The organism is Salinivibrio kushneri, assembly GCF_005280275.1.
GTDB lineage: Bacteria > Pseudomonadota > Gammaproteobacteria > Enterobacterales > Vibrionaceae > Salinivibrio > Salinivibrio kushneri.
Window position 1 is genome coordinate 25,001 of record NZ_CP040021.1, and the last position, 57,671, is coordinate 82,671.

Annotated in this window: 50 protein-coding genes, 2 tRNA genes, 2 rRNA genes, 1 pseudogene and 1 riboswitch (2 of these 56 running past the window's edge); of the genes and pseudogenes, 41 read left to right on the top strand and 14 right to left on the bottom strand. The window is 52.6% G+C overall.

Annotated elements, in window-relative coordinates; translation table 11 throughout:
- The 12 genes from FCN78_RS00110 to FCN78_RS00165 all read left to right on the top strand — a co-directional run.
- Positions 1-2,327, top strand: a 23S ribosomal RNA gene (locus FCN78_RS00110) (it extends 560 nt beyond the left edge of the window).
- Between the two features lie 115 nt (positions 2,328-2,442).
- Positions 2,443-2,558, top strand: a 5S ribosomal RNA gene (rrf, locus tag FCN78_RS00115).
- Positions 2,559-2,760: 202 nt separating this feature from the next.
- Positions 2,761-2,837, top strand: a tRNA-Asp gene (locus tag FCN78_RS00120).
- A 264-nt stretch (positions 2,838-3,101) separates the two neighbouring features.
- A tRNA-Trp gene (locus FCN78_RS00125) sits at positions 3,102-3,178 on the top strand.
- Positions 3,179-3,480: 302 nt separating this feature from the next.
- Entirely contained in the window at positions 3,481-3,861 is a 381-nt protein-coding gene (gene crcB, locus FCN78_RS00130; RefSeq protein WP_069361826.1) for a fluoride efflux transporter CrcB, read from the top strand.
- Between the two features lie 56 nt (positions 3,862-3,917).
- Positions 3,918-4,017: riboswitch (TPP riboswitch) on the top strand.
- A 93-nt stretch (positions 4,018-4,110) separates the two neighbouring features.
- On the top strand, positions 4,111-6,087 hold the full coding sequence (gene thiC, locus FCN78_RS00135) for a phosphomethylpyrimidine synthase ThiC (RefSeq protein WP_077659749.1): 1,977 nt from the start codon (positions 4,111-4,113) through the stop codon (positions 6,085-6,087).
- The gene (gene thiE / locus FCN78_RS00140) at positions 6,084-6,752 is read left to right on the top strand and encodes a thiamine phosphate synthase (protein WP_077659750.1); all 669 of its coding nucleotides are present in this window, start codon (positions 6,084-6,086) and stop codon (positions 6,750-6,752) included. Before thiC ends, thiE begins: the two co-directional genes overlap by 4 nt.
- Positions 6,736-7,503 carry a HesA/MoeB/ThiF family protein gene (locus FCN78_RS00145; RefSeq protein WP_077659751.1) on the top strand — a complete coding sequence of 256 codons (768 nt, stop codon included), beginning with the start codon at positions 6,736-6,738 and terminating at the stop codon, positions 7,501-7,503. Before thiE ends, FCN78_RS00145 begins: the two co-directional genes overlap by 17 nt.
- On the top strand, positions 7,487-7,684 hold the full coding sequence (thiS, locus tag FCN78_RS00150) for a sulfur carrier protein ThiS (RefSeq protein WP_069361822.1): 198 nt from the start codon (positions 7,487-7,489) through the stop codon (positions 7,682-7,684). The genes FCN78_RS00145 and thiS overlap by 17 nt, the downstream gene beginning before the upstream one ends.
- A gap of 2 nt (positions 7,685-7,686) precedes the next feature.
- Positions 7,687-8,460 carry a thiazole synthase gene (locus tag FCN78_RS00155; protein WP_077650056.1) on the top strand — a complete coding sequence of 258 codons (774 nt, stop codon included), beginning with the start codon at positions 7,687-7,689 and terminating at the stop codon, positions 8,458-8,460.
- Complete coding sequence (gene thiH / locus FCN78_RS00160) at positions 8,460-9,611, top strand: 2-iminoacetate synthase ThiH (protein ID WP_077659752.1); 1,152 nt, start codon at positions 8,460-8,462, stop codon at positions 9,609-9,611. Before FCN78_RS00155 ends, thiH begins: the two co-directional genes overlap by 1 nt.
- Before the next feature lie 13 nt (positions 9,612-9,624).
- Positions 9,625-9,855, top strand: a complete 231-nt coding sequence (locus FCN78_RS00165) for a glutaredoxin family protein (protein ID WP_069361819.1) — start codon at positions 9,625-9,627, stop codon at positions 9,853-9,855.
- A gap of 53 nt (positions 9,856-9,908) precedes the next feature.
- Here FCN78_RS00165 and FCN78_RS00170 read toward each other — a convergent pair whose 3' ends face one another.
- Both FCN78_RS00170 and FCN78_RS00175 read right to left on the bottom strand, forming a co-directional pair.
- Entirely contained in the window at positions 9,909-11,696 is a 1,788-nt protein-coding gene (locus FCN78_RS00170) for an aminopeptidase P family protein (RefSeq protein ID WP_077659753.1), read from the bottom strand.
- Positions 11,697-11,758: 62 nt separating this feature from the next.
- Positions 11,759-12,739, bottom strand: a complete 981-nt coding sequence (locus tag FCN78_RS00175; RefSeq protein ID WP_069361817.1) for a LysR family transcriptional regulator — start codon at positions 12,737-12,739, stop codon at positions 11,759-11,761.
- A gap of 98 nt (positions 12,740-12,837) precedes the next feature.
- Here FCN78_RS00175 and FCN78_RS00180 point away from each other — a divergent pair, with 98 nt between their 5' ends.
- Together FCN78_RS00180 and tsrA are read left to right on the top strand one after the other, a co-directional pair.
- A complete protein-coding gene (locus tag FCN78_RS00180) occupies positions 12,838-14,043 on the top strand; it encodes a multidrug effflux MFS transporter (RefSeq protein WP_077523461.1) in 1,206 nt (401 codons plus the stop codon).
- Positions 14,044-14,249: 206 nt separating this feature from the next.
- Entirely contained in the window at positions 14,250-14,543 is a 294-nt protein-coding gene (gene tsrA, locus FCN78_RS00185; RefSeq protein ID WP_077659770.1) for an H-NS-like global regulator TsrA, read from the top strand.
- A gap of 57 nt (positions 14,544-14,600) precedes the next feature.
- Here the strand turns inward: tsrA and FCN78_RS00190 are convergent, their stop codons facing one another.
- Positions 14,601-15,506, bottom strand: a complete 906-nt coding sequence (locus tag FCN78_RS00190; RefSeq protein ID WP_077600380.1) for a DMT family transporter — start codon at positions 15,504-15,506, stop codon at positions 14,601-14,603.
- Positions 15,507-15,638: 132 nt separating this feature from the next.
- Here FCN78_RS00190 and rmuC point away from each other — a divergent pair, with 132 nt between their 5' ends.
- From rmuC to hemB, 9 genes are all read left to right on the top strand, one after another.
- Positions 15,639-17,171 carry a DNA recombination protein RmuC gene (gene rmuC / locus FCN78_RS00195; protein ID WP_077456864.1) on the top strand — a complete coding sequence of 511 codons (1,533 nt, stop codon included), beginning with the start codon at positions 15,639-15,641 and terminating at the stop codon, positions 17,169-17,171.
- A gap of 78 nt (positions 17,172-17,249) precedes the next feature.
- Positions 17,250-18,017: a bifunctional demethylmenaquinone methyltransferase/2-methoxy-6-polyprenyl-1,4-benzoquinol methylase UbiE gene (gene ubiE, locus FCN78_RS00200; RefSeq protein ID WP_069361813.1), complete on the top strand. Its 768-nt coding sequence runs from the start codon at positions 17,250-17,252 to the stop codon at positions 18,015-18,017.
- A 9-nt stretch (positions 18,018-18,026) separates the two neighbouring features.
- Positions 18,027-18,641 (top strand): ubiquinone biosynthesis accessory factor UbiJ, encoded by a 615-nt coding sequence (locus FCN78_RS00205; protein ID WP_077456862.1) that lies wholly within the window; start codon positions 18,027-18,029, stop codon positions 18,639-18,641.
- Positions 18,638-20,284, top strand: coding sequence for a ubiquinone biosynthesis regulatory protein kinase UbiB (ubiB, locus tag FCN78_RS00210; RefSeq protein ID WP_077659754.1), 1,647 nt, complete (start codon positions 18,638-18,640; stop codon positions 20,282-20,284). Before FCN78_RS00205 ends, ubiB begins: the two co-directional genes overlap by 4 nt.
- Before the next feature lie 53 nt (positions 20,285-20,337).
- On the top strand, positions 20,338-20,586 hold the full coding sequence (gene tatA, locus FCN78_RS00215; RefSeq protein WP_069361810.1) for a Sec-independent protein translocase subunit TatA: 249 nt from the start codon (positions 20,338-20,340) through the stop codon (positions 20,584-20,586).
- Positions 20,587-20,589: 3 nt separating this feature from the next.
- Positions 20,590-20,943, top strand: a complete 354-nt coding sequence (tatB, locus tag FCN78_RS00220; protein ID WP_069361809.1) for a Sec-independent protein translocase protein TatB — start codon at positions 20,590-20,592, stop codon at positions 20,941-20,943.
- 38 nt (positions 20,944-20,981) lie between these two features.
- A complete protein-coding gene (gene tatC / locus FCN78_RS00225; protein ID WP_069361808.1) occupies positions 20,982-21,731 on the top strand; it encodes a twin-arginine translocase subunit TatC in 750 nt (249 codons plus the stop codon).
- The gene (locus FCN78_RS00230) at positions 21,728-22,510 is read left to right on the top strand and encodes a TatD family hydrolase (protein WP_077659755.1); all 783 of its coding nucleotides are present in this window, start codon (positions 21,728-21,730) and stop codon (positions 22,508-22,510) included. Before tatC ends, FCN78_RS00230 begins: the two co-directional genes overlap by 4 nt.
- Before the next feature lie 68 nt (positions 22,511-22,578).
- The gene (gene hemB, locus FCN78_RS00235; RefSeq protein WP_077456856.1) at positions 22,579-23,631 is read left to right on the top strand and encodes a porphobilinogen synthase; all 1,053 of its coding nucleotides are present in this window, start codon (positions 22,579-22,581) and stop codon (positions 23,629-23,631) included.
- Between the two features lie 74 nt (positions 23,632-23,705).
- On the opposite strand, the gene asnC is transcribed toward hemB, so the two are convergent.
- Positions 23,706-24,167: a transcriptional regulator AsnC gene (gene asnC / locus FCN78_RS00240; RefSeq protein WP_074213846.1), complete on the bottom strand. Its 462-nt coding sequence runs from the start codon at positions 24,165-24,167 to the stop codon at positions 23,706-23,708.
- Positions 24,168-24,295: 128 nt separating this feature from the next.
- Here asnC and FCN78_RS00245 point away from each other — a divergent pair, with 128 nt between their 5' ends.
- The 4 genes from FCN78_RS00245 to FCN78_RS00260 all read left to right on the top strand — a co-directional run bounded on the left by FCN78_RS00245 (position 24,296) and on the right by FCN78_RS00260 (position 29,195).
- Positions 24,296-27,445 (top strand): ABC transporter substrate binding protein, encoded by a 3,150-nt coding sequence (locus tag FCN78_RS00245; RefSeq protein ID WP_235607613.1) that lies wholly within the window; start codon positions 24,296-24,298, stop codon positions 27,443-27,445.
- 35 nt (positions 27,446-27,480) lie between these two features.
- Positions 27,481-28,260 carry a class I SAM-dependent methyltransferase gene (locus tag FCN78_RS00250; protein WP_077659756.1) on the top strand — a complete coding sequence of 260 codons (780 nt, stop codon included), beginning with the start codon at positions 27,481-27,483 and terminating at the stop codon, positions 28,258-28,260.
- The gene (locus FCN78_RS00255; protein WP_077600384.1) at positions 28,261-28,527 is read left to right on the top strand and encodes a hypothetical protein; all 267 of its coding nucleotides are present in this window, start codon (positions 28,261-28,263) and stop codon (positions 28,525-28,527) included. It abuts the gene before it with no gap.
- Between the two features lie 314 nt (positions 28,528-28,841).
- Positions 28,842-29,195, top strand: a complete 354-nt coding sequence (locus tag FCN78_RS00260; protein WP_077456850.1) for an Hpt domain-containing protein — start codon at positions 28,842-28,844, stop codon at positions 29,193-29,195.
- Positions 29,196-29,281: 86 nt separating this feature from the next.
- On the opposite strand, the gene gorA is transcribed toward FCN78_RS00260, so the two are convergent.
- The gene (gene gorA / locus FCN78_RS00265) at positions 29,282-30,637 is read right to left on the bottom strand and encodes a glutathione-disulfide reductase (protein ID WP_069361801.1); all 1,356 of its coding nucleotides are present in this window, start codon (positions 30,635-30,637) and stop codon (positions 29,282-29,284) included.
- A 281-nt stretch (positions 30,638-30,918) separates the two neighbouring features.
- On the opposite strand from gorA, the gene prlC reads away from it, so the two are divergent.
- Entirely contained in the window at positions 30,919-32,961 is a 2,043-nt protein-coding gene (gene prlC, locus FCN78_RS00270; RefSeq protein WP_077659757.1) for an oligopeptidase A, read from the top strand.
- Between the two features lie 67 nt (positions 32,962-33,028).
- Here prlC and gppA read toward each other — a convergent pair whose 3' ends face one another.
- Positions 33,029-34,543 carry a guanosine-5'-triphosphate,3'-diphosphate diphosphatase gene (gppA, locus tag FCN78_RS00275; RefSeq protein WP_077659758.1) on the bottom strand — a complete coding sequence of 505 codons (1,515 nt, stop codon included), beginning with the start codon at positions 34,541-34,543 and terminating at the stop codon, positions 33,029-33,031.
- A gap of 30 nt (positions 34,544-34,573) precedes the next feature.
- A complete protein-coding gene (rhlB, locus tag FCN78_RS00280) occupies positions 34,574-35,866 on the bottom strand; it encodes an ATP-dependent RNA helicase RhlB (RefSeq protein WP_069361798.1) in 1,293 nt (430 codons plus the stop codon).
- Positions 35,867-35,978: 112 nt separating this feature from the next.
- On the opposite strand from rhlB, the gene trxA reads away from it, so the two are divergent.
- From trxA to fre, 5 genes and pseudogenes are all read left to right on the top strand, one after another.
- Complete coding sequence (gene trxA / locus FCN78_RS00285) at positions 35,979-36,305, top strand: thioredoxin TrxA (protein WP_021022211.1); 327 nt, start codon at positions 35,979-35,981, stop codon at positions 36,303-36,305.
- Between the two features lie 183 nt (positions 36,306-36,488).
- Positions 36,489-37,754, top strand: a complete 1,266-nt coding sequence (rho, locus tag FCN78_RS00290; protein WP_069361797.1) for a transcription termination factor Rho — start codon at positions 36,489-36,491, stop codon at positions 37,752-37,754.
- A gap of 136 nt (positions 37,755-37,890) precedes the next feature.
- The gene (locus FCN78_RS00295) at positions 37,891-38,910 is read left to right on the top strand and encodes a hypothetical protein (RefSeq protein ID WP_131825574.1); all 1,020 of its coding nucleotides are present in this window, start codon (positions 37,891-37,893) and stop codon (positions 38,908-38,910) included.
- 74 nt (positions 38,911-38,984) lie between these two features.
- Positions 38,985-40,424, top strand: a pseudogene (gene ubiD / locus FCN78_RS00300) (4-hydroxy-3-polyprenylbenzoate decarboxylase); the annotation flags it as partial.
- Between the two features lie 141 nt (positions 40,425-40,565).
- A complete protein-coding gene (gene fre / locus FCN78_RS00305) occupies positions 40,566-41,282 on the top strand; it encodes an NAD(P)H-flavin reductase (protein WP_069361794.1) in 717 nt (238 codons plus the stop codon).
- Between the two features lie 143 nt (positions 41,283-41,425).
- Here the strand turns inward: fre and FCN78_RS00310 are convergent, their stop codons facing one another.
- A complete protein-coding gene (locus tag FCN78_RS00310) occupies positions 41,426-42,295 on the bottom strand; it encodes a carboxylate/amino acid/amine transporter (RefSeq protein WP_077650046.1) in 870 nt (289 codons plus the stop codon).
- A 164-nt stretch (positions 42,296-42,459) separates the two neighbouring features.
- Positions 42,460-42,885, bottom strand: a complete 426-nt coding sequence (locus tag FCN78_RS00315) for a universal stress protein (protein ID WP_069361792.1) — start codon at positions 42,883-42,885, stop codon at positions 42,460-42,462.
- A 221-nt stretch (positions 42,886-43,106) separates the two neighbouring features.
- Between FCN78_RS00315 and ftnA the strand changes: the two genes are divergently transcribed.
- The 6 genes from ftnA (at position 43,107) to FCN78_RS00345 (ending at position 50,208) form a co-directional block, all read left to right on the top strand.
- Complete coding sequence (gene ftnA / locus FCN78_RS00320; RefSeq protein ID WP_046074610.1) at positions 43,107-43,637, top strand: non-heme ferritin; 531 nt, start codon at positions 43,107-43,109, stop codon at positions 43,635-43,637.
- A gap of 52 nt (positions 43,638-43,689) precedes the next feature.
- On the top strand, positions 43,690-44,037 hold the full coding sequence (locus FCN78_RS00325) for a universal stress protein UspB (RefSeq protein WP_069361791.1): 348 nt from the start codon (positions 43,690-43,692) through the stop codon (positions 44,035-44,037).
- 97 nt (positions 44,038-44,134) lie between these two features.
- Entirely contained in the window at positions 44,135-45,256 is a 1,122-nt protein-coding gene (locus FCN78_RS00330; RefSeq protein WP_077652857.1) for a mechanosensitive ion channel family protein, read from the top strand.
- A gap of 76 nt (positions 45,257-45,332) precedes the next feature.
- A complete protein-coding gene (locus FCN78_RS00335) occupies positions 45,333-46,517 on the top strand; it encodes a BaiN/RdsA family NAD(P)/FAD-dependent oxidoreductase (protein WP_077652858.1) in 1,185 nt (394 codons plus the stop codon).
- A 133-nt stretch (positions 46,518-46,650) separates the two neighbouring features.
- Positions 46,651-47,982, top strand: a complete 1,332-nt coding sequence (locus FCN78_RS00340; RefSeq protein ID WP_077659760.1) for an ATP-binding protein — start codon at positions 46,651-46,653, stop codon at positions 47,980-47,982.
- A 345-nt stretch (positions 47,983-48,327) separates the two neighbouring features.
- Positions 48,328-50,208: a methyl-accepting chemotaxis protein gene (locus FCN78_RS00345; RefSeq protein WP_077659761.1), complete on the top strand. Its 1,881-nt coding sequence runs from the start codon at positions 48,328-48,330 to the stop codon at positions 50,206-50,208.
- A gap of 56 nt (positions 50,209-50,264) precedes the next feature.
- Here FCN78_RS00345 and FCN78_RS00350 read toward each other — a convergent pair whose 3' ends face one another.
- Both FCN78_RS00350 and FCN78_RS00355 read right to left on the bottom strand, forming a co-directional pair.
- A complete protein-coding gene (locus FCN78_RS00350) occupies positions 50,265-50,954 on the bottom strand; it encodes a tRNA-uridine aminocarboxypropyltransferase (RefSeq protein ID WP_077659762.1) in 690 nt (229 codons plus the stop codon).
- 85 nt (positions 50,955-51,039) lie between these two features.
- Positions 51,040-52,545 carry a hypothetical protein gene (locus FCN78_RS00355; RefSeq protein WP_077659763.1) on the bottom strand — a complete coding sequence of 502 codons (1,506 nt, stop codon included), beginning with the start codon at positions 52,543-52,545 and terminating at the stop codon, positions 51,040-51,042.
- A 94-nt stretch (positions 52,546-52,639) separates the two neighbouring features.
- Between FCN78_RS00355 and FCN78_RS00360 the strand changes: the two genes are divergently transcribed.
- Positions 52,640-53,095: an EVE domain-containing protein gene (locus tag FCN78_RS00360; RefSeq protein ID WP_077659764.1), complete on the top strand. Its 456-nt coding sequence runs from the start codon at positions 52,640-52,642 to the stop codon at positions 53,093-53,095.
- Between the two features lie 47 nt (positions 53,096-53,142).
- Here the strand turns inward: FCN78_RS00360 and FCN78_RS00365 are convergent, their stop codons facing one another.
- From FCN78_RS00365 to FCN78_RS00375, 3 genes are all read right to left on the bottom strand, one after another.
- On the bottom strand, positions 53,143-53,952 hold the full coding sequence (locus FCN78_RS00365) for a Cof-type HAD-IIB family hydrolase (protein ID WP_069361785.1): 810 nt from the start codon (positions 53,950-53,952) through the stop codon (positions 53,143-53,145).
- A 101-nt stretch (positions 53,953-54,053) separates the two neighbouring features.
- Complete coding sequence (locus FCN78_RS00370; protein WP_077659765.1) at positions 54,054-55,073, bottom strand: alpha/beta fold hydrolase; 1,020 nt, start codon at positions 55,071-55,073, stop codon at positions 54,054-54,056.
- 136 nt (positions 55,074-55,209) lie between these two features.
- A complete protein-coding gene (locus FCN78_RS00375; RefSeq protein WP_069361783.1) occupies positions 55,210-56,808 on the bottom strand; it encodes an AbgT family transporter in 1,599 nt (532 codons plus the stop codon).
- Positions 56,809-57,058: 250 nt separating this feature from the next.
- On the opposite strand from FCN78_RS00375, the gene FCN78_RS00380 reads away from it, so the two are divergent.
- A protein-coding gene (locus tag FCN78_RS00380; protein ID WP_077659766.1) for an acyltransferase crosses the window boundary here: on the top strand, positions 57,059-57,671 show its 5' portion. It continues 398 nt past the right edge of the window; 613 of the gene's 1,011 nt are visible here — the first part of the coding sequence; its start codon is at positions 57,059-57,061; the stop codon falls past the right edge of the window.

Here is a 57,671-nt window from a genome sequence, read left to right on the forward strand (position 1 = left end):
ATAATGGGTCAGCGACTTAATGCAAGTAGCCAGGTTAACCGCATAGGGGAGCCGTAGGGAAACCGAGTCTTAACTGGGCGACAGTTGCTTGCATTAGACCCGAAACCGAGTGATCTAGCCATGGGCAGGTTGAAGGTTGAGTAACATCAACTGGAGGACCGAACTCACTAACGTTGAAAAGTTAGGAGATGACCTGTGGCTAGGGGTGAAAGGCCAATCAAACTCGGAGATAGCTGGTTCTCCCCGAAAGCTATTTAGGTAGCGCCTCGGACGAACACTACTGGGGGTAGAGCACTGTTAAGGCTAGGGGGTCATCCCGACTTACCAACCCTTTGCAAACTCCGAATACCAGTAAGTGCTATCCGGGAGACACACGGCGGGTGCTAACGTCCGTCGTGGAGAGGGAAACAACCCAGACCGCCAGCTAAGGTCCCCAAGTTATCGCTAAGTGGGAAACGATGTGGGAAGGCTCAGACAGCCAGGATGTTGGCTTAGAAGCAGCCATCATTTAAAGAAAGCGTAATAGCTCACTGGTCGAGTCGGCCTGCGCGGAAGATGTAACGGGGCTAAGCGATACACCGAAGCTGCGGCAATGTCCTTATGGATATTGGGTAGGGGAGCGTTGTGTAAGCCGTTGAAGGTGAGCTGAGAGGCTTGCTGGAGGTATCACAAGTGCGAATGCTGACATGAGTAACGATAAAGGGGGTGAAAAACCTCCTCGCCGGAAGACCAAGGGTTCCTGTCCAACGTTAATCGGGGCAGGGTAAGTCGGCCCCTAAGGCGAGGCCGAAAGGCGTAGTCGATGGGAAACGGGTTAATATTCCCGTACTGCTGCTTACTGCGATGGGGGGACGGAGAAGGCTAGGTGGGCCTGGCGATGGTTGTCCAGGTTCAAGTGCGTAGGCTGATTTCTTAGGCAAATCCGGGAAATCAAGGCCGAGACACGATGTCGAGCCACCAAGGTGGTGAAGTCATTGATGCCATGCTTCCGGGAAAAGCCTCTAAGCTTCAGGTAAGTAGCAACCGTACTCCAAACCGACACAGGTGGTCGGGTAGAGAATACCAAGGCGCTTGAGAGAACTCGGGTGAAGGAACTAGGCAAAATGGTACCGTAACTTCGGGAGAAGGTACGCTGCCCGCGGTGAAGTCCCTAGCGGATGGAGCTATGGGCAGTCGCAGATACCAGGTGGCTGCAACTGTTTATTAAAAACACAGCACTGTGCAAAATCGAAAGATGACGTATACGGTGTGACGCCTGCCCGGTGCCGGAAGGTTAATTGATGTGGTTATCGCAAGAGAAGCCATTGATTGAAGCCCCGGTAAACGGCGGCCGTAACTATAACGGTCCTAAGGTAGCGAAATTCCTTGTCGGGTAAGTTCCGACCTGCACGAATGGCGTAATGATGGCCACGCTGTCTCCACCCGAGACTCAGTGAAATTGAAATCGCAGTGAAGATGCTGTGTACCCGCGGCTAGACGGAAAGACCCCGTGAACCTTTACTACAGCTTGGCACTGAACATTGAGCCTACATGTGTAGGATAGGTGGGAGGCTTTGAAGCGGCGACGCCAGTTGTCGTGGAGCCATCCTTGAAATACCACCCTTGTATGTTTGATGTTCTAACTTAGCCCCGTTATCCGGGGTGAGGACAGTGCCTGGTGGGTAGTTTGACTGGGGCGGTCTCCTCCCAAAGCGTAACGGAGGAGCACGAAGGTGGGCTAATCACGGTCGGACATCGTGAGGTTAGTGCAATGGCATAAGCCCGCTTAACTGCGAGAGTGACGGCTCGAGCAGGTACGAAAGTAGGTCATAGTGATCCGGTGGTTCTGAATGGAAGGGCCATCGCTCAACGGATAAAAGGTACTCCGGGGATAACAGGCTGATACCGCCCAAGAGTTCATATCGACGGCGGTGTTTGGCACCTCGATGTCGGCTCATCACATCCTGGGGCTGAAGTCGGTCCCAAGGGTATGGCTGTTCGCCATTTAAAGTGGTACGCGAGCTGGGTTTAGAACGTCGTGAGACAGTTCGGTCCCTATCTGCCGTGGGCGTTGGATGATTGAGGGGAGCTGCTCCTAGTACGAGAGGACCGGAGTGGACGAACCGCTGGTGTTCGGGTTGTGTCGCCAGACGCATTGCCCGGTAGCTAAGTTCGGCACAGATAAGCGCTGAAAGCATCTAAGCGCGAAGCTGGCCCCGAGATGAGTCATCCCTAGAGCTTCGAGCTCTCTAAAGGGTTGTCGTAGACGACGACGTTGATAGGCAGGGTGTGTAAGCGCTGTGAGGCGTTGAGCTAACCTGTACTAATGGCCCGTGAGGCTTAACCATACAACACCCAAGGGGTTTTGGGTTGGACTTAAATAAAGCCAGTTGATTGTGGCGAGAACGAACAGCTTTCTAGATTACGTGTTTTGACTGAAAAGTGAAGACACACCAAATTTTGCTTGGCGACCATAGCGCTTTGGACCCACCTGACTCCATGCCGAACTCAGTAGTGAAACGAAGCAGCGCCGATGGTAGTGTGGGGTCTCCCCATGTGAGAGTAGGACATCGCCAGGCTCTCATTGCTTATCTTGTTGATAGCTCGATGCTTTTGATATCTGTGATGCTCATGTATTGGCATACACTGCGCGTCTCGATTCAAAATCCTCATCGCATCAAACAAGATAATCTAATTAGAGCTTAATGTTGGGCTTTAGTTAGCAAAAATTTAAACATCAAAGCAGACTGACGTAAGACTTTGATGAGACAGAATTGGTGCGGAGTGGTAGTTCAGTTGGTTAGAATACCGGCCTGTCACGCCGGGGGTCGCGGGTTCGAGTCCCGTCCACTCCGCCACTACTTAGAAACCCTAGCTGAACAGCTGGGGTTTTTTGTTGTTGGTCAGGTTCGCCCTGCGGGCGAATGAGTCCCGCAGGGTGGCCTGCCCGTTGTCCGCAACCCCGGCCCTCCGCCACTATTTAGAAACCCTGCTAAATTTAGTAGGGTTTTTTGTTATTGGGTCGTTGGGACGATTTGCTTTATAAATAAGCGATTAAACGTCTGAAGAGTAATTGGTGGTGGTAATTTGTCGCGGGATCGCTACAATAGACACCTATCTACAGGGGTATAGCTCCAATTGGCAGAGCAGCGGATTCCAAATCCGCGTGTTGGGGGTTCGAATCCCTCTACCCCTGCCAAACACCAAAGCATCGACATTGTCGGTGCTTTTTTTGTATGTGAATTATCAAGCTTCTCGTAACCCGATGAAGGGTAGATGTGAACATGCAAACGACAAAAAAGCGTGTTGGGGGCTGGGTCGCCAGCCCGGTCGAATCCCTCTACCCCTGCCAAACATTAAAGCATCGACATTGCCGGTGCTTTTTTTGTATGTGAATCATTAAGCTTCTAGCAACTCTGACCCTCTTCCCTTTTTCTCCCTCCTGTTTCTTGTTCACATGTCGCGGTATGATGAGTTTTTACCAATCGAAAGGAGCACCCAGTGGTAAGCATATTGTGGGTAGGGCTTGGCGGCGCATTAGGGGCGTCCTCGCGTTTTTTAGTTTCAGAGTGGAGCGTCGCGGTGTTTGGTCGAGGATTCCCGTACGGCACCCTAATGGTTAATGTGCTGGGCTCATTAGCGATGGGGGTCTTTTTAGCGGCGATGAGCCAAGAGCTGATTGCCCCAGTGCCTTGGCGTCAACTGATTGCGATTGGCTTTTTAGGCGCGTTCACCACCTTCTCTACCTTTTCAGTGGATACCTTGCTCCTTTTTCAACATGGTGAGACGGTGAAAGCCTTGTTGAATGTGGGTCTCAATCTCGCGTTGTGCTTAAGTGCAGCCGCGATGGGCGCTTGGTTGCTAGCACGCATCACCGGTTAAGCGAAAACATCGTGTTACGTCGCTTGTTGTTGCGGCGGTGATTTCTTATACTGGCGTTGAACTTGTCGGAGTGCCAATTGGCTGAGACCACGTTAAGTGGGATCCGTTGAACCTGATCTGGTTAGGACCAGCGAAGGGAACAAGAGATGCATCAGATCACAGACCGTACGCGTCTGCCAGTTTGCTCACATCTCAATTCAGCGTTTTCCGGCAAGCATTAATTCCCATAATGAACACCGGAGTAATGCTATGTCGACCCGTAAACAGGCCCGTCTTGAGGCCAAATCCTTTATCGATTCCCTCTCTGCGCAAACCCATCCCAACTCGGAGAAAGTTTATGTCGAGGGCTCGCGACCTGATATTCGTGTAGGGATGCGCGAGATCCACCTGTCTCCGACCTTTGTCGGCGGGAGTAAAGACAATCCGCAGTACGAGGACAATGAATCCATTCGGGTTTATGACACATCAGGGCCTTATACCGACCCACAGAGTGCTATCGATATTTACCAAGGCTTAGCGCCAGTGCGCAAAGCCTGGATTGATGAGCGTGCCGATACAGAGTTTCTTGATGCAGTGAGCTCAGACTATGCGCAGACTCGCCTTAGTGATGAAACCTTGGATGATCTCCGCTTTAGCGCCTTACCGCCTATCCGTCGGGCGAAACCTCACCAATGTGTGACCCAACTGCACTACGCACGTCAAGGCATTATCACCCCAGAGATGGAATTTATCGCTATTCGCGAAAACATGGGGCGTCAGCAGTATCGTGAAGAGCAACTAAACCGCCAGCACCCAGGGGAAAGCTTTGGCGCGCATTTACCCTCAAACATTACTCCTGAATTTGTGCGCCAAGAAGTTGCTGAAGGGCGTGCGATTATTCCTGCCAACATTAACCACCCAGAAGCGGAGCCGATGATCATTGGGCGTAACTTTCTAGTGAAAGTGAATGCCAATATTGGTAACTCGGCGGTGAGCTCCTCCATTGAAGAAGAAACCGAAAAGTTGGTGTGGGCGACCCGTTGGGGCGCGGATACAGTGATGGATTTATCGACCGGACGCAATATCCACGAAACTCGCGAGTGGATTTTACGTAATAGCCCAGTCCCGATTGGCACTGTGCCTATGTATCAAGCGCTTGAGAAAGTGAATGGCATTGCCGAAGACCTGACTTGGGAAGTGATGCGCGATACCTTAATAGAGCAAGCCGAGCAAGGGGTCGATTACTTTACCATTCACGCTGGAGTGCGTTTGCACTATGTGCCCATGACCGCCAATCGCGTGACTGGGATTGTCTCGCGTGGCGGGTCGATTATCGCCAAATGGTGCTTGGCGCATCATCAAGAAAGCTTCCTCTATACCCATTTTCGTGAAATCTGCGAGATTTGTGCCGCCTATGATGTATCGCTGTCGCTAGGCGATGGGCTGCGTCCCGGCTCAGTGGCTGACGCGAACGACGAAGCGCAATTCAGTGAGCTACGTACTCTGGGCGAGCTTACCAAGGTGGCATGGGAATACGATGTGCAGGTGATGATTGAAGGCCCCGGCCATGTGCCCATGCACATGATCAAAGAGAACATGGACGAGCAGCTCACCCATTGCCATGAAGCGCCTTTTTATACTTTAGGCCCGCTGACTACCGATATCGCGCCTGGTTACGACCACATCACCTCCGGGATTGGTGCGGCGATGATTGGCTGGTTTGGGTGTGCGATGCTTTGCTATGTCACGCCCAAAGAACATCTGGGTCTGCCCAATAAAGAGGATGTTAAAACGGGCATGATCACCTACAAGCTTTGCGCACACGCTGCCGACTTAGCCAAAGGACACCCGGGTGCGCAAGTGCGGGATAACGCCATTTCCAAAGCGCGCTTTGAATTCCGCTGGGAAGATCAGTTCAACCTTGCTCTAGATCCGGTGACGGCACGTGCCTATCACGACGAAACGCTCCCTCAAGAGTCGGGCAAGGTCGCGCATTTTTGCTCCATGTGTGGGCCGAAATTCTGCTCCATGAAAATCAGCCAAGAAGTCCGAGATTACGCCAAAGAAAATGGCTATGCCGCCGCGGGCGAAGCGATTGATGTCACTATGCTGGAAGACCCGTTAGCAGGCATGCAGCAAAAATCGCAAGAATTTCGAGAAAAGGGCAGTGAGCTCTACCTGCAAAAATCCCATCATTCTTCACCACAAGGCGCTGAGGTAAGCGACAGCGATAAGGTGGAGTCATGAGCCTGACCCCATTTGCGCCTATGTCGGAAGGCATAGGCCCATTATATCCGGTGGTGGACGATGTGGATTTGCTCGAACGCTTGCTTTGCTTGGGGGTGAAAACCGTGCAACTGCGTGTGAAGCAGCCAGCGCATCCACACTTGCTAGATTGGGTACAGCGCGCGGTGGCATTGGGCCGTGCGCACCATGCGCAGGTGTTTATCAACGATCACTGGCAGCTCGCGCTTGAGGCTGGCGCCTATGGCGTTCATCTGGGGCAGCAAGACTTACAAGAGGCGGATCTTGACCGGCTTGCGCGGCAAGGCGTGCGCCTTGGCGTATCGACACGCAGTCCCGAACAACTTGCCGCAGCGGTTAAGCTCTCGCCCAGTTATCTCGCCATCGGCCATATTTTTCCCACCACCACCAAACAGCTCGCCGAGCCGCCGCAAGGCATTTCTGCATTAGCACAGCAGGTGGCGACTGTGGATGGCCGCTTCCCGACGGTGGCGATTGGCGGTATTGATCTCGACCGAGCCCCTGACGTTTGGCGCACTGGCGTAGATGCCATTGCGGTGGTCCGTGCTGTGACGCAAGCGCCTGATTTAGCGGCGCGCATTGACGCATTTAACCGCTGTCTTAATCCATCAAGACAGCAAGGAGGGCGTGATGCTATCGGACAGTGAATACCTGCGTTATAGCCGGCAAATCATGCTGCCAGAGGTTGGAGAGTGCGGGCAGCAGGCACTGAGCAAGGCGCGCGTGTTAATGGTCGGTGCCGGTGGGCTAGGAACCACCGCGGGTCTCTACCTTGCAGGCGCTGGCGTGGGGCAGTTAGCGATTGCTGACTCGGACCACGTTGAGCTATCTAATTTGGCGCGTCAGGTGGCGTATCGGGATGAGCAAATCGGCACCGATAAAGCCGCAGCGCTAGCCGCTAACTTGGTCGCGCTGAATCCACATTGCCAGTGCCGAGCCATCAATGCCTATCTAGAAGGTGAACGTCTGGCGCTGGAAGTGGCGATGGCGGATGTGGTTCTCGATTGCAGTGATAATCTCGCCACTCGCCATGCAGTCAATCAAGCCTGTGTAGAGGCTGGCACGCCGTTGGTGAGCGCAGCGGCGATCGGTTGGCAAGGCCAGTTATTGGTTTATCAACCGCATAGCGCATGTTATGCGTGCGCCTTTGCGGACGTGATGTTTTCTGAACCCACGCGCTGTGCTGAAGCTGGGGTAATGGGGCCGGTAGTCGGCATGATGGCCACCGCGCAAGCGCTGGAAGGGATAAAACTGTTATTAGGGCAGGCGGTTGGGACCAATCGCTTGTCACGACTGGATGGACAAACCATGACATGGCAGCACTTTTCGCTGCCTGTGCATCCGCACTGTGCGGTTTGTCAGCCAACGCGGGAGGTAAGTGATGCAGTTAATCATTAATGACACGCCTACTGAGGTCAATGCCACGACCGTCGCGCAACTGATTGAGGAGATGAAGGTGCCAGCCGAATCGGTCGCAGTGGCGCTAAATCAGACCATTATTGCGCGTGATGCTTGGTCATCCACGTCACTCACCGCTGGCGATAGCTTGGCGGTCTTTCAAGCGATTGCCGGAGGATAATTATGTTAACCATTGCGGATACGACGTTTTCATCTCGGCTGTTAACCGGCACCGGCAAGTTTGCCAGTCGCAAGACCATGGCCGAATCACTGGCGGCCAGTGGTACTGAACTGGTCACCATGGCGCTAAAGCGAGTCGATGTGCATGCCACACAAGACGATATTTTAACCCCGCTGCGCGAGCTAGGTGTGCGCCTGCTGCCCAATACCTCGGGGGCGAAAAATGCGCAAGAAGCGGTCTTTGCCGCACGTCTTGCTCGAGAAGCATTGGGAACGCACTGGGTGAAGCTGGAAATTCACCCCGACCCCAAGTATCTGATGCCTGATCCGATTGAAACCCTTCAAGCGGCGAAAACCCTTGTAGATGAGGGGTTTGTGGTGCTGCCATATTGTCATGCCGATCCTGTGCTGTGTAAGCGTTTGGAAGAGGTGGGATGCGCGGCGGTGATGCCCCTTGGCTCACCGATTGGCTCCAACCAAGGGCTGGCCTCAATGGCGTTTCTCGACATCATTATCGAGCAAGCTCGCGTGCCGGTGATCATTGATGCCGGCATTGGTGCACCGTCAGATGCGGCGTTAGCGATGGAGCGCGGTGCCGATGCAGTTTTGGTTAACACCGCCATTGCCACGGCTGGCGATCCGATTGCTATGGGCGCGGCGTTTAAACAAGCGGTTGAAGCAGGACGCTGCGCGTATCAAGCTGGACTGGCGGGCACACGCAATCACGCTCACGCGTCTAGCCCCTTAACCGCGTTTCTTGACGCTAAGGAGGCGTGATGAGCTTTTCTAAGCGGTGGGCGGCACTCGATTGGGATCATCATCGCCTCTCGATTTACAGCAAAACGCGCCAAGATGTCGAGCGGGCGCTGGCTAAATCCTCGCGCAATTTGGACGATTTCGCTGCTCTGATCAGTCCTGCCGCTGAAGCCTATCTCGAGGCCATGGCTCAGCAATCTGCGGCCCTGACGCGGCAGCGGTTTGGCTACACCATGGGGTTTTATATTCCGCTGTATCTCTCCAATTTGTGCGCTAACGTGTGTACCTATTGCGGTTTTTCGATGGAAAACCGAATCAAACGGCGCACGCTGGATGAAGCCGAGATCGCCGCCGAGTGTGAAGCGATCAAAAAAATGGGCTTTGACAGTGTGCTCTTGGTGACCGGTGAGCATGAAACCAAGGTGGGACTCGAGTATTTTCTCCGCGCCTTACCCGTGGTGAAGCAATACTTTCATCATGTGGCGATGGAGGTGCAGCCGCTGGATACCGAGGCGTATCGCGCCTTGGTGGCACAGGGGGTGGATGCGGTGATGGTGTACCAAGAAACCTACCACGCTCCAACCTATGGGGAACACCACAAGCGCGGGAATAAAACCGACTTTCACTACCGGCTGCAAACCCCAGATAGGTTGGCACAAGCAGGGGTCGATAAGATTGGGCTCGGCGCCTTGATTGGCCTTGAGGACTGGCGCACCGACAGCTTTTTTACCGCCCAGCATCTCGATTATTTGGAAAAGCAATATTGGCAAAGCCGCTATTCGCTATCTTTTCCGCGCTTACGCCCTTGCGCGGGGGCGCTGCAGCCGAAATCGGTGATGACGGATAAGCAGCTGGTTCAGCTGATTTGTGCCTATCGGTTGTGGAATCCGCAGGTAGAGCTGTCGCTATCGACACGCGAGTCACCTCACTTTCGCGACAATGTGTTGCCGCTTGGTGTCACGAGCTTATCCGCGGCGTCAAAAACCCAACCGGGCGGTTATGCCAACCCTGAGCCACAATTGGAGCAGTTTGCCATCAGTGATGAACGTAGCGCGGCAGAGGTGGCCGCCAGCGTCCGTGCCCTCGGGTTTGAGGTGGTATGGAAAGATTGGGATAACATCTACGATATCGCGCGTCAGGCGCAAATGGCTTCACAAACGGCAGCGGGTTAGCGACAATGCGGGCATGAAACGTATTACTGTATATGTGGGCCCGCGCTGTCCTCACTGTGAGGCGGCCAAAGCTTACTTGGATAAAAAAGGGCTGCGTTATCGTGTTGTCGATACGGCCACGCCCAAAGGCAAGAAGCTGCTGGCAGCAACAGGCTCGCGGGGTGTCCCGGTGATTTGCATTGGCGATACCACCTTGCGCGGCTTTTCGCCTAAAGCGGTCGAGAAAGCCCTGAAAGGGGAATAAAAAAGCGTCCAATCGGACGCTTTTTGTTTTTTTATACTTAGTGAAGAGGCGACTTAACGGCTTAGCGGCGCGGTCGCTTGTTTTAACCAAGCTTGGTCTTGCTCATCTAAAGATGGGCTAACTTCATCCCACACGGTTTGATGATAGCGATTCCACCACTGGATTTCTGCCTCGCTGAGCAAGCTCACATCGACCAAACGACGATCGATCGGTGCACGCGTGAGTGAGGCAAACCCGAGCATCGTCATGTCGCCCTCGGTGGGCTTTTCTTCAATCAACTCGAGGTTTTCAATCCGGATCCCAAACGCCTCGGCGCGGTAGTAGCCCGGCTCGTTTGACACCACCATGCCCGGCAATAGCGCGACGCTATTGGGCGCTTTGGAAATGCGCTGCGGACCCTCGTGCACGTCCAAGAAATGCCCGACACCGTGACCGGTGCCATGGTCAAAATCATAGCCGTGTTGCCACAAATACTGGCGTGCTAAGGCATCAAGCTGGCTGCCTGAGGTGCCTTTCGGGAACAGCGCGGTGGCCAGCGCAATATGCCCTTTCAGCACCAGCGTGAAGGCCTTTTTGATCTCAGCGCTGCATTCGCCCACCGGCACGGTACGGGTAATGTCCGTGGTGCCGTCATAGTATTGGCCGCCAGAGTCGACCAAGTAGACGTTGTTGCTCTCAATCACGCTCGGTTTGGGCTGATTGTTGTGGTTGTAGTGGCACATAGCGGCGTTGCCACCGGCGGCGGAAATGGTATCAAAGCTTAAGTCGACCAGTTGATCGTCTTGTTGGCGGAATTGATACAGGGTGTCTGCGAGCACGGCTTCATCAGGGCGTTCACCGGCGTCGACTTGACGGTCAAACCAGGCCAAAAAGCGAGTAACGGCAACACCATCGCGCACGTGACAGGCACGCATGCCTGCGATTTCTTGCGGATTTTTGGCTGCCTTTTCAAGCGCACACGGGTCTTGCGCTTCCACCACGGTGACTTGCGCTTGTTGGAGGGTGTCCAGTGTCCAGGCATTGGCACCGTTTGGATCGACCAATACACGTTGACCCGTCAGCGCTTGCAGGGCATCAACCAGGCTGTCTGGGTGCGCGACGCTCACGCCTTCGCCCACATGTGCGTCAAAGCCTTCGGGGAGACGGTCAGGGTCGATAAACACGGTGACGTCACCAGATTGCTTGATAATCGCTTGGGTCAGCACCACCGGCAAGCGTGGGATGTCGCGACCACGGATATTGAGCAGCCAACAGACGGCATCGGGTTGAGTGAGTACCGCGGCATCAAGACTCTGATCGGCCAGCTGCTGTCCAATGGTTTGACGTTTATCCAAGCTGGCGCGGCCGGTTTTCTCTTCACCCAGTAAAATGGCAGGGCTATTAAGCGGGGCGGGGCGATCGTCCCACAGGCTTTCAATCGGGTTTTGCTCAACGCTCACCAGTTTCAAAGCCCCATCCAGCGCACGTTGGGTGCGTTTGTACCAAGCGGCACTATGCATGCGAGCGTCGATAGCCAGCTTGGCACCCTTGGGTAATTGTTGCTGGGCCCATTGCACCGGTGGTTCATCAATCAGATGGCAGTAGTCAAACAGGCCGGCGGGGACTTGCTTACGGACTTGAACCACATAGCGGCCATCAACAAAAATCGCCGCCTTGTCGCGGGTGATCACCGCGGCCCCTGCGGAGCCGGTAAAGCCGGTTGCCCAATGCAGGCGCTCATTGTGCTCAGGCACGTATTCGCCGAGGTATTCGTCTTCGTGGGGGATGAGTAAGGCGTCATAGTCGTGTTGAGCCAGCCAGTGTCTTAGCTGCTCAATACGCTTGGTAAGGGTCGCGTCCATTATTCTTCCTTCTTTAAATTGGGTGAACTTGCCATGTTCGGCCTCGCGTAAAAACCCGTGGATTAGACCCTAGCGCGATGGGCGATAGGTTGCAATTTTGCCGGGCTAAACTGCTGACAGCGCGAAATAATCAAGGCTTTCAGCCATTGGTGCCCCGGGTCATTTTCTTGATTTTGATGCCAAAACAAGGTGTACGCCATTGGCGGGATTGGCGTCGGTAACGGCCGCACCACCAAATTGAGCGACGCGGCAATATAATGCGCAAACTGGCTTGGTGAGGTAAACACCAGGTCGGTATAGGTACACAGGCTCGCCGCACTATTGAAATCTGGCACGTACATGGCAATGTCACGCTCAATATTACGCTCTGCCAGTTTATAGTCCAACAGCCAGCGGTCATTCCCGTCACACTTCACCTGTACATGTCGCAGTCCAAGGTAACGCGCTTCATCCCATGGGCCCTTGAGCGCTGGGTGATCAGCGCGCATCAACACACACTGGTGATCTTGGCAAAGCTCTTGGTAGCGCACACCCTTGGGCGGCATCATGGTCAGCATGGCATCGGCGGGATTTAAATCTTTACCGGTAATGCCAAAGTCGATATTGCCGCGGGCGAGACCATCAAAGGTGGTTTGATCCCAAGCGGCGGTATTAAGGGTGATAGCTGGCGCCGCTTCCAGCATATCGCCAATAAACTGTGGCAACAGCAATGGATAGGCGCTCTCGACGAGGGCAAAGCGAAAACAGCGATCGCTTAAGTGCGGCTGAAAGTGGTCGGGCTCGGTCATCGCCGCAACATCATTGAGTAAAGCCCGTAATTTCGCTTGTAAGGCTTGCGCGCGAACCGTGGGTTTGAGCCCGTGGGCTGCTCGAGTAAAAAGTGGATCGTTAAATTGTGCTCTGAGTCGGGCTAAGTTTTTACTCACTGCCGATTGGCTGAGATGCAGGCGTTTTGCCGTGCCCGTGACATTGCACTCTTCTAAAAGCACATGTAGGCACACCAATAAATTGAGGTCGGTGCGCTGCAGCTGGTCCAAATCCATTGCTGGTATTCTCCTTGGGAATAACTGCTTTTACTATAAACCATTATGGCTCATACCCTGAAGCCACTATACTACGTGCCTGTATAGAGGAGTAACCCATGTCACACACTGACTCACCGACATCAAATCGCTTACTGGTCGCCTTAATGGTGTTACTGGTGCTGTTTAGCCCGATGGCGATTGATATTTACCTGCCTGCATTACCGTATATGGCAGGTGACTTTAATGTGAGCCCAACCTTGGCGCAAGATACCGTCACTTGGTTTATGTTTAGTTTGGGTTTGGGCCAGCTGTTTGCGGGGCCATTGGCTGACCGCTTTGGCCGTAAGCCTGTCGCGATCATTGGTATTTCACTATACGGTCTTAGCTCGCTGATGGCGTGGCTCGCCACCTCGATGGATATGATGCTGGTGGCGCGTTTGCTACAAGGTTTTGGTGCATGTGCGACGTCCGTGTGTGCGTTTGCGGCAGTGCGTGACCGCTTTGGTGCAGAGCGCAGCGGCCATATGATTAGCTATCTCAATGGTGCGATTTGCTTTGTGCCCGCCTTGGCCCCGCTACTGGGTAGCTGGCTCACGCAAATGTTTGATTGGCGCGCTAACTTCACCTTTATGCTCGGTTATGCGGCATTGGGCTTGGTCTTGGTCAGCGTATTTTTGCCTGAGACGCGCCCGACACATACAGATAACGCTGGGCGCTTATTCAGCTTACGTCGGTATTGGCAGGTGCTACGCGTGCCGACATTTACCTATCACATTATTCTTTGCATGCTGGCGATGGCGGTGATCTTAGCCTACGTCACCTCCGCGCCCGTCTTGCTGATGGATAGGTATGGTATTTCCATGAACAGCTTCACTTTTTGGTTCGGTGCCAACGCGGCATTAAACATTGCCGCCGCGATGTTAGCGCCGCGCTATATGCAAAAATTTGGTAGCCGCCGCGCGCTCAATATTGGCTTGATGATGCTGGTCGGCTCAGGCGGGCTGATGCTGGCATTAAGCCCCATCGCTGCCCCCTGGGCCTTTATGTTACCCATTTTTACCTCGTCATTCGGCTTTGCTTGGGTGTTGGGCGCGTCAGCGGGCGCGGCATTAGCCCCGTTTTCTGATCGTGCCGGCACAGCGGCAGCCTTGTTGGGATTGTTCCAAATGAGTGGCGCAGGTCTGCTGGTTAGCCTGACTCAGCGTTTAGGTTTATCCGCCAGTGATTTAATGACCGTGCATATGTGGTTGCTGCTACCTGGCTTAATTATTTTGTGGTCACCGAAAGGTAAGCAATGGCATGGGAAAGCAGTAAGAGATTAAATAATCAGTAAAAACGACAATTCAGTTGGCAAATATAATAAGACGTGCAAAACGCTGGGGTCTCGACAACCCATTATCCCTTTTCGCTGGCTTCGGCCAGCGTTTTTTTATTTTGCTAAAAACCCCAAATTGAGAGTATATTTACTGAGCAAACCAAATTAATGCTCATTCCTTATCGTTTTATATCCAAAGGTCAGTTACACACTATGTCATTATCGACAATCGAAATGGCGCGCGTCCTTGAGCAACTTGAGGAATCGCCCGAGAAAATCATGTTTGGCAAATTGCTGGCAGAATTAGGCAGTCAAAGTGAAGAGCGTGTACGTAGCGCCGCCCACCAGGTGCCACTGAAATATTTACGCGAGCTGGTTTATCAATTTAATCAGGTGATAGATGAGCGCCGAGCTGAGCGTATTGAAGAAATCACCCAAGGCTTGGCGCAAGACGGTTTATCTGCCGACGAGCTTTATGAATATGTAATCCAACGCAAGATGGGCTGATCGCCGCCCATCCTCAAAGGAATAAACAAGACTGAGCGGCGTGTGGCGCTAGGATCGTTAGGTACTCGCCGCTGGTTGTTTGCTATTTTTGGGTTTGCGTTGCTGAATCAGTAGGCCCACGACAATAAAGCTAAGACCGATCAGGGTGCTGATATGAATCGTCTCGCCAATAATGGTGGCCAATAACACCAAGGAGATAAAAGGCGAGATAAAAATCAGATTGCTGATCCGTGAGGCATTCTGAGTATATTTCATTGCGCTCAACCACAGCATAAAGGTTATCCCCATTTCAAAAAGCCCCACATAGCTCACCGCGAGCCAGCCTTGCCAGGGGATCCCTGTCCACGACGCTGTCATGCCGGCTAACAGTAATGACACCGGCAGCGACAGCATAAAACTTAACAGAATGCCGAGCACCGGGTCGGCAGGATTTTTAGTATTCAGTACCCAAAAACCTGCCCACAATAGCGTGGAGAGCAACGCAAGCCCAATGCCTAGCGGGCTGTCGAATTGTAGCGAGAGCAATTGGCCTTTGGTTGCTATGACCACCACACCAAAATAGCCCAACGCCGCCGCAATCCAATCTTGACGACGAATAGTATGGCCGAGAAACACCGCTGCCATTAAGGTCAAGGTAATGGCCCAGCTGTAATTTAGTGGTTGCGCCAAGGACGCAGGGAGAAGGTCATAAGCTTTGAAAAGGACCAAATAATAAATCAAAGGGTTAATCATTCCGAGCAGGCAATAATAGCCTGGCCGGCGACGAAACGTCGGCCAAAGCGCGTTTAGCTTTCCTTGCACCGCAGCAATAGCGGCGAGTACGACGACCGATACCACGCTGGCGGCGGCCAGCATTTGAATCGGGGTCATGTAGCTTAAGGTGATTTTGAACGCGGTCGCGACTGTTGACCACAACAGCACGGCAGATAATCCAAATATCAGTGCTTTACGTTCATTGTGCATACTGCCTCCCTGCAAAGATGCCTTCTATTCCAGGCAGTCTACGGTATTCGTACGTACCGAGATAGACTGGACATCTATCCAGTATCCCATTAGCCTTGCTGACATCAGTGACCGTACAATAGAGAACCCGTTATGCTTGATGGTCTGTCATTATCCACCTTGTCTATCCTGACGTTTTGTTTCGGCGTTATCAGTGCCTCAGGGCTGAGCTATTGGCTGCATCGACGCGTAGTCACCCAATATCAACAGTGGTTTGACACGCAATATGCCCAACAGCAGGCGACCGCTGACATGCAGCAACAACAGCTTCGTCAGCAACTGGAACAACAACAACAAGAGTTGGATAGCTTGGATGTTGAACGCGATCGTCTAACGCAAGAGCTACGCCAGTATTACGGCAAATTAACTTCTGCCAGTGAGAAGCTACGTCAACTGGAGCAATTACGCCAAGACAATCAAGCGCTGTCAGACAAACTGGATGCGGTACGTGAGGATAAATCAGAACTGTTAGCTGAGCTTCGTGAAGTCAAAGCGAGTGCGGAGCAACAACTCAATGCGGCGAAAGAAAAGCACGCGCTATTGGAAAATGCGGAAGAGAGGCTGCGCACCCAATTTGAACAGCTGGCCAACCAGGTATTTGAGCAAAAAGTCCATTCTGTTGATGAGCAGAATAAAATGAGCTTAGAGAGCTTACTGGGGCCGCTGAAGTCGCAGTTGGAAGGGTTTAAAAAGCAAGTGACTGACAGCTTTGGCGAACAAGCGAAAGAGCGTCACACCCTGATTCATGAAATCAAAAACCTCCAGCAACTGAATGCGGATATGACCCGTGAAGCGCACAATCTGACCCAGGCGCTAAAAGGTGACAACAAGCAACAGGGCAACTGGGGCGAAGTGGTGTTGGCGCGTATTTTGGAAGAGTCCGGCTTGCGTGAAGGGCGTGAGTATCAAACCCAAGTGAGCTTTGAGAACGAGCAAGGTAAGCGTTATCAGCCCGATGTGGTGGTGAAATTACCCCAAGAAAAAGACGTGGTAATAGATGCCAAAATGGCCCTCGTCGCCTATGAACGTTACTACAACGCAGAGACCTTGGCTGAGCAAGATGCGGCGCTAAAAGAGCATGTACAAGCCATACGCCAGCATATCCGCGGGCTGGGGCGTAAAGATTATCATCAGCTTCATGGCGTGCGTTCGCTGGATTACGTACTGATGTTTATTCCGGTGGAGCCGGCTTTCCAAGTCGCGGTCGAGGCTGATGCCCGCCTGATCCGTGAGGCGATGGATAATAATATTATGTTGGTCAGTCCTACCACTTTGCTGGTGGCACTGCGTACCATCAATAATTTATGGCGTTATGAATACCAAAACCAAAATGCCAAACAAATCGCAGAGAAAGCGAGCAAGCTCTATGACAAGGTGCGCCTATTTGTTGGTGATATGGAAGCGCTCGGCAATGCGCTGGGTAAAGCCAGTGACAGTTATCAAGGGGCGATGAACAAACTTAGCCAAGGCCGCGGTAATATTATTCGCCAAGCGGAAGGGTTTAAAGCGCTGGGGGTGGAGGTGAAACGGGATATCAGCCCGTCGCTCGCCAGTGTCGCTACCGAGCCGGCGGCAGATGAACCTCTCAACTTGACCCAGGCCGAACGGGACGCCAACCAGCAATAATCATAATAAACTTGGCCGCACGCTTGGAGTCGGGATGGGCGATAAAGTAAACTGGAGCCAATATGTTAGGGGAATACAATGACAGATAAAAACGCGCACCAGGATCAAGAGACCATCGACTTTGGCTACCAGCAAGTCAAACGCCAAGAAAAAGAAAGCCTCGTGGCCAATGTGTTTCATTCGGTGGCGGCGAAGTACGATCTGATGAATGATGTGATGTCGATGGGCATTCACCGGATCTGGAAACGCTTTACCATTGATTGCAGTGGTGTTCGTCCTGGGCAAAAAGTGCTCGATTTAGCCGGTGGTACTGGTGACCTTACGGCAAAATTTTCTCGCCTTGTTGGTGAGCGCGGTGAAGTGGTGCTCGCCGACATTAATAACTCAATGCTCAAGGTGGGTCGCGACAAACTGCGCGACAAAGGCATTGTTGGCAATGTCAGTTACGTGCAAGCCAACGCCGAGGCACTGCCTTTCCCTGATGACCACTTCGATTGCATCACTATCGCGTTTGGTCTGCGCAACGTCACCGATAAAGATGCTGCCTTACGCTCAATGTTTCGTGTCCTCAAGCCTGGAGGGCGTTTGCTGGTGCTGGAGTTTTCCAAACCGGTTGCCGAGCCGTTATCAAAAGTCTACGACGCCTACTCTTTCCATGTGTTACCGAAAATGGGGCAACTGATTGTTAACGACCCAGACAGCTACCGTTATTTGGCCGAATCGATTCGCATGCACCCTGATCAAGAAACCTTAAAAGGAATGATGGAGCAAGCCGGTTTTGAACAAGCCAGCTACTACAATCTCACGGGTGGCATTGTAGCGCTGCACCGTGGATATAAATTCTAAGGAGCCCACATGGCGCTTGATTCACTTTTATGCGCGGCCCTGGAAACAGCGCTTAATGCGGTGATTGCCAAAGATGCCGATAGCCAGCGTCGCCTTGCGCGTCTAAAAGGGCGTTGTATCGGTGTTACGCTCCAAGAGCTTGATCGCCAACTGATTTTTATCTTCGACCAACGCATTGATGTACTCAGCCATTATGAGGGTGAGCGTGATGCTAATTTGTCGTTATCGCTATCGGCATTGCCGCAGTTACAGCAAAAGGCCAATTTAACCGCGCTAATCAAAGCGGATAAACTCACGCTTGATGGCGATATTGACGTGGCGCAGCAGTTCTCTCAGTTGCTCAGTGGTATCGAACTGGATGTGGCAGAGTGGTTGGCACCGTATACTGGCGATGTGATTGCCCACACGGTGGTGAGTCACGCCCAGCAGCGCTGGCAGCAACTGCAACAATTGGCTCAGCGACAACAGCGCTATGCGGGGGATGTGATTACTGAAGAGTGGCGTTTAGCGCCAGGGGCGCTTGAAGTGGCCGCTTACAGTGACCAAGTGGACGAATTGCGCAGCGATGTCGCGCGATTGGAAGCCAGGTTTAAGCAGTTGGTAGAACGGGTGGAGTCTGCATGACGCTCAATGAAATTCGTCGCTTGTATTTTATCATCCGCACCTTACTGTTGTACGGTGTCGATGCTTTGTTGCCCAAACAACCTTTAACACGGCTGGCGCATCTTGGTCGTCAATCACTGTTTTGGCTGAAAAATCAGCACCCAGATAAGCCGGTAGGAGAACGTTTACGGTTGGCCTTACAAAGCTTGGGCCCGGTATGGGTAAAGCTTGGGCAAATGATGTCGACGCGCCGCGATCTCTTTCCGGGTGATATCGCCAACGAGCTGGCGCAACTGCAAGATAAGGTGGCACCGTTTGATGGCCACAAAGCCAAAGCGCAAATCGAAGCCTCGTTAGGCGGCCCATTGGAAACCTGGTTCAGCGATTTTGACCCCAATCCGCTCGCCTCCGCCTCAATCGCGCAAGTGCATACCGCTACGCTCAAATCGAACGGCCGCGAAGTGGTGCTGAAGGTGATCCGTCCCGATATTTTGCCGGTGATCCAAGCTGACTTGCGACTGATGTATCGTGTGGCACGGTTGGTGGCGCGCTTTTTGCCCGATGCGCGTCGCTTAAAACCGGTCGAAGTCATCCGCGAGTACGAAAAAACCTTGCTTGATGAGCTGGACTTAATGCGCGAAGCGGCCAATACCATTCAGCTGCGCCGCAACTTTGAAAACGACCCAGCGCTGTATGTGCCCGAAGTGTTCAGCGATTACTGCCGCAAAGACGTGATGGTGTCTGAGCGAATCTATGGCATTCAAGTGTCGGATATCGAGGCGCTACAAGCCAATGGCACTGATATGAAGCTGCTGGCTGAGCGCGGGGTGGAGGTCTTCTTTACTCAGGTGTTTCGTGACAGCTTTTTCCATGCGGATATGCACCCGGGCAACGTGTTTGTCTCCTACGAGCACCCGGATGACCCGCAGTGGATTGGGCTGGATTGCGGGATTGTCGGCACCTTAAATCGCGACGATAAACGCTATTTGGCGGAAAACTTTATCGCCTTTTTTAACCGCGATTACCGCAAAGTGGCCGAATTGCACGTCGACTCTGGCTGGGTGCCGCACGACACCAACGTGGATGATTTTGAGTTTGCCATTCGCACCGTGTGTGAGCCCATTTTCGAAAAGCCACTGTGCGAAATCTCGTTCGGTAATGTGTTATTAAACCTATTTAACACCGCGCGCCGATTTAATATGGAAGTGCAGCCGCAGCTGGTGTTGTTGCAAAAAACCTTACTCTACATTGAAGGACTGGGGCGTCAGCTCTATCCGCAGTTAGATTTGTGGACCACGGCCAAGCCGTTTTTAGAGTCGTGGATGAAGCAGCAAGTGGGGCCCCAAGCGGTGTGGGCAGCGGTCAAAGAGAAAGCGCCATTTTGGGCCGAGAAGCTACCTGAGATCCCAGAGCTGGTGTATGACGGATTGCGCCAAGGGCGACAAATCAACCAACGGCTCGATGCTTACTATCATGGTTATTTGCAAACCCGGCAACGTCATTCACGCGCCACCTACATGCTCGGCATTGGTGCCACCTTGCTGCTGACGGCGACCATTTTGTTCGCCAATCATGTCGAGACCTTGCCGGGCGTCGCTGCCACAGGTGCGGTGATCTTTTGGTTGTGGGGCTGGCGACTTTGTAATAAAACTTGTAATAAATAGCAGTTACACTGCTGCGCACATCAAGTTAACCAAACGGAAGAAAGGGAACCGGTATGGGTGGAATTAGTATTTGGCAGTTGCTGATCATTGCGGTGATTGTGGTGTTGTTATTTGGCACTAAGAAGCTGCGCAACATGGGCGGCGATCTTGGCTCGGCGGTCAAAGGCTTTAAAAAAGCGATGAACGATGACGACGCAAAGACCACTGACAAAGATGCGGATTTTCAGCAGCAGTCGTTGGATAGCAGTGATAGCGACGCGTCGAAAAAAGAGCAAGCACGCAAAGATAAAGAGCAGGTGTAAGCCGTGTTTGATATTGGTTTCTGGGAGCTAGTGCTGATTGCCATTATTGGCCTCGTGGTGCTTGGCCCGGAGCGATTACCGGTCGCGATACGCAATGTGTCGCGCTGGGTGGGGGCGGCGAAACGGATGGCAGGCTCCGTCCGTGATGAGCTTGAGCAAGAGCTCAAACTCAAAGAGCTCCAGGACAACTTACATAAGGCCGAACAAGCGGGGATGAAAGATTTGTCACCTGAGTTACAAGAGTCGGTCGACACCCTACGTCAACGCGCGGCGGATGTACAACGCCCTTATGCAGCATCACCTGCTTCTCATCACCCAGATGAAGGCGACGATGCGCCATCAACGGATAAGCGATAACGAGCCCGACGCTTTATGTTTTCGGTGAACAAACCACTATGTCTGTAAACGATACTCAGCCTCTTATCAGCCACTTGATGGAGCTTCGCAACCGCCTGCTGCGCGCAATTATCGCCATCTTGGTGGTGTTTGCCTGCTTGGTGTATTTCGCCAATGATATTTACAGTCTGATTGCCCAACCGCTGATCGACAAACTGCCCGAAGGGGCGAGCATGATCGCCACCGATGTGGCCTCACCCTTTTTTACCCCCATTAAGCTTACGCTAGTGATATCGGTATTCGTGGCCATCCCTGTGGTGCTGTACCAAATCTGGGCGTTCGTGGCCCCCGGCCTCTATAAGCACGAACAGCGGTTGGTGATGCCGCTTTTGGTTTCCAGTTCATTGCTGTTTTACGCGGGCGTGGCGTTTGCGTATTGGGTTGTGCTGCCATTGGTATTTGGCTTTTTTACCTCTATCGCGCCAGAAGGGGTGCAAGTGGCAACCGATATTGCCAGTTATCTCGACTTTATCTTGGCGCTGTTCCTCGCCTTTGGGATTGCCTTTGAGATCCCCATCGCGATTATACTGCTGGTGTGGACAGGCGCGACCACGGCACAAAGCTTAACCCGCAAGCGGCCCTATGTGATTGTGGCTGCGTTTGTGGTGGGGATGATGCTGACGCCACCGGATATGATTTCACAAACCTTGCTGGCCATTCCCATGTGCTTGCTGTTCGAGCTGGGCGTGGTGCTGTCGCGTTTTTACGTCCCACGTGAAAAATCAGAATCCGAGGAGGCCAGCGAATGATCGATATTGGTGTCAATCTGACCAGCACACGGTTTGATCAAGACAGAGACATCGTGGTGGCTGATGCCAAACAGGCGGGTGTCACTGGCATGATTCTGACCGGCACCAGTGTTGAAGAAAGCCAAGCGGCGGCCGCGCTAGCGAGGTCTTATCCTGGTTTTGCCTACGCCACGGCGGGTGTTCATCCGCATGATGCCAAATCGGTCGAGGCGACAGATTTAAGCGCTATTCAGCAATTAGCGCAGCGTCCCGAGGTGGTGGCGATCGGTGAGTGTGGGCTTGATTTTAATCGGGACTTTTCGCCGCGGCCACAACAAGAAGCGGTCTTTGAGGCGCAGCTTGCGCTAGCGGCTGAGCTTTCAATGCCGGTGTTTATGCACTGTCGTGATGCCCACGATCGCTGGTTCGCCATTTTGCGTCCATGGCTCGACAAACTGCCCGCGGCGGTGCTGCATTGTTTTACTGGCGATGACCGCTCGCTGCGCGATTGCCTCGATGCCGGTTTATATATAGGGGTAACGGGATGGCTATGCGACGAGCGCCGCGGACAGCAGCTTCAGCAACAGGTAAGCTGGTTGCCCGATGACAGGTTGATGATAGAAACCGATGCGCCGTATTTACAGCCTCGCGATATACGGCCGCGACCTAAACGCAGTCGTAATGAGCCGAAATACTTGCCCCATATCGCCCAAACAGTGGCACGATTACGTCAGCAGCCTGTCGAACATATTATTGATTGCACAATAAAAAACACTCAGCGCTGCTTTTCGATTCAGTGACTGGGTGAACACTACACGAGGCAGTTCGCTGCCCCAAAGCCCAGGTCTGCAACTTAAAGGAGGATACTGTGACCGTATCCATTCAAGGCGCCTTTCCTGCTCGACGCCTGCGTCGTACACGCAAAACTGACTTTAGCCGCCGTATGGTGGCGGAGCACTCATTGTCCGCAAGCGATTTGATTTACCCGGTCTTTGTGCTGATGGGTAAGAATCGTCGTGAGCCAGTGGCATCCATGCCCGGCATCGAGCGGCTCTCGATTGATTTATTGCTCCATGAAGCGGATTACCTGGCCAAGCTAGGTGTCCCTGCCATTGCCCTGTTTCCTGTGATCCCGAAAGAGTTTAAAACCAGCTGTGCCTCAGAGGCATTTAACCCCGAAGGGTTAGTACCACGCGCGGTCCGCTTACTCAAAGAGCATGTGCCGCAAATGGGCGTGATCACCGATGTGGCGCTGGACCCTTACACAGTGCACGGCCAAGATGGGATCATTGATGAAGACGGCTATGTGATGAACGAGCCCACCACCGAGGTACTGATCAAACAAGCCCTATCTCATGCCGAAGCGGGTGTCGATATTGTCGCGCCTTCTGACATGATGGATGGACGAATTGGTCGTATTCGTGAGTCGTTGGAAGCCAATGGTCATATCAATACCCAGATCATGGCGTACTCTGCCAAGTATGCGTCCAATTACTATGGCCCGTTTCGCGATGCATTAGGCTCGGCGGCGAATCTGAAAGGCGGCAACAAGGCCAACTATCAAATGGATCCGGCCAACAGTGATGAAGCCTTGCACGAAGTGGCGATGGATATTGCTGAAGGGGCGGATACCGTGATGGTTAAACCCGGGATGCCGTATTTGGATGTGGTACGCCGGGTAAAAAATGAGCTTAAGGTGCCAACCTTTGCTTACCAAGTATCGGGTGAATATGCGATGCACAAAGCGGCAATCGATAATGGTTGGCTAAAAGAGCGCGAGACGGTGATGGAGTCATTATTGTGCTTTAAGCGTGCGGGGGCCGATGGCATCCTGACTTACTTTGCTAAGCAAGTGGCCGAGTGGTTAGCGGAAGACGCTGGCGCTACTTTGCCTCCCAGACCGGAAGAGACGGTCGGTTAACTCTCCTTTTATGACAGCGCCCTTGCCCCGAGCAAGGGCGTTTTTTTAGCCTGCCCAGTATAACCCCACAAAGTTCAAGGGATCACGTTGCGATTAATGGGGTTCTGTAGTGAGATCAGTGTTTCGGTGGATTGCACTTCGTCGATGGCTTGTAGCTTGTCAATCAACACAAACTGTAATTCTTCGATAGAGCGACACATGAGCTTAACGAAAATATTATAGGCCCCCGTGGTGTAGTAGGCTTCTACCACCTCGTCGAGCTGATTGAGTTTGTCTAGCGCCGAGTGGTAATCCCGCGCCGCTTTAAGGTTGATACCGATAAAGCAGCACACGTCGTAGCCGAGTTTTTTGGTATTGACCAATATTTCCGTGCCTTCGATGATGCCCGCGGCTTTCATTTTCTCAACCCGCACGTGAACCGTGGCGGGACTGACATTAAAGCGCTTGGCCATTTCTGCGTAGGGGACGCGTGCGTCATCCAACAGGGTAGAGAGAATACGACGATCTAGGTCATCTAATTTTGGCAACTCGTTCATTGTTTTAGTCTTTTTGTTATAGCATGGCCAGACTTTTCGTTAACGCGGTTGCTTAGCCACTTCGTTAACGCCTAATGTAGGGTATCGCGTTGTTTAGCAAGATACCAACAAACCAACAGGAAGGGGATGTGGGGATCAGATACATTTTCGGTGGTTTATTACTGCTTATCGCCAGTAGCGTCAATGCCGCACAAAAAGATGTGCTGGTGGTGCATTCCTATCATCCTGGCTTCTTTTGGAATCAGGCGCTGGTTGAAGGGTTGGAAACGGCGACACAAGGCGAAGAGATCGCCTTCCAGCATTCCTACCTAGAAAGTAAACGCTACCAATCGGATACCTATCGCGAACAGCTTAAAGATGTTTATATCCATAAACTGACCAACCATGATTTTGATGCCATTCTCACCACGGATAATGCCGCACTCTGGCTCATCCATGAGCTGCACGAGTATGTGGGCGATACACCGGTGGTGTATGCGGGGCTCAATAACTTTGGTCGCCAACACTACCCCTTGTTGCCCAAGGTCACTGGGGTGAAAGAAGAAATAGACTTACCGCGCAACTTGTCGTTAATGAAGCGCTTACACCCAGATTTAAAGCGGGTGTACGTACTGCTCGATGAGACCTTTTCCAGTCGTCAGTATTGGAATGTGGTGAAGGCTCAGCTGAGAAACGATGGTAACGCGGGTGTTGAGGTTGTCAGGCTATCGAGCCTCTCTTTCCAAGCCTTGCATGACCGCATTCAAGCGATGCAGCCGGGCGAGGCGGTATATTATTTATCCTACTTTCGCGATAAAAATGGCACCTTTCTCGATAGGCTCAGTGGCATCAACTCACTGATCCAAAACGCGCCCGTGCCAATTTATGGTGCGATGAGCTTTATGCTGGGTCAGGGCGTGATCGGGGGCATTGTCATCGATGGAAAAACCCAAGGTCAGCACCAAGGTCAGCTGCTGTTGGATGTACTGGCAGGCAAGCTTCCCCCTGAGCGAGACAGTACTAACCTGATGTTATTCGATTACCCGGCGCTGAAAGATTGGGGCGTGGATGTGAGCGCCATCGAAGACGCTGTGGTGATCAATAAGCCTCAGCCGCTGTGGCTAAAGCACCAAGTTGCGTTTCAAGCCGTGGCATTGGCGGTGTTGGTATTGGGAAGCGTGATTGCCATGCTCGGTGCCAATATTCGCCAGTTACGCCGCAGTGAGTCAGCGTTAAAGCGCCACCGAGCGATGCTTAAAGGCATTTTTGATCAAAGTAACCAGTTTATTGCGCTGTTGGATGAGAACGGGATCTTGGTCTCAGGCAATGCCAGTTTTAACCAATTAATCAGCGTGAGTCACCCTTATCGTGGGCGGCCTTTGTGGTTTTGGCCGATTTGGCGTAACCCCGCCCGCCTGGAGGAGTACCTCAAGCTCACCGATTTCTCCCAGCCTCGCCGGTTTGAGCTTTGCCTCAGTGAAGCGCATCGTGAGGTGATCTTGGATGTAGCGGTCAAGGGGTTTCCCAGCGAAAATGGCCAACGGCGCGTCCTGTTAGAGGCCCGTGATATTACCCAGCGCAAACAAACCGAAGAGAAGCTACAACGAAGCGAAATTGAATACCGCATGTTGTATGAACAGCAGCCTGTGATTCTATTAACCATTGATTACCAAGCACGTATTCAATCGCTCAATCAGTATGCCGCTGATCTGTTTGGTTATGACAAAGCCGCCTTATTAGGGCACAAGATCACCACTTTATATGTCGAGCATCAAGTGCCTCCCCATCGAATGATTAAACGCGATCACAACAACCAAGAGCAGGTATGGCGGCGTGAGATCCCGTATCGTGCCGGCAATGGTCATACCTTGTGGGTGCGTGAAACCGTGCGCGCGATGCATAATCAGACGCAGTTGCTGGTGGTGGGCGAAGACATCACTGCGCATCGAGAAATGGAAAACCAGCTGACCTATCAAGCCCATCACGACTACTTAACAGGGCTGTATAATCGTAGCTATTTTGAGCAAAAACTCGCCGCCGCGCTGTTACAAGCGCGAGAGGAAGATCAGTGTCACGCGATGTACTACATCGATATGGATCAATTTAAGCTGATTAACGACACCGCCGGACATGAAGCAGGGGACGAGGCGCTCAAACAAGTGGCGCAGATTATCCAGCAACATCTGCCAACAGGGGCGGTCTTATCGCGACTCGGGGGCGATGAATTTGGCGTGATTGCCTATCATCACTCGGCCGAACGCGCGCTGACTTGGGGGCACCAACTCCTGGCAATCTTGGCGGACAGTGAGTTTTTCTGGCACGGCAGCCGTATGCGCTTAGCATGCTCATTGGGTATTCGCCTTCTGGATCGCACCGCCGGTTCGCCGCAGCAAGTGCATGCGCAAGCGGATACCGCCTGCTATGCCGCCAAAGACGAAGGGCGTAACCGTTTACATCTTTATCACCCGGATGATGAAGAGCTGCAACGTCGCGAGCAAGAAATGGCGTATGTCAGCCACATTCATGATGCCATTGCCCACGACCGCTTTGATATCTATGCACAGCAGATCGTCGATATTCGACCGGGTAGGCAAGATACGCTCTACATTGAAGCCTTGGTAAGGATGCGCGATACCCAAGGCGGTTGGTTGCCGCCGAGCATGTTTATCCCAGCGGCCGAACGTTACAACATGGCGCATCAACTGGACACCGTGGTGGTGACCAAAACCCTAGCGTGGTTTGATGCCCACCCGGATCAGATTGCTAAGCTGGGTAAAGTGTCGATTAACCTGTCGGGACGGTCGATCACTCAAAAGGATTTTGTCACCTTCTTAATCGCCGCGATTAAGCAAACCCAAGTGCCTAGCGAGTGCATCTGTCTGGAGATCACTGAAACCGCGGCTATTACCAACATGAGCAGTGCGATCGAGCTTTTCTCGCAGCTAAAAGCCTTGGGGTGCGTGATTGCCTTGGATGACTTTGGCGCGGGGATTTCGTCGTTTGGATACTTGAAGCGCTTGCCGGTCGATATCATTAAGATCGATGGTCAATTTATTCGCGATATCGCCACCGATGACACCGATTATGCGATGGTGAAAGCCATTAATGATCTGGCCAAGCAAATGGGGAAACAAACCGTGGCGGAGTTTGTGGAAAATGCACATATTCTCAATAAACTGCGCGCATTGGATGTCGATTATGCCCAAGGCTATCACTTTAGCGTACCCACGCCCTTGGGTGAGCAGGTAAAAAATTGGTCGGCACGTCGAGAGACGATGAAGGAAAAAATCCATCTCTGATATACTCGGCGCATAACCAGCCGCGGAGAGCCAATGTGCAACTCAGTTTGATTTGCGACGCCCCTGACAAATCCGAGCAATTTGAGGGATTAAAAAGAAAGTGGTCACTGACACACACACCTGATTCGTCATTTGCGTTGATCATGACCGCGACACGCCTTGAGCTGCGCAAACAGGATGAGCCTAAGTTAGGCGCTGTGTATGTGGACTTTGTTGGCGGTGCGGTCGGCCATCGGCGTAAGTTCGGCGGTGGCAAAGGGCAAGCCATTGCCAAGGCGGTGGGGCTCAACAAAGGGGTCACGCCACGGGTGTTGGATGCCACGGCTGGCTTGGGGCGTGATGCGTTTGTATTAGCATCCTTAGGCTGTCCGGTGCAGATGATTGAGCGGCATCCCGTGGTCGCCGCGCTGCTCGATGATGGGTTACAGCGCGCCTATCAAGACACTGAGATTGGTACCTGGATGCAATCACGGATGACACTGCTGCATGCCAGTAGTGCGCAAGCACTCACTGATATGGCACAGACTCCCGGGCTGCAACGACCTGATGTGGTCTACTTAGACCCCATGTATCCGCACAAGAAAAAAACCGCGTTGGTGAAAAAAGAAATGCGTGTGTTCCAGGCTTTGGTGGGCGCTGACACGGACGCCGATGCCTTGTTAGCGCCTTCGTGCCAGCTCGCGCGCAGCCGCGTAGTGGTGAAGCGTCCAGATTATGCTGAGCCCTTGGCGGCAACGCCACCACACTCTAGTATTACTACCAAGAAAAACCGCTTTGACATGTACATCAACGCAGCGTTAAGTGCGGAGGCGTAAATGGCGAAGTCTTTGTGTAAGTGGCGACGGGGTGAGGTAGAGGCCAACTTAAGTGCGCTCGCATCGATTACCACGCCACCGCGAGCGGCTTGCAGCAAGTGTGCGCGAGTCGCCAGTGAAAAAGGCTACCTCTGTCGCCCTGTGCCTCTTACCAGTGAAAGCACTAAAAAAGCGCAAAAAGCCAAGAAGAAAGCGGACAAGAAAGATAAAAAGGGCAAAAAAGCGAACAAAGAAAAAAAGAAAGCGAAAAAACGGAAGGAAAAATAAAGGCTCCATAGCGAACTAGGGAGCCTTAGCGGGCTTAGTCGAGGCCTTTGACCATCAGTACGGTCAGCAGTCCGGTAATGACTGAGATGATCAGGCCAGAAACGATTAGCCAAGGCAACATATCCATCATGTTCTGCACTCACTTCTTTGTTATGAATTGGGGGAAAAGCGAGCATGATTGAGCCTGAGTTTAGCCACATTCTCAATGTGCTAGACGTAGACAGTTAAGCTTAGTAACGATTAGAAACAAGGTGGTGGCAAAGCCATCAGTCCGCCCTCGTGGCACATCGGTCTATCAGTACAAAGGGTCCATCATGAGTGTCAATCAAGGAAAAGCCGACGTATCGGTTTGGGATAAAGAAGAAGCCTTAAGCCGGCTAATGGATAGCCCGGCGCTTCTTGATGAGGCTTGCAGTATTTTTGTTGAAGAAAGTGAGCAACAACTGCCAAGCATGGAAAAGCAGCTTGCCAATGCCGACTATGCCGCCTTGGCGCGCGAAGCACATAAGATGAAAGGCAGTGCGGGCAACCTTGCCGCGCTAGAGCTGCATCAGCAAGCATTGACGCTCGAGCAAGCGGCCAAGCAGGAGGCTGCTGAACAAGCGGCTGCCGCGTTAGCGGATGTTAAAGAAGGCTTGGCACGATTTTGCGCGCAACTCACTCACTAGTCGCCTGTCTTATCATGCTCGCGAGTGACCTATAAAAAACGCCGTGTGTCGACACGGCGTTTTATTACCAGCCTGTCTTATGCGGTTTAGCGCATGGTGACAAACTCTTCTGACCCGGTAGGGTGAATCGCGACCACACTATCAAAGTCTGCTTTGGTGGCGCCCATCTTCATCGCTACCGCAAAACCTTGAATCATTTCATCAACGGTAAAGCCAATACCGTGCAGACCGACCACTTTTTCTTCATCGCCCGCGCAAACCAGTTTCATCTTACAAGGTTGACGGTGCTGAGTAACCGCGGTGTACATGGCCGCAAAGCTGGAGGTATAGACCTTAACGTTATCATCGCCGTACTTGGCGCGTGCCTCTGGCTCGCTCAAACCAATGGTGCCGATTGGCGGGTGGCTAAAGACGACAGTGGGAACCAAATCATAGTCCATTTTGGCATGCGTTTGGCCGTTAAACAGACGCTCTGAGAGTAAGCGTCCGGATTTGACGGCGACTGGCGTCAGCTCAATCCCGCCATCCATAATATCACCGACACAGTGAATGTGCGGGACGCTGGTGGTCTGATACGGGTCAACCTTGATGTAGCCATCGGCCGTGGTCTGCACGTCGGTCGCGCCGAGGTTGATTTTATCCGTGGTCGGATGGCGGCCAATCGCCCAGATCAGGGTGTCCGTGTTGTGGGTGGTGCCGTTTTCAAAGGCCAGAGTTAGGCTACCATCACTTTCTTCAGTGACCGACACGGGCACATGTTGGGTGTGAAGGGTAGGGCCTTCTTTTTCCATTACCTCGACCAAGGTGTCGGTCACCATAGGGTCGAAGGTACGCAGTGGGCGATCTTTACGCACAAACAAGTGGGTATCAGAGCCTAAGGCATGCAGTACACCGGCGATTTCGACCGCGATGTAACCGGCACCGACTACGGCCACGCGTTTAGGCTGCTCGGGAAGGGCAAAGAAGCCATCGGAGTCGATCCCTAATTCTGCCCCCGGAATATTTGGAATCGTGGGCGTGCCGCCTACTGCGATCAAAAAATGATCGGCGGTATAGTGCTCGCCATCCACTTCCACCGTGTGGTTGTCGACAAAGCGGGCAAAGCCACGGATGACATCGATATTATTTTTGCCCAGTACGTTGTCGTAGGCGTTGTGAATACGGCCGATGTAGGCTTCACGATTATCCACTAAGGTTGACCAATTAAAGCCTTTTACATCCACATCAAAGCCGTAGTCTGATGCATAGAGGTTAAGCGCTTCAGCGACTTGGGCGCCATGCCACATGACTTTTTTAGGCACACAACCTACGTTTACGCAGGTGCCGCCAAGGTGTTTTGCTTCAATAAGGGCGACGTTAGCACCGTGCATCGCAGCACGGTTGGCTGAGGCAATACCGCCGCTGCCGCCACCGATACAGATGTAGTCGAAATGCTTTGCCATGTCTTTCTCCATCTTATAGGCACTGGGTGCCTCTGGCATTGATATCGAGGTCAGCTTGTCGTGTTTGGCGTCGCTTGTAAAGCCACCCTCTCTGACCCATTGCGCCATAGCATACCAAACCGGCACTGAGGCAGCAGTCTCAGAATCATTTTGTAACGCTCGTAATACACCCAGGCAAATGGGGAGGGATTGAAAAGCGCAAATAGAGACGGCATATACAGATTGTCATTCATATTCCAGACCTCATAGGGTGAGCGTCTGGTAGCAAAAAGGAAGGCATTATGTCCAACCCGCTACTTCAATTTGAGGATTTACCTCCGTTTTCGGCGATTAAGCCTGAGCATGTTAAGCCGGCAGTGGAAGCCGCGATTGCTGACTGTCGTCAAGCGGTGGATACCGCGGCGGCCGCCGAACAACCAAGCTGGGATACGGTGAGTGTGCCCGTCACCGAGGCGGAAGATCGTCTTGGCCGCATCTGGTCACCGGTCAGCCAGATGAACGCGGTGGTCAATAGTCAGCCACTGCGCGAGGCGTATGAGAGCTGCCTGGCGTTGCTGTCGGAATATTCTACCTGGCGTGGTCAGCATAAAGGCTTATACCAAGCATACAAAGCGATGAAAGACAGTGCTGAGTTTGCCGATCTCGACGTGGCGCAGCAAAAAGCGATTAACGATGCGTTACAAGACTTTGAGCTGTCCGGGATTGCGCTTCCAGCCGACCAGCAACACCGTTTTGGTGACATTCAAAAGCGGCTGTCGGAGCTGTCATCATCGTTTAGCAACAATGTGCTCGATGCCACCATGGGGTGGAGCAAGCTGATTAACGATGAAAGTGAATTAGCGGGGTTACCCGAGTCGGCGCGCAACGCGGCGAAAGCCCAAGCCGAGAGCAAGTCGCAATCAGGTTACTTATTTACGTTGGATATCCCCTCGTATCTGCCAGTCATGATGTACTGTGATAACCGAGCGCTGCGTCAACAAATGTATGAAGCCTTTACCACACGCGCCTCTGATCGTGGGCCGCAGGCGGGGCAGTGGGACAATACTGAGTTGATGAATGAGTCGCTGCGCCTCAAGCATGAGTTAGCGCGTTTACTCGGCTTTAATCACTATAGTGAGCTGTCACTGGCCACCAAAATGGCGGAAACCCCAGACCAAGTAATGGGCTTTTTAAACGATCTGGTTGATAAAGCGCGTCTGCAAGGTGAGCGAGAGTTTGCGGAAGTGAAAGCCTATGCTAAAGAAGAGTTTGGTGTTGATGTGCTCGAGCCTTGGGATATCCCTTACTACAGTGAAAAACTCAAGCAAGCCCGTTACACCATCTCTGATGAAGTGCTGCGTCCTTATTTCCCCGAAGCACGCGTACTCTCCGGCTTGTTCGAAGTCATGCATCGTGTGTTTGGCATGACCATTACCGAGCGCAAAGGTGTTGAAACCTGGCATGACAGTGTGCGCTTTTATGATATTCATGATAGCCAAGGCACCCTGCGCGGCAGCTTCTATCTTGACCTGTACGCACGTGAAAACAAACGTGGTGGCGCATGGATGGATGAATGTCGTGTCCGTCGCCGCAAAGCGAACGGCGAGCTTCAAACGCCAGTCGCGTATCTAACCTGTAACTTTAATCCGCCAGTGGGCGATGATCCGGCGCTGTTTACCCATGACGAAGTGGTCACCTTGTTCCACGAATTTGGCCATGGCATTCACCACATGCTGACGCAAGTCGACGTGGCGGATGTGTCGGGGATCAATGGCGTCCCTTGGGATGCGGTTGAGCTACCAAGCCAGTTTTTAGAAAACTGGTGCTGGGAGCAAGACGCACTGAGCTTTATCTCGGGGCATTATCAAACCGGGGAAGCCTTACCGGAAGATATGTTGGAAAAAATGCTGGCGGCGAAAAACTTTAACTCGGCGATGGGGATGTTGCGCCAGCTCGAATTTAGTTTATTCGACTTCCGTTTATTCAGCGAGTTTGACCCAGAGGTGGGCCCTCGGATTATGGAAACGCTCAGTGCGGTGCGTGAGAAGGTCTCTGTCGTGCCAACCCCGGAGTGGAACCGTTTCCCACACGCCTTTGGGCATATTTTTGCTGGTGGCTACAGCGCAGGCTACTACAGCTATAAATGGGCTGAGGTGTTGTCGAGCGATGCTTACTCGCGCTTTGAAGAAGAAGGGATCTTTAACCGCGACACCGGCGAGGACTTCCTGAATCATATTCTTAGTCGTGGTGGCAGTGAAGCACCGAAAGACTTGTTTGTACGCTTTAGAGGGCGTGAACCAAGCCCTGACGCCTTACTGCGTCATAGCGGGATCACCACAGCGTAGTGTTGTCAGCGCTTCCATAAAAAAGCCCGCATCACCACTGGTGCGGGCTTTTTATTCACCGATGGGATTAGACGCGACGCTCGTCAGTGAGCACTACCAGGGGTAATCCAAGGCTTGATTGGCGCAGGGCTTCTTGTTCTAGCTCTGCGCGGAGCAAGGGGCTGGCCTCGAGCAGTGTGGTATCCAAGTGGAGGGTCAGGGCATCCTCCTCGGCGGTGAGCGCTATCATCGGTCGGACGCGGCTATCACGGCGATGGCATAAGATCACCGCAATTCGCAGTAGGCGCAACAGACGATTGGCGCTGGTGGTGGATAGCGCGTGCTGGCCATCAATCAACACCAATTGCTCTCGGTAGTAGCGGAGCAAGGTGGCGACTAATTGCTTCTGTGCTCGGGTGAAGCCGGGCAGGTCGAGATGGGTGATTAAATACGCGGCATGATCACCATCTTGCTTAAAGCCAATGCTTAAGCCAATCTCATGCACGCAGGCGGCGGCATGGAGCAAGCTTTTTGCTTCGGACTCTGGTACCCAGGATGTAGGACACTGGCTGAGCAGCTCGAGAGCGGTATCGGCGACATTAATACCGTGGGCTTCATCCAGCTGATAGCGGGATTGAATGCTGGCGATGGTACGGGCGCGAATATCACTGTGGCGCATCGCGGTCATCATTTCATAAACCAACCCCTCGCGCAGAGCCCCACCCGCTAAGGTCATGCGTGTCACCTCTAAGCACTCGAAAATAGCGATCAGTATTGATAAACCGCTGGGAAAGACCAGTGCACGCTCTAAGGTCAAGCCTTCGATGTCCAGCGCGTCCATTTGCCCACAGGCAATGGCTTGATCGCGTAGCCGGTGAAGTTTCTCTAGCGTGATCACTTCATCCATGCCTTGGGTGACCATGATCTCTTGCAGTGCTTGCACGGTACCGCTGGCACCGACGCAGCAATCCCAACCGAGCGCACCATATTGCTCTATCAGCGGGGCTAATTCGGCTTTGGCGCCAGCAATCGCAGTATCGAAGGCGGATTGATTGAGCACCCGATCGGCAAAATAGTCTTCTAAAAAGGTGACACAGCCCATGTTGAGGCTTTGTAGCACGGTCGGCTCAAACTGCTCACCGATGATAAGCTCGGTGCTGGCACCACCGATATCGACCACCAAGCGCTTGCCTGCTCCGCCAGAGGTATGCGCCACCCCTTGATAAATAGTACGCGCCTCTTCTTCCCCGGAGATGATTTCAATCGGATGGCCAAGCAGGGTGTTGGCTTTCGCTAAAAACGCGTCGGCGTTACTGGCGCGGCGCAGGGCCGCGGTGGCGACGACACGAATGTTGTCTGCGTTGAAGTCTTGTAAACGCTCGGCGAACAAAGCTAAGCAATCCCAGCCACGCTGCATGGCTTCGTCGCTCAGCTGTTGTTGGTTGTCCATGCCAGCGGCAAGACGAACTTTTCGCTTAATTTTCGCGAGCGTTTGCACGCTACCCGCCACTTGGCGCACCACCAGCATATGAAAGCTGTTGGAGCCTAAATCAATCGCGGCGTACAGCGACGGGGTCGATGTGGGATGTCCGTGACCACTCATGATGCGCTCTGACCTATCTGTCGTGAAACCTTATGCCGACTTTTGTGGACGACGACGTTGGCGGTTACGGTTGTTTCCGCCCCCTTTATTGTTGTTACTGCGACGCTGCGTATTGGGACGCTTCGCCATTTTCTTAGGCGGTGGCAAATCTTTTAGCAGTGCACTGCGGTCGAACTCGCTAACCGGGATGCTGTGTTCGATGTACTCTTCGATCGCGGGCAGGTTTACCGCATAGTCTTCACAGGCAAAGCTAATGGAGCTGCCACTGGCACCCGCGCGCCCAGTACGGCCAATACGATGGACATAGTCTTGCGCGTCGTCTGGCAGATCATAATTAAACACATGGGTCACTTGCGGAATATGCAGCCCGCGCGCCGCGACATCGGTCGCTACTAGCAGATCCAACTCGCCATTAGTAAATTGCTCGAGGATTTTCACCCGTTTTTTCTGAGGAACGTCCCCGGTGAGCAAACCCACACGATGGTTATCGGCGGCTAAATGGGCCCAAATTGACTCGCAGCGATGCTTGGTGTTGGCAAAAATGATCGCGCGTTCAGGCCAGTCTTCTTCAATCAAGGTTTGCAGCAGCGGCATCTTTTCTTTGTTTGATGGCTGGAACAACTCTTCTTTGATGCGATGGCCAGTAATTTGCTCTGGCTCCACCACCACATGCTCTGGGTTGGTCATATGCTCGAAGGCCAGCTCTTGAACACGATACGACAAGGTCGCCGAAAACAGCATGTTCAAGCGTTGAGCGGGGGCGGGCATGCGGTTAAACAAAAAGCGAATGTCTTTGATAAAACCGAGATCAAACATACGATCAGCTTCATCGAGGACCACGGCTTGAATGCCATGCAAATCAATCACTTTCTTTTTGTAAAAATCAATGATTCGACCGCAAGTTCCGATTAAAATATCAACGCCTTGCTCAAGGGTCTGTTGCTGTTTGTCATAACCTTCGCCACCATAGGCGAGGCCTGCGCTGATCGACGTATTGGCTAGCAGCGGCTCAGCATCGTTATAGATCTGAATCGCTAATTCACGCGTAGGGGCTAATATGATGGCGCGCGGTTGATTCTTTTTACGCGATGCAGGGGCATCGGTGGTAAGGAGGTGATGAAATGTCGCAGCCAGGAACGCCAGGGTTTTGCCTGTCCCTGTTTGCGCCTGCCCTGCAATGTCTTGGCCGGTGAGCAGGACCGGCAATGCCAAGGCTTGGATAGGGGTACATTGAGTAAACCCTTTGGCCTCCAAGCTTTTAAGAACATCGGCGTGCAAGCCGAGCTCGGCAAATTTCTGCTCTGTGATATGCGTCATTTTCATCCGGATAGAATATCAGCTTAGGCTTGCAATACGGAAGCGAATCCAGTCAAATAGTCCCATAATTTACTGGTCGCAATTTAGCCAGTAACAAAAACATGTATTGGAGTAGAAGATGAGCGACAAAATTATGCAGCTAACCGACGACAGCTTTGAAGCAGACGTTCTTAAAGCTGCAGGGCCTGTGTTGGTAGATTTTTGGGCAGAATGGTGTGGACCTTGCAAAATGATCGCGCCAATTCTGGACGAAATTGCTGAAGAATACGCAGGTAAAGTCACCATCGGAAAACTGAACATCGACCAGAACGCAGGTACACCGCCTAAGTTCGGCATCCGTGGTATCCCAACTCTGCTATTGTTTAAAGATGGCAGTGTAGCAGCAACCAAGGTTGGTGCAGTGTCAAAAACTCAGTTGAAAGAGTTTCTTGACGCCAACCTGTAATGCTAAAGTAACCGCCGCTGCCTCTCAGCGGCGGTTGTTTTTCTGCTAACTAGACGATACCCCATTTAGGTGCTACCTTATTGCACGGAATTTGTACTTCTGTTCATCTCTCGAACATACCACTGGTCTCGACACGCTAACTAATTTCAGACCTCAATTTTGACAAACAAGACACTCACCACTATGAATCTTACCGAACTGAAGACTCAACCCGTCTCGACGCTGGTTGCGCTTGGCGAAAGCATGGGACTTGAAAACCTGGCTCGCTTGCGTAAGCAGGACATCATTTTCTCGATCCTCAAACAGCACGCAAAAAGCGGTGAAGATATTTTCGGCAATGGCGTACTGGAAATTCTTCAAGACGGGTTTGGCTTCTTGCGCAGCGCAGACAGCTCGTATTTGGCCGGCCCAGATGACATCTATGTGTCGCCAAGCCAAATTCGCCGCTTTAACCTGCGCACAGGCGATACCATCGCGGGTAAAATTCGTCCCCCGAAAGACGGCGAGCGCTACTTCGCGCTATTGAAAGTTAACCAAGTTAACAGCGACAAACCAGACAACGCCCGCAGTAAAATCCTCTTCGAAAACTTAACGCCTTTGCACGCCAGCGAACGTATGGTGATGGAGCGCGGAAACGGCTCTACCGAAGACATCACTGCCCGTGTACTGGATTTAGCTTCGCCGATTGGTAAAGGCCAGCGCGGCTTGATTGTGGCACCGCCCAAAGCGGGTAAAACCATGCTGCTGCAAAACATTGCGCAAAGCATCGCGTTTAACCAGCCAGATTGTGAATTGATGGTGCTGTTGATTGACGAGCGTCCGGAAGAAGTGACCGAAATGCAGCGCCTAGTACAAGGCGAAGTGGTTGCCTCAACCTTTGACGAGCCGGCGAACCGCCACGTGCAAGTCGCCGAAATGGTGATTGAAAAAGCCAAGCGTTTGGTGGAGCACAAAAAAGACGTGGTTATCTTGCTCGACTCGATCACGCGTCTGGCGCGTGCTTACAACACGGTTGTGCCATCATCAGGCAAAGTATTGACTGGTGGTGTTGATGCCAACGCTCTTCATCGTCCCAAGCGTTTCTTTGGTGCAGCGCGGAATGTAGAAGAAGGCGGCAGCCTGACCATCATTGCCACGGCGCTGGTAGACACGGGCTCGAAGATGGATGAAGTGATCTACGAAGAGTTTAAAGGCACGGGTAATATGGAACTGCACCTATCCCGTAAGATTGCTGAAAAACGTGTTTTCCCTGCCATTGATTTCACCCGCTCTGGTACCCGCCGTGAAGAGTTACTGACCAAGCCCGATGAGCTACAAAAAATGTGGATTCTGCGCAAAATAGTGCATCCAATGGGTGAGCTGGAAGGCATGGAATTCTTGATTGGTAAATTGGCGATGTCCAAGACCAATAATGAGTTCTTTGATGCGATGCGTCGGCAAAACTCGTAACGTATGACGTAATAATGTTAAGCACTGCGCATTCGCAGTGCTTTTTTATTGCCCAGTTGATACTGAGCTCACACAATCATTGTCACCAAGGAAAGGTGGCGCAGGACGCGTGGCACCGAAGATAGGATTGCAACGGATGGCAAGACGTTTTCGCATCAAGCTAGTCGGGATATGCCTAGGGATAGTGGGCTTTGTTTCCCCCACTGTTTTGGCATCCAACGCGCCAGCGGCCGATGGGCAAATCGTGGCGCAGCCTTTTATTGAGCAAGTGTTAGATAAAGCGAGTACGGCGGATGCGATGCGTACTGCCTTTACCCTCCAAGCCAAGGGCGATATCAATGCGCTTGAGTCACACATTCGCCAGCTTCCTCCTCTGACGCGTGAGGCAATCTTGTATCGGCTGCTCTCCTCACCATTGCGGCTTGATAACGACAAGTGGCGCGAGTATCTCGTGACCTTAAGTCAGCAGCAGCCACACTTTCTGTTACGTCACCAACAAGACGGCTATTGGGTGACCACGCCCGCATTCCACTACGCCGCCGCGGCGCGCAAGCAGCTTAATCGCTATCGTCAGCAGCAATTAACCCAAGAGCTAGGCATGCTATTAAGCTATCGCCAGCTAGTCATTGCTGATTGGGTTCACCCCGACCAACCCGATTATCGCCAACGTCGTGATGCCTTGGTAACCATGATCGCCGACTATGACGGTGATGGTTTAGCGTACTTAGCCGATCAGTACCTCAATGACCCGACCCTAATGTGGATGCCCGACAATGCTATTTTGGCGGCGTTGGCACAAGCCACTGAGCGTTCTGCGCTGTATGAGCGATTGTGGCGCCGAGGCACCGATCAGTATAGCCTTGCGGCCTTGCACGCGCTGCGTGAGCGGGGAACTGATCCCTTTGCACTGCGGCAAATGATGGCGGCGGCTGACAACCCCTCGCTGCGTGGACCTGCGATTCGCCAGCTGGCCAACTTATCGCCACTGCCTGCGCCGGTTGCCGATTTTCTGCAGACACAACTGTCGCTACGACAAGGCAACCAAGTGGCGCAGCTGCTGGTGGAGGCGGGTAAAGGTGATTGGTTGAGTAGCTTGCAAGATCAGTTAGGGCCGCTTGGGCAGCAGCACATTGCATCTGCGTTGTCGTCGCGCTAATGTCGAGCCTTTACCGATCCGGATACCGCTTAACTTGGTATCATAGAGGCGACCATTAACCCGTTGAGCCTGATATGAAACTTTCCGATCTGCGCGATTTTATTGACTACCTTGAAGCGCAAGGTGAGCTAAAACGCATTACCCAGCCGGTTGACCCCGATCTTGAGATGACCGAGATTTGCGACCGCACCCTACGAGCGGGCGGGCCGGCGCTGTTATTCGAAAACCCAGTGGGTTATGACATTCCGGTGCTGGCGAATCTATTTGGTACGCCTAAGCGTGTTGCCCTAGGCATGGGCCGAGAAGACGTGCTCGAGCTGCGTGACGTGGGCAAATTGCTTGCTTATCTCAAAGAGCCAGAGCCACCCAAAGGCTTTCGTGATGCCCTCGATAAACTGCCCGTATTTCGGCAAGTGCTTAATATGCCGGCCAAAACCGTGCGTCGTCCGCGTTGCCAAGAGGTGGTGCTGAGCGGCGATGAGGTCGATCTGGATAAGATTCCGGTGATGCGCTGCTGGCCCGGGGATGTCGCCCCCTTGCTGACCTGGGGGCTAACGATTACCCGCGGCCCCAATAAAAAGCGGCAAAACCTCGGCATTTATCGTCAGCAAAAAATCGGCAAAAACAAAGTGATTATGCGCTGGTTGGCTCATCGCGGTGGCGCGTTAGATTTGCATGATTGGATGCAAACGCATCCCAACGAGCCTTTTCCGGTGACCGTGGCTTATGGCGCTGATCCTGCCACCATTCTAGGCGCGGTTACGCCCGTGCCGGATACCTTGTCGGAATACGCGTTTGCTGGCTTATTGCGGGGCAGTAAAACCGAAGTGGCTAAATGTATCAGCAACGACTTGGATGTACCGGCCAGTGCGGAAATCGTGATGGAAGGCTATATCGATCCCAATGAGTACGCGGATGAAGGGCCTTATGGCGATCATACTGGCTATTATAATGAGGTTGAGCGCCACCATGTGTTCACTGTGACGCATCTGACCATGCGCAAAAAGCCGATTTATCATAGCACTTACACGGGGCGTCCACCGGATGAGCCCGCGGTACTGGGCGTGGCGCTGAACGAAGTCTTTGTGCCGATTTTGCAAAAGCAGTTCCCAGAGATTGTCGACTTTTATCTGCCGCCTGAGGGCTGCTCGTACCGCATGGCGGTGGTGACCATGAAAAAACAATACCCCGGTCACGCCAAGCGGGTGATGATGGGAGTGTGGTCCTTCTTGCGTCAGTTCATGTACACCAAGTTTGTGATAGTGTGTGACGACGACGTCAACGCGCGTGATTGGAATGACGTGATCTGGGCGATTACTACGCGTATGGATCCGTCGCGCGATACCGTGATGGTGGACAATACCCCTATCGACTCACTCGACTTTGCCTCGCCTGTAGTGGGGCTGGGCTCGAAAATGGGCCTTGATGCCACCAATAAATGGCAAGGAGAAACCGATCGCGAGTGGGGCACACCGATTGCGAAAGACCCAGAGGTCGTCGCACGTGTCGACGCGATTTGGGACGAATTGGGGATCTTAGACTAATCCTATTGGAATGCGCTAGCATTCACCGTTAACGATAAAACACAGCCAAGGCGGTAGTGATGCCGCCTCTTATAACCTCATCGGCTGTAGCAAAACGAACAGAGGAACAGAATGTCGATACTATGTGAAGTGACAGCCGTTGAGCCGTTGGCATGTCACACCTACCGCATTGTCCTGAAGCCACAGCAGGCGGTAAGCTACCAGCCAGGGCAATACGTGATGGCGGTGATGGGCGAAAAAGATAAACGCCCGTTTTCGCTGGCGAGTAGCCCATGTCGTGAAGATGGTGCCGAACTCGAGCTACATGTCGGTGCGGCGGACGAAAATCCGTTTGCCTTGGAAGTGGTAGAAAAAGCCAAAGCCGTGCTTGAAAGCGGTGAAGCGAGCTTTGAAATCACTGAACCGGCCGGTGATGCCTGGTTGCGTGAGAGTCATCGCCCCTTATTGTTGATTGCCGGCGGTACCGGGTTTTCTTACGTGCGCAGCATGGTCGATCACTGTATTAGCCAAGGAATACAGTCTCCAATCTTTATTTATTGGGGCGCCCGTACCCCTTGTCAGCTCTATGCTCATGACGAGCTGCAAGCTCTGGCTGAGTCACACAATAATATTACCTTCATGCCCGTGGTAGAGCAGGCCGAAGGTGAGTGGCGCGGCAAAGTAGGCAATGTGTTAGAAGCGGTGATGGAAGATTTTGTTAGCCTCGGCGCTTATGACATCTACATCGCGGGCCGTTTTGAAATGGCCGGTGTTGCACGCGACATGTTCTGCAAAGAGCGGGGCGTGAGCCGTGATCACCTCTACTCAGACGCGTTTGCCTTTATCTGAGTGAGTATTCGCTCTCGGGAAAGTAAACAGGCAGGGACTTCCCTGCCTGTTTTGCATTCGGGTCACTGAGGCTTTGGGACGGCCCACCGTGGGACGGCCTACCGTGGAGCGTGCTATCGCTGGGCGGCATTCCGCGGGGCGGCCTACCGCTGGGTCTCGACGCGGCGCTTGACCCAGGTTTGGTTAAACCACAGCGCGGCTAAAATCAGTACCCCGCCACTGAGTAAGGGCAGCAGATCCGCATCGCGGTTCCAGATCAATACATTGACCACAATCCCGGCTGGAATTAAAGCGTTGTTCATCACCGCGAGCGCCCCCGCATTGACCAGCGTCGCACCTTTATTCCAAAAGAAATAGCCCAGCCCTGAGGCGATGGTGCCTAGATAAATTAATACGCCCCACTGGGTGGGTGTTGTGGGCAGCTTGTTGCTGTTGCCGAGCAAGGCGAAAGCCAGCATGCCCACCACTAAAGCGCCAAGATAGAACCAGCCGAATACTGCATGTTGAGGCAGCTGAGTTTGCTCTTTCTCAAGCAGGTACTTGTAACCGACTTGGCCAATCGCAAAGCAAAGGTTCGCCCCTTGTACCACCAAAAAGCCGATTAAAAAGTCAGGATTGACGGTGGCATAGCGGATCACCACGGCACCGAGCACCGCCATCGCGGCGGTGAGCAGATACCAAGCGCTAAACTGGCGTTTTAAGGCATCGTAAATCAAGGTGACGTAAAGCGGGGTAAAGACGGTAAACAGCAGCACCTCTGGCACCGACAAAAATAAAAAGGACTGATAGAAAAAGCAGTACATAATGCCGAGTTGAAAGGCGCCGACCAGCATCAGCTTGGCGGCAAACGCTGGTTTTACTTGGCGAGGGCGTAAAAAGGGCAAAAACACCAATCCAGCCAATACAATACGCATCAACACAGAAAAATAACTGTCCACTTGGCCGGCGAGATACACGCCAATCAGGCTAAATGAAAAGGCCCACAGCAGTGTGACGCCGCTAAGATACCCCATGACTTCGGTTCCTTCGATATCGTAAATAAAAAGGCAGTGTACCGTTTCATCGCGGGGACGCAATCGGTTCGTCTTGGTGGGGATAAGAGAGAAAGCAATGATGACAGCAAGAAGGCGGCATCACCGCCTTCACAGGGCCTTCACAAGTAAGAGAGGCGGTGCAGCTAGTCGCGGATAGGCACCATCAACAAATCGACCGGTGTTTTATTGAGTAATTGCTTGGTGGAGGACAGCAGCGAGCTCCAAAAGTCTTGGTGGTGGCCGACCACGACCAGATCAATGCCCATGTTTTGAATCGACTCCGTGATTTCTTCGGCAAGATCGCCACTGCTGACCAAGGTATGTGTCACCGAGCTTTGCGCATCACTGGCCAGTTGATTCAGCTTTTGCTGCGCCTCTTCAATCACACGATTACGCGATTCGACCAAGTTGATGTCGATGAGCCCGGTGTAAAGCTCGGCGTAATTGACGTCGATGTGTACCAAAGAGAGCTGAGCGTCGAGGGCACAGGCTAAGACATCGGCTTTCTTGAGCAGGCGTTCACTGTCATCTGACAAATCGACAGCAACCAAAATATGCTTATATGACATAGGGTTATCCTTTTTCTATGAGGCTGTCATCGCAGTTTAGCGAGCTTGCGTATAAAAAACAGTCACTGTGATCGCATTCCGATCAACAATTCGACGATGACACGAGTCATAAATTCGATACAAGACTCGGTATCGATGCCGTTAGTCGGCGTGATCCGCTTGAAAACCAACGTGCTGCTGGTCAGAATGGCAGCTAACCCCAAATAAAGAGGATGTTTTATATGCTAGCACCTGCCATGGTTGACAGGCTCAATGAGCAGATCAATTTGGAGTTTTTCTCATCAAATCTATACTTACAAATGAGCGCTTGGTGTGAGGATCAAGGCTTCGAAGGAGCCGCGCGATTCCTGCATAAGCACGCACAAGAAGAGATGCAGCATATGCAGCGCCTGTTTACTTACGTCAGTGAGACAGGGGCGATGCCTATTTTGGGTTCGATTGATGCACCGCGTCACGAATTTGCATCACTGGGCGAAGTGTTTCGTGAAACCTATCAGCACGAGCGCTTGATTACGGAAAAGATTAACAGCTTGGCGCACGTTGCGTTTACCACACAAGATTATTCGACTTTTAACTTCTTGCAGTGGTATGTAGCGGAGCAGCATGAAGAAGAGAAGCTGTTTAAAGGCATACTCGATAAGATCGAGTTAGTCGGCGAAGATGGCAAGGCGCTGTTCTTTATCGACAAAGACTTGGCATCGATGGCAGTTGAAGAGTCTACGTCAGTGATGGACGGCTCAGCAGGGCAGTAATCGACTTACCTCTCCCTCTGAGCGCTATCCGGCGTAGCGGAGGGAGAGGTCTATGAACGGTGATATCCTGATCATGGCGGTATTTACTGTCATGCTAGTCAATTTCGCGCGCTACCTATCTTCATTGCGTGCGCTGGTTGTGATGTTACGCGACGCCAATCCGCTGCTTTATCAGCAAATCTGTCGTGGCGATAACAACTTTTTTTCACTCTCACCCCAAGGCGATATCTCTCGGCAAAAACGCTTGTACCAGTACATTCGTAGTCAGGAGTATCTGCATCATCACGATGAAGTATTCGTGGGAAAATGCAACAAAGTACGCCACTTGTTCATCCTTAACGCTGCGTTGTCTGGTGCCTTGCTCGCGACCTTTTTTCTTGTCGCTTTTGCGGGCTGGTAAGCGGACGCCAATAATTTCGACAAAATGCTGACCTCGGTCAGCATTTTTTTTGTTAATCTGATTCAACTACTTGGATCACAGCGTAATTGAGGAAATCATGCAAAGCCTACTCCAATGGTGGCAGTCGCTTCATGAAGCAGCGGCGTGGGAATGGATCTCTGATGTTGTCACTCTAACGGGCATCAGTGCTATTGCCTGGACGGTTTGGCACGTGCTGGTAGGGCGGCTGAAAGCCTTGGCGGAAAAGACCATTACCCGCTGGGACGACATCCTTTGGCCGGCGATAGATACGCCTTTAAGTGTGTTGATTTGGTTATGGCCTGCCTCGCACTCGCTCGAAATCGTTATCGACAACACCTTAGGCAATGTCTCACTGAGTTGGCTCACCTTGGTGCAAGACTTGGTAGTGATCTGGGTCATTATCTGGGTGCTGTTACGCCTGGTGAATAGTGGCGAGCAGGTGATGATTGAAGCCAGCAAACGCGATCACACCACTATCAACACCTTGGGGAACGTGCTGCGTGCGCTTTTTGTGTGCGCCGGGGCGTTGTCCTTGCTCAAAAGTTTGGGGGTCAGTGTCTCAGGCCTACTGACCGTCGGGGGCGTCGGGGGGTTAATTGTTGGTTTTGCCGCCAAAGATTTACTGTCAAACTTTTTCGGTGGGGTGATGATTTACTTTGATCGCCCGTTTAAAGTCGGCGACTGGGTACGCTCGCCGGATCGCAATATCGAAGGCACGGTAGAAAAAATTGGTATCCGCATGACGGTGTTACGCACCTTTGACTTGCGTCCTTTATACGTGCCCAACTCGGTATTTAGCAACGTGGTGGTGGAAAACCCCTCGCGGATGCTTAACCGCCGCATCTATGAAACTATCGGGCTACGTTACCAAGACGCCGATAAAATGAGCGCGGTGATTGATGATGTGTATGCCATGCTTGAGGCTCACCCAGACATCGAAACGCGACAAACCTTGATTGTAAACTTCAACAGCTTTGGCCCACACTCGCTCGATTTCTTTATTTACACCTTCACCAAAACGGTGAACTGGCAACGCTATCACCGCGTGAAGCAAGATGTATTGCTGCAAGTGATTGGTATTATTCATCAGCACGGTGCGGATATTGCTCTTCCAACCCGTACGCTGCATATGGATTCAAGCCTGATGGCGCAGGGTGCCGATGCCATGGTGCCACCGCCTGAAGCGCAGGCGCGTTAAATCGCGCTTGCCGCTCACGTGCGGGCTGCTACAATGCCGCTCCCACAGGGTGAGCAGAGAATAAACAGGTAAGCGTGTGACTGAGTATGATGTAATTGTGATTGGCGCCGGTGCCGCCGGATTGATGTGTGCGGCACAAGCTGGCCAACGTGGTCGCCGTGTTTTGGTGGTGGACCATGCCAAAAAGCCGGGCCGCAAGATCCTGATCTCAGGCGGCGGACGCTGCAATTTCACTAACTATGATGTCACCGCGAATAACTTCCTGTGTGAAAACCCGCACTTCGTCAAATCCGCATTGGCGCAATACAGCCAATGGGACTTTATTGGTCTGGTGGCCACCCATGGCGTGGCCTATCACGAGCGAGACCATGGCCAGTTGTTTTGTGATGACAGCGCCAAAGATATCGTCAACCTGCTGTTGGCCGAATGCGACCAAGCCACCATCAGTCAACGCTATCGCTGTGAAGTGCATGATATCGAGCAAGAAGAAGCTGGCTTTCGCCTTAAACTCAATGGCGAGCCGGTGCGCTGCCAGTCGTTGGTGGTCGCCACGGGCGGTCTTTCCATGCCCAAGCTCGGTGCCACGCCCTTTGGTTACCAGCTTGCCGAACAATTTGGCTTAACGGTGCTACCCACTCGCGCCGCCTTGGTGCCGTATACCTTGCACCAAGAAGACAAAACCCGTTTTGCCGATATTTCTGGAGTGTCGGTGCCGTGTTCGATCACCACCGAGTCTGGCGTTTGCTTTTCCGAGAATCTACTCTTTACCCATCGCGGCTTATCGGGGCCGGCGGTCTTGCAAACCTCCTCGTTTTGGCAGCCGGGTGAAGCGGTCACCATCGATTTACTCCCTAGTGAGTCGCTAAAAGACGTGCTGGTGGCGATGCGTGATAAGCACCCCAACCAAACCTTAAAAACCGCACTGTCTCGCCTATTCCCCAAACGCTTGGTCGAGGTCTTGATTGCGCGCGATAGCTTGCCGGATAAACCGCTCAAGCAGCTCGATGACAAGCAGCTCGATCAGCTTCATCACTACTTTCACCAGTGGTCTATTGCGCCAAACGGCACTGAAGGTTACCGCACCGCAGAAGTGACACTTGGCGGGGTAGATACCCACTCTATTTCCTCGAAAACGCTTGAAGCGCGAGATATCCCCGGCCTGTATTTTATCGGTGAAGTGCTTGATGTTACCGGCTGGCTCGGCGGCTATAACTTCCAATGGGCTTGGAGCTCCGGCTGGGTAGCCGGGCAGCATGTGTAAAAAAACATGCTTGGATCCACATTATCTTACTGAATTTATTGCTTAATCGCTAATCACGTAGAGAATCTGCTGCGGGGTGGATAAAGGATGAAGACTCCCCGTTTTTCCTTAAGTAGAGCCAAGGAGTGGTTGAGTGATTTCTTTTCTAAGCGTGAGAGAGATATGCCGGGGTATATCGAATAAAAACACGCTCTATACGTTTCTATTTGTGCTGCTTCACCAGTCATCGATTGCTTTTTCTATTTTCGCCTCTGTGATGGTTTCAGGCTATATTCTTGAAATTAATCAACATTATGAAGCATTGAAGCTCTGGGTATTCCTCTACATTGTCGCGATGATTCTTCCCCATATAATCGGCTACTTTTCTGATGTGTATAAAGAAAAGTGGTTGTGTGAATCACTGAGTCGATTTTGGCAATCCGCGACTAAACGCTATCAATCTTGCACTGACAGTCGCACAGTCGACCATACGCTGGGCGTGTACGTTTCTCAGGGAAAGAGTGCGATTTCTGACTTTATTGGCTATGCCTTTTGGGGGATGTCGTCTGGGCTCAACTTCTTCCTGAGTCTGCTAATGATCACCGCTTTTATTGATTGGCGTTTTTTTGTCAGCGTTATGATCAGTGTGCTGCTTATCTTGGGGTTCAATAAAATCATTTCCTCGCATCTGGAAAATAACGCCGTCACCACCCACAAAGCGGGTTCATCACTGACGTCAACGTTATCGACTATCCATGACAATGTACATTTTGGTTCGTCGGTGAATGCATTGGCTTATCAAACCCGGTTCGAGGAAGGGAAAGCGAAATACTTAGGGCTGAGAATCAAAGAGGCTGTGTTTAGGTATAATGCATTGTTGGTCTCTTCCTTGCTCGCGCTTGCGCCAACTTCCTGTGTATTACTGTTCATTTTTACGTCTAGCAGTGTCCCGATGGAGGTAAAGGTGGCGTCGATTGTTAACCTCACACGCATTTATCATCTTTTAAATTCTGCGTCGGATATTGTTAGCTTGTTAATCTCTTTTCCGTCTATCAAAGGCCAGTTGTCGGTGATGACGTGTTTTTCGAAAAATAAGCCGCTTTACCAGCCACAATGGAATATCGCGATCCTTAAAGATAACGAGAGCGTTGATACCGTGAACCTTGCTCAAGCGCAGGAGGGCCGTTTTCGCGTTGTTGGAGAAAACGGATCTGGGAAAACTTCTTTCTTAAGGCACCTCTGCGCCAAGAATGATTATCTCTACTTCAACCCGTCTAAGCGCTTACTGTGGCCTTGGGATGATTCAGCAATACTGTCTGATGGTATGTACTCCGCCAAGAGTATTCAGTGGTTACTGGAAAATAGCTCGGGTCACTTGATTCTGGATGAATGGGATGCGTTTCTCGACTCAGAGAACACGAAAAAGATAGGTGCGCTGATTGATTCATATGCAGATAGCCGAGTTATTATTGAGGTCCGCCAATAGGCCGCGTTTCTGTCGGTCTTGCGAGGAGTACCCAATACTCAGATGCTTGCTTTTGTGTTGTTTGCAATAAACGGCATATCATAAGCGATGATTGGTTTATGTGATCTTGATTCTAAATGTTCTCTAGTTGACTGTTTTTTGTCTAAAAAATAGCAATCTTTCTTGCGCGCTGTTACATTAGCGCGCGCTTGCCATGTCGGATAAAAATTATTCGGCGCTGTGAACCCGCGATGCGCTGGATGGGCTCGCGGTACCCTAGGGACGGGGTGACGGCTGTTCACTATTGCTACCTCGGTTATCCGGGGAGTTTGGAATTAACCTGTCGTTGCTTTGAGAGCCGTTCCCATGCAGTTATCACTAAAACAAAAATTAATTGGGGCATGCTTATCTGCTGTATTGCTGATGGCCGCCTTTCTCACCTGGCTTGCTGTAAGCCAAATTCAAGCCCAAACCCAGTCGAGCATCTATAGCCGCGTCAGTGGTATCGCCGATGCGGCGACCGAATCGATCAGCGGTTGGGTGCAAATCCGTGCTGATATCACCAGTGCCTTTACCGATTACACCAGCAGTAGCCATCGTGTGAGCTATTTACAGCAAGCGCGCGAGGCCGGTGGGTTTGACGATATCTACTTTGGTACCCCAAAAGGCGCCATGTATCGCTCGCGCCCAGAGCGCAACCGCGATGATTATGACCCTCGCCTCCGCCCGTGGTACAAGCAAGCCGTGAGTGCAGGTAGCCCGATGATTACCACCGCTTACAGTGATGCGATTACCGGTGCGATGCTGGTGACCTTGGCCGAGCCAGTACGTCGCAATGGCGAATTGATGGGTGTTGTGGGCGCAGATGTGTTGATTGACCAGTTGATCCGCGATGTGACCCAATTGAAAGTGGGCAAAAATGCGAACGCGATGTTGTTAGGCGCCGATGGTACTTTTCTCGCCCACAAAGACAAAGCGCGCTTGCTAAAGCCGTATCGGAGCCTGTCTCCTGAGCTGAATGAAAACCGCGTGCGTCAGGCGTTGGCACAGCAATCGCTGGTGGAATTGCCTGTCGATGGGGTTGATAAACTGTTTTATTTTGCCTCGGTTCCTAACACCGATTGGGTGCTGGCGATTGAACTGGATAAGCGCACTGAATACGCCAGCCAGCGTGATACCTTGTTCGACCTGATGCTGACCGCGGTGGTGATCACCTTGTTGGTGGCCGGTGCCGTGACTTGGTTGATGCACGTTTTGTTCCGTGACTTGCTCAATGTGTCCGCTGCGCTAGAAGAAATTGCCTCCGGTGAAGGGGACTTAACCCAGCGCCTTGAGCCACACAGCAATGATGAAATTGGTAAGCTCGCCAACAACTTCAACCGCTTTGTCGGCAACATGCACACCATGGTGTCGCATTTGCGCCAGTTGTCTGGCTCGCTCAAACAACAAGCCGAGCTGACCGCGGCACAAGCCGAAGAGCGCTCCACTCGGATTGGTCATCAGCAAGATGAAATCAATATGGTGGCGACCGCTATCCATGAAATGGCCTCGGCGACCCAAGATATTGCCGGCAATGCCGATAACACCGCGCGCACCGCCCAAGAGACCGAAAGCGTCGCCAACGATGGCGGCCAGCAAGTGGAGCAAAGTAAGCACTCGATCACCGAGCTTGCCCGTGAAGTGGAAGCGGCGACCGGGGTGATTGGTGAGCTGGATCAGCATGCGCACAGCATCACTAGCATCTTGTCGACCATTCAAGAAGTGGCCGAACAAACTAACCTGCTGGCGTTGAATGCCGCGATTGAAGCAGCACGCGCCGGTGAGCATGGCCGTGGTTTTGCGGTAGTGGCTGATGAGGTACGGATATTGAGCCAGCGTACCCATGCTTCAACCACCGAAATTCAGCAGATGATTGATACCTTGCAGCAGGCAACCGGTCGCGCGGTGACTATGATGCAAGATAGCCAGCAACGTGCGCATGCCAGTGTGGACGATGCCAGTGCGGCGAACGAAAGCTTGAGCCAGATTGTCGCGGCGGTGAGCCAAATTAGCGATATGGCCACCCAAATTGCTTCGGCAGCGGAAGAGCAATCGAGCGTCACCGCGGAGATCACCCGTAACTCAGAGGGCATTCGCGATGTGTCCAATGAGCTATCGACCGAAGCGGATGAAGCCGCGCGTCAAGCCGCGACGTTATCCGAGCTTTCTCATAGCCTCGAGCAAGAGATCAGCCGCTTTAAGTTGTAGCCCATAAACGACTTAAACGCCGAGCATGGCAGCGCGCTGTGCTCGGCGTTTTTTGTTCACGCGTTTGACGTCCGCATCTTGGGGGCGGGGAGCGGTGTGGTGTGATGGTGGCGATCGGCCTCGTAGCTCTCGATAAAGTGGGCAAGAAAATGGTCCAACTGCGTGGCGGCGTTTACGTCACCTTGGCTTCGCAGCAATGCACTCACCGCTTCACTGGTACACAGGTGTCCAGGAGGCTGGTTGCGCCTGAGCGTATATTGCGAGTCGGCTGTCGACGGCAAACTGACCCGTGGCAGACGATGGAGCCACGGACTCTTATTGAGCATTTTTCGCGCCTGCTGCCAAGTGGCATCCAGCACCACAAACTGTAACGGCGCGCGAGGTGCATTGGTGGCGGCTAACGTCTGCGTGCAAGAAACTGACCTATCCGCGCAAGAGACAGACCGAACCGCGTCAGCAAATAGCCTATCTGCCGGGATAGCATCATCACTGGGAAACAACAACCAAGGTGATACATCAGCGCGCGCCCAGCTGTCGAGCAAGGCTTGCGGTGGTCGCTTGCGTTGCCATATCTCTATCTGAGTGTGGGGCAGCGCTGCTTTAACCAGTTTGCCGGTGTTGGATTGGCGCGCCGCTTCGTCTTCGTGCATCACCAGCACGCATTGCAATTGGCTTTCCAGCGGCCAATAGCAGTGACAGATACAGTGATAGGTAAAACCGCATTGGCGGCAGGGCGAACGGGCCATCAGACTCTCCTCAAGGTGTTAGGTTGCTATTGTGCGCAAGTCCGACAAGGAATGCGAGCCCGCGTGCCACGGGCGCGCGTCTGCGTTATTCTTCTCCCAATACCGCCCCTTGCTGGGTGGCATAGATGCCATCGGCAAATAAGGCGGTGTCTGAGCCATCCGGTTTGGGCGCGCGAGGGGCAGTGCTGGGGTTAAGTGGGTAACGCTGCCCATCAAATCGCATCACATGGTGGCCAGCAGGCGCACCACCGCCACCAACCGGCACGATGAGATCATGCCAACCCTGGCTTTGGTTGCGTGCTAATAAAAGCGGCACATGCACCAGTGTCATGCGGCTATTAAACTGCCAGCCTTGCGCGTCGCCTTTAAACACCAATAAGGTGCAGCCGCCACTGCCACAGCTTTCGGTCAAGACCAACAGCTCAGGCTGCCCGTCTTGATTGAGATCGTGGGTGAGCCAGCGATAGGTGAGTGGGCCGGTTTGGCCGTTATCGCTGAGGTAGTCTTTGAGTGCTTGCTCAACGCGCGGGTTTTTCTCGGCGCTGCCTTTAATGCCGGTTTGGTTTGATACGTTCACGGCATCCCCGACTTTGAGCCTCAGCGTTAAGCCGTCATGACCTAATGAGTAGGTATTGCCATTAAAGGTTTCCTCGGAGGCGGTGAGGGTAAACCCGTTACGTGTATATATGCGCTCAGACACCACCATTTGCTCACCACTGCGAGTAGTGAGCACTTGCACTTGATTGTCCCCGATCGGCTGCCAAATCCCGGTTTCTTTGGTCACCGCTTCCCCTTGTGGGTGGTAGCTGGTGATGGCGCTATGATCGGGCAGCAAGGTCAGTTGTGTGGTCAGTGTCGGTTGGCCGGGCGACTGGCTGGTACCTTGGTATTCGCCCGCCCAATGCTGACTGGTATCCACTGACGGCAAGATCGCACACCCTTGGTAAGTGCCTTTCGTTGTTTTTAAACGTGCTTGCCAGCCATAGAGGGTGTTAGCGCTTTGTTGGCAGCCTTGCGCGCTAAGCGTTAAAGCGGCTTGTTGGGCTCGGAATTGTGCTTGCTCTTGGCTCATGCTTTGTCCGCTGAGCGGGCGCTCTTGTGAGTCTTGCTCGCTTTCCCAAGCGAGGTGTCCTTGACCGACGGCCGCCGACCAGGTGGTCGGGGTCTGTCCTTCCGCCAACAAGGTATTACGCGGTTGCGCGCATCCCTCTAGTTCGCTGGTGAGCATATTTAAGCGTGTCATGGTCACCGCGGCGGGGTAATCAGCACTGTATCCGCGGCGTGACACCGGCGTAAAGTAGCCCTCAAATTCACTGTATACCGGCCCGGCCTGCTGGGATAAGGTTGCGCGTTGATCGGCGGTTAAATCCAGCCAATATTGCTTTTGACTGCCGCACGGCGTGAAGCTAGCTGTTTCGGGACTGACAGAGATTTGGCCGGTTTGCATAAAAGGCTGCGGCGTATGAACCAGACCCGTGTCAACTTTATCGCTACGATGCCCAAGCTCTACGGGGCCCGAAGGACTGCTGCTGCAAGCTGCGAGGGTCAGCATACTGACCGACGCGATAATAAGAGGGCGAAAAGATGGCACGAAAAACTCCTTGTACTGAGCGAAAAGAGAGGCTTGCGCCTGGATTACGGGCAGGGCAAGATTGCCGCCATCATCCGGTTAAGAGCAAGCTAGCATGAGTTATTGGTTATTTAAAACAGAGCCAGATACCTTTTCGATAGACACACTAAAGCAGCAAAAGGTTTCATGTTGGGAAGGCGTGCGCAATTACCAGGCACGCAATATGTTGCGTGATGAGGTAAGCGTTGGCGATGAAGTGTTGATTTATCACTCCTCGTGCAAACACGTCGGTGTGGTGGGGATCGCCACCGTCGTGCGCGCGTGTTACCCCGATCATACTCAGTTTGAGCCACAAAGCGGCTACTTTGATCCGAAAGCCACGCCTGAAATACCGCGTTGGTTTATGGTGGATGTGGCATATCAGCGTCATCTGCCACTGATTAAGTTGGCTGAAATGAAGCAAAACCCGGCACTGGTTGAGATGCCGTTGGTGAAAAAAGGTAACCGGCTGAGTGTGATGCCGGTTACCACAGCGCAATGGCAGGCAATCTTGGCGATGGCGGGGGAATAGTGCATCGCTATCAGACGCCTGTTGGCTCATGGTGTGAGCCAGGTCGCTTATAAAAGGGAGTCTAATAGGTGCGCTTTCAAATAGCGCGCTACCGCTTCATCAGCGTGACTACCAATAATGGCTTTATCTGAGAGGGTGGATTTGACACGTGCTTGGGCGGTGGCCATCACCAAGCCTTGCCCAGCGGCGCGCAACATTTCCACATCGTTCATGCCATCACCAAAGGCAATACAGTCGGCCAAGTTGAGCTGATGACGACGTGCCACTTCCTCTAACGCCGCGCCTTTGGACACGCCATTCCCCATGACTTCCAAGCAGAATGGCGTCGAAAATGCCACGCTGATGCTCTCGCCATACTGGGACAAAAACTGGTGTTCGTATTTGAGTAAGTGGTCGTGATCGTGGCGAATAAAGAAAATCTTCGCGATGTTATCGACCGGTGGGTTGTCGACATCAAACTCCTGGGCGTTAAAGCCAGAGTCTTTATGATAGCGGGCGAGCTCTTCATCCATTTTGCTCAGCAGCCAGTCATTATCGCGATACAGATGAATAGTGACGGTCGGATCTTGTTTCACCTCATTGATGAGGTTGGCAACAATCTCAGGGTCAACATTGTGTTGGAATACCAAATTGTCATCGCTGTCATGCACGCGTGCGCCATTGGAGGTGATCATGTATGCAGGAATGCCGACGGTCTCACGAATGCTAGCCACGTCAACATGATGACGCCCGGTGGCAAATACAAAGTGGATGCCTTGCTGATGCAGTTGTTCCAACACCTGTTTGGTATAGGGTGCGATACTGTGCTCTGGGGTGAGCAGGGTACCATCGAGATCAGAAGCGACGAGTTTGTACATCATGTCCTCATTAGTTAGGCGATCACAATCACAGTATGTTTGAGTCTACTGCAACTGACGACGGCGAAAAAGGGAACCTTCTCACTGTTCGATTTCCGCTTTTAACGTTGGCACTGAGTTTGAAAAAAATCATCGATGGCCGTGAATGCTGCTTGGCGATGTGTATCGGTTTCAAACAAGATTTCGTGCCGCGCACCTTGGAAAAACTGCCATTGACTCGGCTGATTGGCTTGCCGGCGTAAAAAGTGGAACTCGGCCATGGCGGGATTAGACACAATCTGTTCGCCGCCGGCTTGGCAAATAAGTATCGGGGTCGCCAATTGGGGGGCGATGGCTAGACAGTGCTGGGCCGCTCCCATGCCCTCGGCAATCCAGCGCGCACTTGGCCCGCCGATTTGCAACTGAGGCTGATTGATGTAGAGCTGACGAAACCAGGCGTAGCGTGCTCGAGAATGGGTTAAGCGGTTTTGCTCAAACGGCACATGGCGATAACCCACTTGGCCGGGCCCAAAGCGAGGTGGATGCTGATAGCGCGCTAACGAGCGGCATAGCCAAGGCGCGATACGCCCAAGCCAAGGATTCACTTGCACGCCAAACATCGGTGCGGTCATCGCAAGCCCGTCTATCGCATGGGGAAATTGGTGCGCATAGAGTGTGGCGATGGCTCCGCCCATGGAATGGGCGAGCATAAATGTTTGGTCGTATTGCCGATGCGCGGCAATAAATTGCATAAAAGTCGCTAGATCAGTGATATAGTCGTCAAAGCGTTCGACATGACCCAGATCGCGCGGTTTGATCACGAGCCGCTCGGACAACCCTTGGCCGCGGTGATCAAAGCTGTAGACGTCATAGCCCATCTGAAAGAGGTCATAAAAGATCTCTTGATACTTCATCACGCTTTCTATGCGGCCATTGACCACCACGACTGCCCGCGTGTTCTGCGGATGGGTAAAGCTGCACCAGTGCAAACGCAACCCGCCCTCACCGTGGAAGTAGCCTTGTTCACGCTGTTGCCAAAAAGGTGTTATCTGGTGTTTAAATGCATCGCTCAGCACTGCTTCACGGGCGAGAGAGTGCGCATCAAAAGCCGGCTGATCCTGACTGTCGGCGAGATCTGTCATCTTGGTTTACCATCACTGAGATAGGTTTACTATAACCGTCTTGAGGGATGGATGAAAATGACACTTGTGGGAAAAGCGCCGCGCCAAAAAGAAAAGGCAAGCGCGAGCGCTTGCCTTAACACCGAATAACGATAAGTTACTGGTTGAAGTTGTAGTAGGTTTCTGCGCCAGGGCCAACGGGTAGACCGAGCACGAACACCCATACGTAGAATAGGATGCTCCATCCCACCATAAAGATCATCGAATAAGGCAACATGGTGGCAATCAAGGTGCCTATGCCAAGGTTTTTCACATAGCGACACGCCACCGCCAGAATCAGCCCGAAGTAACTCATCATCGGGGTAATGATGTTGGTCACTGAATCGCCAATCCGGTAGGCCGATTGAATCGTCTCTGGGGCATACCCGACCAGCATTAACATCGGCACAAAGATCGGGGCAGTGATGGCCCACTGCGCGGATGCTGAGCCGACCGAGAGGTTAATCAGGCCACACATCAAGATGAAGGCAAAGAACAACGCTGGCCCTGTTAAACCGATGGTTTGCAGGAAGTCAGCACCGCCGACGGCAATCACTTGGCCAAAATTAGTCCATTTAAAGAAGGCCACAAATTGCGCGGCGAAGAACACCAGCACGATATACATGCCCATGGCGCTCATCGACTTAGACATCGAATCAATCACATCGCGATCGTTATTGATGGTGCCGACGGTACGGCCAAATACAATACCGGGGACGGCAAAGAACACCATGATAAAGGCCACAATGCCTTTCAAAAACGGCGAGCCTGCCACTTCATTAGTCTCGGGGTGACGCAGTGGCCCCCACTCAGGGACGATGGTAAGCGCTAAAATACCGCTGACAATCAGCACCGCAATCCCGGCATTGCGCAAGCCGCGTTTCTCGTCATCATTCAGCTTGCTCGCGGAGGCGGCGGCGACATCTTCAGAGGCTTGGCTGTGGTCATACTGACCGAGCTTAGGCTCGACAATCTTATCGGTGATCCACGCGCCCACAATGGCAATGAAGAAGGTAGAAATGAACATAAAGTACCAGTTCATTTCAGGCCCAACGCTGTAATCCGGGTCAATCATCTGCGCGGCTGACTCGGTGATCCCTGAGAGCAAAGGGTCGACAGTTCCCAACAATAAATTGGCTGAATAGCCGCCGGATACACCCGCAAACGCGGCGGCAAGCCCGGCTAATGGATGGCGGCCTAATGAGTGGAAAATCATCGCCGCAAGCGGGATTAACACCACATAACCAAGCTCTGAAGCCGTATTCGAGATAATACCGGCGAACACGATGGTAAAGGTCACGGTGCGACGCGACGCGCCCATCACCAGACCGCGCATCGAAGCGGAAAGCAGCCCGGAGTGCTCTGCGACTGACACACCGAGCATGGCGACCAGCACGGTGCCGAGTGGGGCAAAGCCGGTAAAGTTTTTCACCAAATTGGTGACGATCATTTGCAAGCCTTCGGCGTTGAGCAGGCTTTGCACATAAATCATGCCATCGGCCGCGCGCCCTTTGGCACCTTCTGGGCGGGGGTCGGCGACAGACACATCAAAGTAGCCAGCAATACCCGAGGCGAGCAGGATAGCGACACAGAAAATCGCGAATAAAGTCACTGGATGAGGGAGCAGGTTACCGAGCCACTCGACGGTATCGAGAAAGCGCGTAAACAGTGTGCGCTTGTGCGGCCCACCTTGTTGCTCAGTGGTACTTGAGTGCATGGGATTGGTCTCCTTGGTTGTACTGCATTTCCCGTCTATGGGAAAAGGAGGCCGAATGTTAATTGTTTTTTAACTTAAATAGCAAGATTAAAAGCTAGTTATTTAGGTTAAAACGCGATCTGTGTGCTGCTAATTAACTTAAAAAATAACATATTTGACTGGATAATGACTTTAACGGACATCATTTGACGGGAAGTTGGCGTATGATGGATGGGTGCTCGAATCGGTAACGGGTTAAAAGTGTTAACAAATGCAACAGACTAAAACACAGACACATATTGATTACCTCGACATATTGCGTGTCCTCGCCGCTTTTTTCGTGGTGGCGATTCATGTACTCGGCCCGTATCGGTTTCAAATCGGTGATATCGCGCTGAGTGATTGGGCCGTCGCGGTGGGGCTAAACAGTGCGAGTCGCTGGGCAGTGCCGATTTTTATCATGATCTCGGGCTTACTGTTGCTCTCGTCGACGCGCCCTTTCAGTTTGCGCCATTTTATCCGCCGTCGCGTGGTTAAGGTGGTGGTGCCCTTTTTGGTGTGGTCGTTGGCTTTTGCGTGCCTGTCTGGACTGACGCCGGATGGTTTTTCGTGGCAGACCGTCGTTCAAACACTCGAGGCGGCGCCTGATCATGAAACCTATTATCACCTCGGTTTTTTTTACTATTACATTCCGCTGCTACTTTGGGTGCCCTTGCTGCGTCCGTTAGTGCCACGCTTACCGGCATGGTCAGTGGCGTTGGTTGGCATGGCGTGGATAGGCGTCACCGCTTGGTATTTAACCGGCGCGCATGGCTGGTGGCGGAATGATTTTATCCTGTACGGCGGTTACTTATGGCTCGGCTATTGGCTGCACCAAGCGCCAC

Excerpts from the sequence above, each read along its gene's own strand:
- thiC (WP_077659749.1), top strand. The coding sequence starts at position 4,111 with ATGTCGACCCGTAAACAGGCCCGTCTTGAGGCCAAATCCTTTATCGAT.
- thiE (WP_077659750.1), top strand. The coding sequence starts at position 6,084 with ATGAGCCTGACCCCATTTGCGCCTATGTCGGAAGGCATAGGCCCATTA.
- FCN78_RS00145 (WP_077659751.1), top strand. The coding sequence starts at position 6,736 with ATGCTATCGGACAGTGAATACCTGCGTTATAGCCGGCAAATCATGCTG.
- thiS (WP_069361822.1), top strand. The coding sequence starts at position 7,487 with ATGCAGTTAATCATTAATGACACGCCTACTGAGGTCAATGCCACGACC.
- FCN78_RS00155 (WP_077650056.1), top strand. The coding sequence starts at position 7,687 with ATGTTAACCATTGCGGATACGACGTTTTCATCTCGGCTGTTAACCGGC.
- thiH (WP_077659752.1), top strand. The coding sequence starts at position 8,460 with ATGAGCTTTTCTAAGCGGTGGGCGGCACTCGATTGGGATCATCATCGC.
- FCN78_RS00165 (WP_069361819.1), top strand. The coding sequence starts at position 9,625 with ATGAAACGTATTACTGTATATGTGGGCCCGCGCTGTCCTCACTGTGAG.
- FCN78_RS00170 (WP_077659753.1), bottom strand. The coding sequence starts at position 11,696 with ATGGACGCGACCCTTACCAAGCGTATTGAGCAGCTAAGACACTGGCTG.
- FCN78_RS00175 (WP_069361817.1), bottom strand. The coding sequence starts at position 12,739 with ATGGATTTGGACCAGCTGCAGCGCACCGACCTCAATTTATTGGTGTGC.
- FCN78_RS00180 (WP_077523461.1), top strand. The coding sequence starts at position 12,838 with ATGTCACACACTGACTCACCGACATCAAATCGCTTACTGGTCGCCTTA.
- tsrA (WP_077659770.1), top strand. The coding sequence starts at position 14,250 with ATGTCATTATCGACAATCGAAATGGCGCGCGTCCTTGAGCAACTTGAG.
- FCN78_RS00190 (WP_077600380.1), bottom strand. The coding sequence starts at position 15,506 with ATGCACAATGAACGTAAAGCACTGATATTTGGATTATCTGCCGTGCTG.
- rmuC (WP_077456864.1), top strand. The coding sequence starts at position 15,639 with ATGCTTGATGGTCTGTCATTATCCACCTTGTCTATCCTGACGTTTTGT.
- ubiE (WP_069361813.1), top strand. The coding sequence starts at position 17,250 with ATGACAGATAAAAACGCGCACCAGGATCAAGAGACCATCGACTTTGGC.
- FCN78_RS00205 (WP_077456862.1), top strand. The coding sequence starts at position 18,027 with ATGGCGCTTGATTCACTTTTATGCGCGGCCCTGGAAACAGCGCTTAAT.
- ubiB (WP_077659754.1), top strand. The coding sequence starts at position 18,638 with ATGACGCTCAATGAAATTCGTCGCTTGTATTTTATCATCCGCACCTTA.
- tatA (WP_069361810.1), top strand. The coding sequence starts at position 20,338 with ATGGGTGGAATTAGTATTTGGCAGTTGCTGATCATTGCGGTGATTGTG.
- tatC (WP_069361808.1), top strand. The coding sequence starts at position 20,982 with ATGTCTGTAAACGATACTCAGCCTCTTATCAGCCACTTGATGGAGCTT.
- FCN78_RS00230 (WP_077659755.1), top strand. The coding sequence starts at position 21,728 with ATGATCGATATTGGTGTCAATCTGACCAGCACACGGTTTGATCAAGAC.
- asnC (WP_074213846.1), bottom strand. The coding sequence starts at position 24,167 with ATGAACGAGTTGCCAAAATTAGATGACCTAGATCGTCGTATTCTCTCT.
- FCN78_RS00255 (WP_077600384.1), top strand. The coding sequence starts at position 28,261 with ATGGCGAAGTCTTTGTGTAAGTGGCGACGGGGTGAGGTAGAGGCCAAC.
- FCN78_RS00260 (WP_077456850.1), top strand. The coding sequence starts at position 28,842 with ATGAGTGTCAATCAAGGAAAAGCCGACGTATCGGTTTGGGATAAAGAA.
- gorA (WP_069361801.1), bottom strand. The coding sequence starts at position 30,637 with ATGGCAAAGCATTTCGACTACATCTGTATCGGTGGCGGCAGCGGCGGT.
- prlC (WP_077659757.1), top strand. The coding sequence starts at position 30,919 with ATGTCCAACCCGCTACTTCAATTTGAGGATTTACCTCCGTTTTCGGCG.
- gppA (WP_077659758.1), bottom strand. The coding sequence starts at position 34,543 with ATGAGTGGTCACGGACATCCCACATCGACCCCGTCGCTGTACGCCGCG.
- rhlB (WP_069361798.1), bottom strand. The coding sequence starts at position 35,866 with ATGAAAATGACGCATATCACAGAGCAGAAATTTGCCGAGCTCGGCTTG.
- trxA (WP_021022211.1), top strand. The coding sequence starts at position 35,979 with ATGAGCGACAAAATTATGCAGCTAACCGACGACAGCTTTGAAGCAGAC.
- rho (WP_069361797.1), top strand. The coding sequence starts at position 36,489 with ATGAATCTTACCGAACTGAAGACTCAACCCGTCTCGACGCTGGTTGCG.
- FCN78_RS00295 (WP_131825574.1), top strand. The coding sequence starts at position 37,891 with ATGGCAAGACGTTTTCGCATCAAGCTAGTCGGGATATGCCTAGGGATA.
- fre (WP_069361794.1), top strand. The coding sequence starts at position 40,566 with ATGTCGATACTATGTGAAGTGACAGCCGTTGAGCCGTTGGCATGTCAC.
- FCN78_RS00310 (WP_077650046.1), bottom strand. The coding sequence starts at position 42,295 with ATGGGGTATCTTAGCGGCGTCACACTGCTGTGGGCCTTTTCATTTAGC.
- FCN78_RS00315 (WP_069361792.1), bottom strand. The coding sequence starts at position 42,885 with ATGTCATATAAGCATATTTTGGTTGCTGTCGATTTGTCAGATGACAGT.
- ftnA (WP_046074610.1), top strand. The coding sequence starts at position 43,107 with ATGCTAGCACCTGCCATGGTTGACAGGCTCAATGAGCAGATCAATTTG.
- FCN78_RS00325 (WP_069361791.1), top strand. The coding sequence starts at position 43,690 with ATGAACGGTGATATCCTGATCATGGCGGTATTTACTGTCATGCTAGTC.
- FCN78_RS00330 (WP_077652857.1), top strand. The coding sequence starts at position 44,135 with ATGCAAAGCCTACTCCAATGGTGGCAGTCGCTTCATGAAGCAGCGGCG.
- FCN78_RS00345 (WP_077659761.1), top strand. The coding sequence starts at position 48,328 with ATGCAGTTATCACTAAAACAAAAATTAATTGGGGCATGCTTATCTGCT.
- FCN78_RS00350 (WP_077659762.1), bottom strand. The coding sequence starts at position 50,954 with ATGGCCCGTTCGCCCTGCCGCCAATGCGGTTTTACCTATCACTGTATC.
- FCN78_RS00360 (WP_077659764.1), top strand. The coding sequence starts at position 52,640 with ATGAGTTATTGGTTATTTAAAACAGAGCCAGATACCTTTTCGATAGAC.
- FCN78_RS00365 (WP_069361785.1), bottom strand. The coding sequence starts at position 53,952 with ATGTACAAACTCGTCGCTTCTGATCTCGATGGTACCCTGCTCACCCCA.
- FCN78_RS00370 (WP_077659765.1), bottom strand. The coding sequence starts at position 55,073 with ATGACAGATCTCGCCGACAGTCAGGATCAGCCGGCTTTTGATGCGCAC.
- FCN78_RS00375 (WP_069361783.1), bottom strand. The coding sequence starts at position 56,808 with ATGCACTCAAGTACCACTGAGCAACAAGGTGGGCCGCACAAGCGCACA.